Annotated in this window: 56 protein-coding genes and 1 pseudogene (1 of these 57 running past the window's edge); 21 read left to right on the top strand and 36 right to left on the bottom strand. The window is 61.0% G+C overall.

What is annotated here, in order from left to right:
* From J3364_RS15185 to J3364_RS15170, 4 genes are all read left to right on the top strand, one after another.
* Positions 1-501: hypothetical protein (locus tag J3364_RS15185; RefSeq protein ID WP_349559150.1), on the top strand; the 501-nt coding region annotated here is incomplete at its 5' end.
* Positions 502-600: 99 nt separating this feature from the next.
* Positions 601-870, top strand: coding sequence for a hypothetical protein (locus J3364_RS15180; protein ID WP_349559149.1), 270 nt, complete (start codon positions 601-603; stop codon positions 868-870).
* An 84-nt stretch (positions 871-954) separates the two neighbouring features.
* Positions 955-1,344, top strand: a complete 390-nt coding sequence (locus J3364_RS15175) for a hypothetical protein (protein WP_349559148.1) — start codon at positions 955-957, stop codon at positions 1,342-1,344.
* Between the two features lie 86 nt (positions 1,345-1,430).
* Entirely contained in the window at positions 1,431-1,865 is a 435-nt protein-coding gene (locus J3364_RS15170) for a HEAT repeat domain-containing protein (RefSeq protein WP_349559147.1), read from the top strand.
* Positions 1,866-1,976: 111 nt separating this feature from the next.
* On the opposite strand, the gene J3364_RS15165 is transcribed toward J3364_RS15170, so the two are convergent.
* Both J3364_RS15165 and J3364_RS15160 read right to left on the bottom strand, forming a co-directional pair.
* The gene (locus tag J3364_RS15165; RefSeq protein ID WP_349559146.1) at positions 1,977-2,699 is read right to left on the bottom strand and encodes a hypothetical protein; all 723 of its coding nucleotides are present in this window, start codon (positions 2,697-2,699) and stop codon (positions 1,977-1,979) included.
* 368 nt (positions 2,700-3,067) lie between these two features.
* Positions 3,068-3,307 carry a type II toxin-antitoxin system ParD family antitoxin gene (locus J3364_RS15160; protein WP_349559145.1) on the bottom strand — a complete coding sequence of 80 codons (240 nt, stop codon included), beginning with the start codon at positions 3,305-3,307 and terminating at the stop codon, positions 3,068-3,070.
* A gap of 119 nt (positions 3,308-3,426) precedes the next feature.
* Here J3364_RS15160 and J3364_RS15155 point away from each other — a divergent pair, with 119 nt between their 5' ends.
* Both J3364_RS15155 and J3364_RS15150 read left to right on the top strand, forming a co-directional pair.
* A complete protein-coding gene (locus J3364_RS15155; RefSeq protein WP_349559144.1) occupies positions 3,427-3,753 on the top strand; it encodes a hypothetical protein in 327 nt (108 codons plus the stop codon).
* A 57-nt stretch (positions 3,754-3,810) separates the two neighbouring features.
* Complete coding sequence (locus J3364_RS15150) at positions 3,811-4,122, top strand: hypothetical protein (RefSeq protein ID WP_349559143.1); 312 nt, start codon at positions 3,811-3,813, stop codon at positions 4,120-4,122.
* Positions 4,123-4,208: 86 nt separating this feature from the next.
* On the opposite strand, the gene J3364_RS15145 is transcribed toward J3364_RS15150, so the two are convergent.
* The 4 genes from J3364_RS15145 to J3364_RS15130 all read right to left on the bottom strand — a co-directional run bounded on the left by J3364_RS15145 (position 4,209) and on the right by J3364_RS15130 (position 7,853).
* Positions 4,209-5,168, bottom strand: a complete 960-nt coding sequence (locus J3364_RS15145; protein ID WP_349559142.1) for an FAD-binding oxidoreductase — start codon at positions 5,166-5,168, stop codon at positions 4,209-4,211.
* A gap of 6 nt (positions 5,169-5,174) precedes the next feature.
* Positions 5,175-5,981 (bottom strand): family 1 encapsulin nanocompartment shell protein, encoded by an 807-nt coding sequence (locus tag J3364_RS15140; RefSeq protein ID WP_349559141.1) that lies wholly within the window; start codon positions 5,979-5,981, stop codon positions 5,175-5,177.
* On the bottom strand, positions 5,978-6,373 hold the full coding sequence (locus tag J3364_RS15135; protein ID WP_349559140.1) for an encapsulin-associated ferritin-like protein: 396 nt from the start codon (positions 6,371-6,373) through the stop codon (positions 5,978-5,980). Before J3364_RS15135 ends, J3364_RS15140 begins: the two co-directional genes overlap by 4 nt.
* A gap of 172 nt (positions 6,374-6,545) precedes the next feature.
* Positions 6,546-7,853, bottom strand: coding sequence for a hypothetical protein (locus tag J3364_RS15130; protein WP_349559139.1), 1,308 nt, complete (start codon positions 7,851-7,853; stop codon positions 6,546-6,548).
* Between the two features lie 276 nt (positions 7,854-8,129).
* On the opposite strand from J3364_RS15130, the gene J3364_RS15125 reads away from it, so the two are divergent.
* The 3 genes from J3364_RS15125 (at position 8,130) to J3364_RS15115 (ending at position 12,911) form a co-directional block, all read left to right on the top strand.
* On the top strand, positions 8,130-10,409 hold the full coding sequence (locus J3364_RS15125; protein WP_349559138.1) for a CehA/McbA family metallohydrolase: 2,280 nt from the start codon (positions 8,130-8,132) through the stop codon (positions 10,407-10,409).
* Positions 10,410-10,559: 150 nt separating this feature from the next.
* Entirely contained in the window at positions 10,560-10,994 is a 435-nt protein-coding gene (locus J3364_RS15120) for a VOC family protein (protein ID WP_349559137.1), read from the top strand.
* A 63-nt stretch (positions 10,995-11,057) separates the two neighbouring features.
* A complete protein-coding gene (locus tag J3364_RS15115; RefSeq protein ID WP_349559136.1) occupies positions 11,058-12,911 on the top strand; it encodes an ABCB family ABC transporter ATP-binding protein/permease in 1,854 nt (617 codons plus the stop codon).
* Here J3364_RS15115 and J3364_RS15110 read toward each other — a convergent pair.
* From J3364_RS15110 to J3364_RS15095, 4 genes are all read right to left on the bottom strand, one after another.
* Positions 12,899-13,078 carry a hypothetical protein gene (locus J3364_RS15110; protein ID WP_123635657.1) on the bottom strand — a complete coding sequence of 60 codons (180 nt, stop codon included), beginning with the start codon at positions 13,076-13,078 and terminating at the stop codon, positions 12,899-12,901. The genes J3364_RS15115 and J3364_RS15110 overlap by 13 nt on opposite strands.
* Positions 13,079-13,198: 120 nt before the next feature.
* Positions 13,199-13,579 (bottom strand): SpoIIAA family protein, encoded by a 381-nt coding sequence (locus J3364_RS15105; RefSeq protein ID WP_123635658.1) that lies wholly within the window; start codon positions 13,577-13,579, stop codon positions 13,199-13,201.
* A 144-nt stretch (positions 13,580-13,723) separates the two neighbouring features.
* A complete protein-coding gene (locus tag J3364_RS15100) occupies positions 13,724-15,604 on the bottom strand; it encodes a methyl-accepting chemotaxis protein (protein ID WP_349559135.1) in 1,881 nt (626 codons plus the stop codon).
* Between the two features lie 150 nt (positions 15,605-15,754).
* Positions 15,755-15,943: a hypothetical protein gene (locus J3364_RS15095; protein WP_349559134.1), complete on the bottom strand. Its 189-nt coding sequence runs from the start codon at positions 15,941-15,943 to the stop codon at positions 15,755-15,757.
* Here J3364_RS15095 and nfsA point away from each other — a divergent pair.
* Positions 15,934-16,671: an oxygen-insensitive NADPH nitroreductase gene (nfsA, locus tag J3364_RS15090; RefSeq protein ID WP_349559133.1), complete on the top strand. Its 738-nt coding sequence runs from the start codon at positions 15,934-15,936 to the stop codon at positions 16,669-16,671. The two genes, J3364_RS15095 and nfsA, sit on opposite strands and share 10 nt — an antisense overlap.
* Positions 16,672-16,740: 69 nt before the next feature.
* On the opposite strand, the gene J3364_RS15085 is transcribed toward nfsA, so the two are convergent.
* The 3 genes from J3364_RS15085 to J3364_RS15075 all read right to left on the bottom strand — a co-directional run bounded on the left by J3364_RS15085 (position 16,741) and on the right by J3364_RS15075 (position 18,761).
* Positions 16,741-17,532: a DUF2182 domain-containing protein gene (locus tag J3364_RS15085; protein WP_349559132.1), complete on the bottom strand. Its 792-nt coding sequence runs from the start codon at positions 17,530-17,532 to the stop codon at positions 16,741-16,743.
* Positions 17,533-17,544: 12 nt separating this feature from the next.
* Positions 17,545-18,180, bottom strand: a complete 636-nt coding sequence (locus J3364_RS15080) for a DUF1326 domain-containing protein (RefSeq protein WP_349559131.1) — start codon at positions 18,178-18,180, stop codon at positions 17,545-17,547.
* Between the two features lie 152 nt (positions 18,181-18,332).
* Positions 18,333-18,761, bottom strand: coding sequence for a host attachment protein (locus tag J3364_RS15075; protein WP_349559130.1), 429 nt, complete (start codon positions 18,759-18,761; stop codon positions 18,333-18,335).
* Between the two features lie 248 nt (positions 18,762-19,009).
* Between J3364_RS15075 and J3364_RS15070 the strand changes: the two genes are divergently transcribed.
* Positions 19,010-19,597 carry a LysE family translocator gene (locus tag J3364_RS15070; RefSeq protein ID WP_349559158.1) on the top strand — a complete coding sequence of 196 codons (588 nt, stop codon included), beginning with the start codon at positions 19,010-19,012 and terminating at the stop codon, positions 19,595-19,597.
* On the opposite strand, the gene J3364_RS15065 is transcribed toward J3364_RS15070, so the two are convergent.
* Positions 19,559-20,431, bottom strand: coding sequence for a helix-turn-helix domain-containing protein (locus tag J3364_RS15065; RefSeq protein ID WP_349559129.1), 873 nt, complete (start codon positions 20,429-20,431; stop codon positions 19,559-19,561). The two genes, J3364_RS15070 and J3364_RS15065, sit on opposite strands and share 39 nt — an antisense overlap.
* A 153-nt stretch (positions 20,432-20,584) precedes the next feature.
* Between J3364_RS15065 and J3364_RS15060 the strand changes: the two genes are divergently transcribed.
* Entirely contained in the window at positions 20,585-21,292 is a 708-nt protein-coding gene (locus J3364_RS15060) for a lytic transglycosylase domain-containing protein (RefSeq protein ID WP_349559128.1), read from the top strand.
* Here J3364_RS15060 and J3364_RS15055 read toward each other — a convergent pair.
* Together J3364_RS15055 and J3364_RS15050 are read right to left on the bottom strand one after the other, a co-directional pair.
* On the bottom strand, positions 21,241-22,212 hold the full coding sequence (locus J3364_RS15055) for a ferredoxin family protein (RefSeq protein ID WP_349559127.1): 972 nt from the start codon (positions 22,210-22,212) through the stop codon (positions 21,241-21,243). The two genes, J3364_RS15060 and J3364_RS15055, sit on opposite strands and share 52 nt — an antisense overlap.
* 17 nt (positions 22,213-22,229) lie before the next feature.
* Positions 22,230-23,081, bottom strand: coding sequence for an ABC transporter ATP-binding protein (locus J3364_RS15050; RefSeq protein ID WP_502882519.1), 852 nt, complete (start codon positions 23,079-23,081; stop codon positions 22,230-22,232).
* A gap of 81 nt (positions 23,082-23,162) precedes the next feature.
* On the opposite strand from J3364_RS15050, the gene J3364_RS15045 reads away from it, so the two are divergent.
* Genes J3364_RS15045 through J3364_RS15035 form a run of 3 tightly spaced genes read left to right on the top strand, consistent with a single transcriptional unit; the run spans position 23,163 to position 26,139 of the window.
* Positions 23,163-24,101, top strand: coding sequence for an ABC transporter substrate-binding protein (locus J3364_RS15045; protein WP_349559126.1), 939 nt, complete (start codon positions 23,163-23,165; stop codon positions 24,099-24,101).
* Positions 24,095-25,105, top strand: coding sequence for a FecCD family ABC transporter permease (locus J3364_RS15040; RefSeq protein WP_349559125.1), 1,011 nt, complete (start codon positions 24,095-24,097; stop codon positions 25,103-25,105). Before J3364_RS15045 ends, J3364_RS15040 begins: the two co-directional genes overlap by 7 nt.
* Complete coding sequence (locus J3364_RS15035; RefSeq protein ID WP_349559124.1) at positions 25,102-26,139, top strand: FecCD family ABC transporter permease; 1,038 nt, start codon at positions 25,102-25,104, stop codon at positions 26,137-26,139. Before J3364_RS15040 ends, J3364_RS15035 begins: the two co-directional genes overlap by 4 nt.
* A gap of 49 nt (positions 26,140-26,188) precedes the next feature.
* Here the strand turns inward: J3364_RS15035 and J3364_RS15030 are convergent, their stop codons facing one another.
* The 5 genes from J3364_RS15030 to J3364_RS15010 form a co-directional block, all read right to left on the bottom strand.
* Positions 26,189-28,255 carry a TonB-dependent receptor gene (locus tag J3364_RS15030; protein WP_349559123.1) on the bottom strand — a complete coding sequence of 689 codons (2,067 nt, stop codon included), beginning with the start codon at positions 28,253-28,255 and terminating at the stop codon, positions 26,189-26,191.
* 302 nt (positions 28,256-28,557) lie between these two features.
* Complete coding sequence (locus J3364_RS15025) at positions 28,558-30,654, bottom strand: FUSC family protein (protein ID WP_349559122.1); 2,097 nt, start codon at positions 30,652-30,654, stop codon at positions 28,558-28,560.
* Between the two features lie 10 nt (positions 30,655-30,664).
* Positions 30,665-31,528, bottom strand: coding sequence for an efflux RND transporter periplasmic adaptor subunit (locus J3364_RS15020; RefSeq protein ID WP_349559121.1), 864 nt, complete (start codon positions 31,526-31,528; stop codon positions 30,665-30,667).
* A gap of 3 nt (positions 31,529-31,531) precedes the next feature.
* Positions 31,532-31,738, bottom strand: a complete 207-nt coding sequence (locus tag J3364_RS15015) for a DUF1656 domain-containing protein (RefSeq protein ID WP_123635667.1) — start codon at positions 31,736-31,738, stop codon at positions 31,532-31,534.
* 229 nt (positions 31,739-31,967) lie between these two features.
* Entirely contained in the window at positions 31,968-33,251 is a 1,284-nt protein-coding gene (locus tag J3364_RS15010) for a DASH family cryptochrome (protein ID WP_349559120.1), read from the bottom strand.
* 277 nt (positions 33,252-33,528) lie between these two features.
* Here J3364_RS15010 and idi point away from each other — a divergent pair, with 277 nt between their 5' ends.
* Positions 33,529-34,074, top strand: a complete 546-nt coding sequence (idi, locus tag J3364_RS15005) for an isopentenyl-diphosphate Delta-isomerase (protein ID WP_349559119.1) — start codon at positions 33,529-33,531, stop codon at positions 34,072-34,074.
* A gap of 24 nt (positions 34,075-34,098) precedes the next feature.
* On the opposite strand, the gene J3364_RS15000 is transcribed toward idi, so the two are convergent.
* From J3364_RS15000 to J3364_RS14985, 4 genes are all read right to left on the bottom strand, one after another.
* Positions 34,099-34,524 (bottom strand): DUF6524 family protein, encoded by a 426-nt coding sequence (locus tag J3364_RS15000; protein WP_349559118.1) that lies wholly within the window; start codon positions 34,522-34,524, stop codon positions 34,099-34,101.
* Positions 34,525-34,553: 29 nt separating this feature from the next.
* Complete coding sequence (locus J3364_RS14995; RefSeq protein ID WP_349559117.1) at positions 34,554-34,802, bottom strand: GlsB/YeaQ/YmgE family stress response membrane protein; 249 nt, start codon at positions 34,800-34,802, stop codon at positions 34,554-34,556.
* Positions 34,803-34,927: 125 nt separating this feature from the next.
* Positions 34,928-36,811, bottom strand: a complete 1,884-nt coding sequence (gene ftsH, locus J3364_RS14990; protein ID WP_349559116.1) for an ATP-dependent zinc metalloprotease FtsH — start codon at positions 36,809-36,811, stop codon at positions 34,928-34,930.
* 78 nt (positions 36,812-36,889) lie between these two features.
* Positions 36,890-37,762 carry an oxygenase MpaB family protein gene (locus J3364_RS14985; protein WP_349559115.1) on the bottom strand — a complete coding sequence of 291 codons (873 nt, stop codon included), beginning with the start codon at positions 37,760-37,762 and terminating at the stop codon, positions 36,890-36,892.
* A 196-nt stretch (positions 37,763-37,958) separates the two neighbouring features.
* Here J3364_RS14985 and J3364_RS14980 point away from each other — a divergent pair, with 196 nt between their 5' ends.
* Positions 37,959-39,026: a linear amide C-N hydrolase gene (locus J3364_RS14980; RefSeq protein WP_349559114.1), complete on the top strand. Its 1,068-nt coding sequence runs from the start codon at positions 37,959-37,961 to the stop codon at positions 39,024-39,026.
* Between the two features lie 169 nt (positions 39,027-39,195).
* On the opposite strand, the gene J3364_RS14975 is transcribed toward J3364_RS14980, so the two are convergent.
* Positions 39,196-39,666, bottom strand: coding sequence for a phosphate-starvation-inducible PsiE family protein (locus tag J3364_RS14975; RefSeq protein ID WP_190294928.1), 471 nt, complete (start codon positions 39,664-39,666; stop codon positions 39,196-39,198).
* Between the two features lie 233 nt (positions 39,667-39,899).
* Here J3364_RS14975 and J3364_RS14970 point away from each other — a divergent pair, with 233 nt between their 5' ends.
* A complete protein-coding gene (locus J3364_RS14970) occupies positions 39,900-42,038 on the top strand; it encodes a PhoX family protein (protein WP_349559113.1) in 2,139 nt (712 codons plus the stop codon).
* 143 nt (positions 42,039-42,181) lie between these two features.
* On the opposite strand, the pseudogene J3364_RS14965 reads toward J3364_RS14970, so the two are convergent.
* Positions 42,182-42,376 (bottom strand): annotated as a pseudogene (locus J3364_RS14965) (DUF1294 domain-containing protein); the annotation flags it as partial.
* Positions 42,377-42,467: 91 nt separating this feature from the next.
* On the bottom strand, positions 42,468-44,051 hold the full coding sequence (locus J3364_RS14960; protein WP_349559112.1) for a methyl-accepting chemotaxis protein: 1,584 nt from the start codon (positions 44,049-44,051) through the stop codon (positions 42,468-42,470).
* 262 nt (positions 44,052-44,313) lie between these two features.
* Here J3364_RS14960 and J3364_RS14955 point away from each other — a divergent pair, with 262 nt between their 5' ends.
* Positions 44,314-45,099 (top strand): alpha/beta fold hydrolase, encoded by a 786-nt coding sequence (locus J3364_RS14955; protein ID WP_349559111.1) that lies wholly within the window; start codon positions 44,314-44,316, stop codon positions 45,097-45,099.
* 48 nt (positions 45,100-45,147) lie between these two features.
* On the opposite strand, the gene J3364_RS14950 is transcribed toward J3364_RS14955, so the two are convergent.
* From J3364_RS14950 to efpL, 6 genes are all read right to left on the bottom strand, one after another.
* Positions 45,148-45,486 carry a zinc ribbon domain-containing protein YjdM gene (locus J3364_RS14950; protein ID WP_123635677.1) on the bottom strand — a complete coding sequence of 113 codons (339 nt, stop codon included), beginning with the start codon at positions 45,484-45,486 and terminating at the stop codon, positions 45,148-45,150.
* Positions 45,487-45,582: 96 nt separating this feature from the next.
* Positions 45,583-46,341 (bottom strand): phosphate ABC transporter ATP-binding protein PstB, encoded by a 759-nt coding sequence (gene pstB / locus J3364_RS14945; RefSeq protein ID WP_123635718.1) that lies wholly within the window; start codon positions 46,339-46,341, stop codon positions 45,583-45,585.
* Between the two features lie 144 nt (positions 46,342-46,485).
* Positions 46,486-47,325 carry a phosphate ABC transporter permease PstA gene (gene pstA / locus J3364_RS14940; protein WP_123635678.1) on the bottom strand — a complete coding sequence of 280 codons (840 nt, stop codon included), beginning with the start codon at positions 47,323-47,325 and terminating at the stop codon, positions 46,486-46,488.
* A gap of 4 nt (positions 47,326-47,329) precedes the next feature.
* Positions 47,330-48,322 carry a phosphate ABC transporter permease subunit PstC gene (gene pstC, locus J3364_RS14935; protein WP_407944046.1) on the bottom strand — a complete coding sequence of 331 codons (993 nt, stop codon included), beginning with the start codon at positions 48,320-48,322 and terminating at the stop codon, positions 47,330-47,332.
* A 175-nt stretch (positions 48,323-48,497) separates the two neighbouring features.
* On the bottom strand, positions 48,498-49,562 hold the full coding sequence (gene pstS, locus J3364_RS14930; protein WP_349559110.1) for a phosphate ABC transporter substrate-binding protein PstS: 1,065 nt from the start codon (positions 49,560-49,562) through the stop codon (positions 48,498-48,500).
* A 277-nt stretch (positions 49,563-49,839) separates the two neighbouring features.
* Positions 49,840-50,406 carry an elongation factor P-like protein EfpL gene (gene efpL, locus J3364_RS14925; RefSeq protein WP_123635681.1) on the bottom strand — a complete coding sequence of 189 codons (567 nt, stop codon included), beginning with the start codon at positions 50,404-50,406 and terminating at the stop codon, positions 49,840-49,842.
* A 174-nt stretch (positions 50,407-50,580) separates the two neighbouring features.
* Between efpL and J3364_RS14920 the strand changes: the two genes are divergently transcribed.
* Positions 50,581-51,477 carry a ribokinase gene (locus tag J3364_RS14920; RefSeq protein ID WP_349559109.1) on the top strand — a complete coding sequence of 299 codons (897 nt, stop codon included), beginning with the start codon at positions 50,581-50,583 and terminating at the stop codon, positions 51,475-51,477.
* Between the two features lie 65 nt (positions 51,478-51,542).
* On the opposite strand, the gene J3364_RS14915 is transcribed toward J3364_RS14920, so the two are convergent.
* Together J3364_RS14915 and J3364_RS14910 are read right to left on the bottom strand one after the other, a co-directional pair.
* Positions 51,543-52,112: a porin family protein gene (locus tag J3364_RS14915; RefSeq protein ID WP_502882518.1), complete on the bottom strand. Its 570-nt coding sequence runs from the start codon at positions 52,110-52,112 to the stop codon at positions 51,543-51,545.
* 99 nt (positions 52,113-52,211) lie between these two features.
* Positions 52,212-53,324 (bottom strand): mechanosensitive ion channel family protein, encoded by a 1,113-nt coding sequence (locus J3364_RS14910; RefSeq protein ID WP_349559107.1) that lies wholly within the window; start codon positions 53,322-53,324, stop codon positions 52,212-52,214.
* 270 nt (positions 53,325-53,594) lie between these two features.
* On the opposite strand from J3364_RS14910, the gene J3364_RS14905 reads away from it, so the two are divergent.
* Positions 53,595-53,639 carry the start of a metal-dependent hydrolase gene (locus J3364_RS14905; protein ID WP_349559106.1) on the top strand. It continues 894 nt past the right edge of the window, so 45 of the gene's 939 nt are visible here — the first part of the coding sequence; the start codon lies at positions 53,595-53,597; its stop codon lies off the right edge, out of view.

Here is a 53,639-nt window from a genome sequence, read left to right as displayed (position 1 = left end):
AGCACTAAGGCTAATTGGTTATCGCCGGTCAAAAGAGCAATGGATCCGCCAACGGCGGGTGAACAAGAAAACAACGGAAAAGGCTGTGGGGAACGACTCGGAAATGGGTTTTTCTACAGCCTCGTTAGGCAAAAAATGATGGACTACGGAGAAATCATCAAAACATCCCGAGATTACCGAGGTTTTCTTAGCAAGGTACTTCTGGGGGCACCTGATGATCTCAAGGAAGACTATTTGTCTCCGAAGGATCAATTAACTCTGGAAACCGCTTACTTAGTGTTACGTAAAGGGTTAATCGTCGTAAAAAGTAGGATTAGATCTGAAGAAAAAATGCGAATCCTTGATGAGATGCTTGTGATTTCCTACGAAGCGTTTCTGGCAGGTGAAGAAAAAAAGGCCCGTTACACCTTACAAGAGATTATGGGCATTATCTGGCCTAGCGTCAGGATGCGGTCAAAGTATGAGCAAGAAGCCAAAGTGAGACTTGGTTTTAATGCCTAACAAAGGCAGGCACGGCGACGGCTTTTGCATTACGGCTTCGCCTCCATTCCAAAGCCGCGCATGCTGCGGACGTTATGCGTCAGAAATAAGGAGAGGTTAATGGTATCTGTTATGGAAAAGGAATTTATTGTTTCGGATTGGTTTAATGAGGCGAAGGTCCTCAAGGCCAAGACAGTCAATGAGGCGGCTCAGGAGCTTCTAGGTCAGCCCGTCGTTCCCACTCAAGATCATTCTTCTTCTTTGGTGTTCGGGTGTGAACTAACAGAAGAGGTTAGAGATATGGTCCTCTCCAAGGAGCCTGGTGTTGATCAGTCAGAAGCGCTAGCAGTCTTCCCAGGTGTAAAGCACTTCATCGGAGTCAATGCATAACAAGAAAAGGCAGCATCGCCCCTGCGGGGCTGGACCTCGCTTCGCTCGGCCGCTGCTTTTGGCGTTATAACTTAGGTCAGCCTGATGCCCCTGAATGAAATCTGCGAAACCTTGCTCAATAATGCTGACTTAACGTTGTCCGTAGATGGAATCAAAGGTGAGATAAAACTGGAGTTTTACCCAGCTGCCTTTGATGGAATTGTTACATTCTTTTGCAAAGATTATTCGCGCTTAAATTATAGAAAGCCGGCCGATGAAGAAGATGCAATTTTCGTAGGCGAGGTCACTGTTACGATCGTCGAAGACATATCGAAAGTAGCAAAACTTTATAAAGAGGATGGCTGGCAATCATACAATGAGGACTTTCTAAACCCAGTGGCGCATATCGAAATTGAAGGCGGTGCTATGCTAAGCATCGTATGTGAAAAGTTTAGCTGGCAAAAAGGCGAAGGTAAAATTAAACGTGTATTGTAAATGTTATAACAAAGCTATCAAGTTGACGCTGGACTTCCCCCAGTCGAGTGGACAGGCATCGATAACTCCCAAGCAGGAGACAACCGATGCCGGAAATGATCAAGGGGAGGTATCCGAAAACCGAGACGGATTTATATTCTATGACTGAAGAGTTGAGCACGGAAGACTGTAAAAAGTGTATTCGTTATCTTCTGGATAGATCTGAAGACGCCAATACTCGTGTTGCTGCAGCTGATAGCCTTATGTATTGCGTTGGGCAGGCTCCAAAAGATGCACTCTTCCAAATTCTCATGGATGACTCTGAACCTGATTATATGCGGGAAGAAGCTGCCGGCTCTCTTGGATCTCTGTGGGCCGAATCAGGGATCGAATATGAGCGCCTCATCCAAATTCATCCGCCGCTTTTGGACGAGGTCTTATGTGACTTTGACTTGTATAACTTGAAACTAGATAAATCTAAATTAGGTAAGTCACTTAACTTATTTATGGAACGGTATGTTGGTCGCAAGTTTATGGCATAACAAACAAAAATCGCATGAGCACGGGGCCAAGTCTTGTTTTTGCCTCAACTGATACTCTTTGTCTCTGGGTTCAGGCAAGAGGCAAGACCCGCCTCTTTGCTGTCCGCCATCCTAGCGCCCCAACCGGTTCTCTATTTCATCGATTACGTTCTGGCCGTAATCAGATACCCCGAGAGAGCGAACCTTGTCTAACAGCTCCCTCGCTTCTTCAGCATCTCCTGGGTCAAGCCTCTGGGAAAGTCTGTTTGCAAGGTTGAGCGCTGCGGACACACTATCGGGGATCCGTTTAAGCACCTGACGATGCTGCTTAATGGCCTCATCCAGATGCCCCGTTACCCCCAGGGCTTCGGCGTACTGGCTTTGAGCGATCGGCAACATCTGAGGATAGTGCGCCTCAATGCCCGCAACGACCTTTCCGAGCTCAACGGCTGACCTTTCATAATCTCGCTTCATGTGAATGCTGTTGCCGTAGCGATAGCCAATGAGCGGATCCTTACAGTTCAGATCTTCGACCAGATAACGCAATGCCTGCCATGCGTCATCGAATGCACGACGGGTGGACTTGTCCGCGGCTCCATTTGTTTGGAGCCTCACCACCCACTTCCAGTGAGAAGACAACCCCACCTCCACCGCCTGTTGGGCGTGAGGGCCTTCACAAGGTGCTGGGGACTGCCGCCCGTACATGGAGATCTCTACCTCGCTTGGGGCTTCCCCATGATAAGCATACTGGCCGGCGCTGTGCTGGTTACCGAGATAGATTTCCCGACTCTGATCCGCCAATAGTGGACCGGCATTTAGCGCGGCGATCGCAAATACGACCGATATTCTTCGCATGGCAAGTAATCCAACCGATTTCCTTTTGAACGGATTGAGGCCTGGGTAAAACCGGACAGAAAACCAGGACCGATTTATTTTAGTAGTAAGCCAATCGTTGGCTGGCGACCTTAAGACTGAAGATTGCACGGTTTCGTTGGATGTCCTGATTGGACGTGGTTGGAAAAGTTTAAAAATTTCAATATATGGGTATTCAGAATACCGTCCTACGGAAAATAGTAAACCGACCTATTCATCCAGCAAGTGGAAGCACTGGTCGAATAAGAATATGTACTGGCTCCGCTGATCCCTCTCACATTCACGCTCCATGTACCGTCCAATCGTTTTGACCTCTTCTTTGGCCTTCCTGATCAACATGAAGTTCAACATCAACGCCCTTCGCTATCCAGTTCGCAAATAAACGAGTCATAGTAGTAGTCTTCAAAACCACACTCCTCGCCTTCTTTGAGCCGATTGCGCAGCGTCGTCAGGCGGGTTTCGGACTCTTCAAGCAGACGCAGTTCTACACGAACGACTTCGCTGGATGAAGTGTATCGGCCATTCTTGAGCTGTTCTGCAATGGACGCATCAAAATGCTGGCCTAGAGTGATCCTGGTGTTCTTTGGCATGATGGCCAACTTGCTAGTACCAACGATTTGTACAACCCTGATTCAGGTGGCATGGCAATGCAATTCACGCGACAGGGGCGTGACTGCAGGCATTAAACATATTTCCCAAGGAAGATGTAGTGAGTCCAAAGATTCCAATAGCTCTTTGCGGTGCCCTCATGGTCGGTGTGGCTGTGCCGGTCATCATCGCAGCATCAGGAAACATCCCTGCTCTCATTTTGGGCATCGTCATGCTTCTCTGCGGCGGGCTGCTGACTATTTCGGTTCGTTTACAGCAGGCGAGGTATCAGTGGGTGCTTTTGTGTCTGAATGCACTCATCGCCACCACCGTGCTAATTGGTAGTCTGCTTGCCACTCCACATGCTTTCTTGGTTATTTGGTCGGCTTTAGTCATTATGCTTTCAGGCATAAGCGGCTGGCTTTTGGTTTCCAGGAGAGCCGTTTAAGACGTTGAGAAAATACGTTCGCACCCAACACAAAATGCGCTAACTGGAGAGCTGTGCGTGGTAGGTGTCTACAGGTTCTGTTTGGCGTCGGCATTGGTTGTCTTCGTCGGCACCATCACGTTGGCCATTATCGGTTTAACCGTTAACCCTGATAGCGGCAATGGTGGTGCCTTTTCGGCAGCACTGAGTTTTGGCGTCGTTTCGATTGGATTGGCTATTGGCACTCCACCGGCATGGATTGCGGCAGGCATTTCCTATATCTGTCAGGAGGATATGCCTCAGGGGGCTCTGAGTCATTATGCCGTACCGACTGTAATGGCTCTCCCCGGCACGTTACTGTTCCTGGTGGCAGCATGGACTAGCATTTAAGCCGTCGTGTAATAGCTATCCACGTCCTCCAAATTGCATGAAACGCCTCTCATGATGCGAGAACGCTATTCTTGTCGCGCAAATACCTAGTCATAACTCTCAGTACGCACCTCAAACCCCATCCCCCGACAACGCGGCGTCAACGAATCAATCATCCCGGAGTGGCCACACAGATAGACCAGCGTGTCCTCCGGCTGCAGTCCAGCCTCCCGAATATAATCTTCCACCAGCGTATCCACCCGGCCAGTGCAGCCTGACCACCCGGCATTGCGCACCTCATCCGGCCGACTGACGGTAGCCAGGTAGCACACCCGATCCGGGTGGCCAGTGGCCAGTTGGGTCAGTTCGTCGTCGTAGCCGAATTCGTCCTGATAGCTGGCGCCCTGCAAGACGTGGAAGCGGTGTCCGGGATCGGTCTGCTGGAACGCATTCCGCAGGATGCTGATGAAGGGGTTGATGCCCGTGACGGTCGAAATCATGAGGTGATTGGCGAAGCGGCTGTCGAAGCGTAGTCCGCCCTTGGGTTGGCCCAGGTCGACGGGCTGGCCGACTTTCAGGTTCCGCATCTGTTCGGACATTCGCCCGCCCGGGACCAGCTCCACGAAGAATTCCAGTTGGGATTCGTGGGGCGCGGAGACGATGGAGAAGCTGCGCCGCACGTCGCCAACGCCTACTTTCACAGACTGACCGGGTTCGAAGCGGAAGCCCGCCGGGCGCGGCACGGTGAAGCGCACCAGATCGTCGGTCACAGTCACGATGTCGCTCACGGTCGGACGGGCCGGGTTTTCCACCTGTGGAGTTTCAGTCGTGCCGGACTCGACCTCGTCGTGATCGGTCGGGATCTCGGGCACCACGCCACCCATCTGGCGCCCCGCCCATTCCAGCAACCGGGACGATTGCGCCCAGCGGCGTTGGTGGATGCGGGACAGCATCGACTGCAATCCCGCATCCCCGCTGTTCCGGCGGAAAGCGTCCAGGCTGTCCAGATCGTCCAGCGTGGCCTGGGCGAGCTGCCGGGCCCGGCGGATGTCGGACGGGCTGGCCATGGCGGTTTACTTCTTCCGGACCAGCGTGCAGATGGCGCCCGGCTCCTCCACGCGCAGCACCAGGCTTTCGCTGGTGAACATCTGGTGGTGGATGCCGTCGTTGGACGAGTAGCCGGTCATCAGGTCCTGGCCGATAATGATGCGCCCGACCCGGGCATCCACCAACACGGCCCCTTCGATTTCCGCCTTGAACACACCCAGTTCGCACAGCCGCTTGAGGTGCTCCAGCTGAAGCATGTCGCTGCCTTCGTAGCGGCGGAACAGCTGGTTGTACCAGCTCGGAGGCAGCGCCAAAGCATAAGGCCCATGAAAACCTTTCTTGTCCAGCTCGTCGACGGCCGACAGCACGTCGTTGAGCGCCTGCTCCACCTTCGTCCAGTCAGCGGACTTCACCTCGTTGCGGCCTTTGGCGGTCATCAGGCCTTCCAGACCGAAGTCCGGCTGGCCGTAGTAGATGAACTCTTCCTCGCGCCGGGCGACGGCTTCGGCGGCGTCTTCCACCGAGCGCAGGTCCAGCGGCTGGCCCATCGCCTCGTAACCCTGGATGCGACGCACGCTGAGGCCGAAGCTCTTGCGAAGCATGGGGATGGCGACGGAGCGGCTCAGCACGGCACCGGCTTCATCCGGCGCGGGCTGACGGCAATAGCCTTCCTCGCCGACTTCGATGGCGGTCAGTCCGACGCCGTAAGGGCCGTCCACTTCCAGGAAGCGTCGGCCGGTGAGGATTTCCCGCGCGGCGGTGACGGCGGTGCTGTCGATCTGTTCCCAAATCTCCTTGGAGAATGAGGCGTTGTCCCGGTTGAGGTAGTTCATGCTTTAGACTCCCCCTTCATTTTGCCAATCGTGAAATTGCTGAGTGCCTGGCGATCCCCGTTAGCGACCGGGGTTTCCGCCAGGTCCGACTCCCCTTCTTCCGCGTCCAGGATGGGCTTGTCGGTGTAGAGGTAGATGTCCATCTGCTTGGCAAAATCCGGGCTGTTGCGGCGCAGCCATTCCAGCACCATGCAGGCGTGCTCGATCTCTTCCCGCATGTTGTGCAGCAGCAGGCCTTTCAGCTCCTCGTCGCCGCTGGCGTCGGCCCGCTGCTGGTACCAGTCGACGGCTTCCAGCTCTTCCTGGACCGACACCAGGGCCCGATGCATGTCCTTGGTCTTCTCGGACAGCATCTCCATGGGTTCATGGTAACTCTCACTCGCTCCGGCCATTGCAATCTCCTTTGTGAGGATCCTCAGCAAAAGTGGATGACTGTCATCAGCTTAGCTCTTATTCAAGACCTTATGGCACTGAACGCAGATTACAAGGTGACGCAGGCGACTTGTCGCCCGGACCGGAGGGAAATCGAGAGAGAGAACGAACAGGGAAAGCCCGGACGCCGCCTTACAGCAGCGCCAGGATAAGACCGACGCCCAGCAGGCTGCCCAGCGTCAGCCCAACGCAGGAGACTTCGAGACTCCACTTCAACGAGGCGTCGTTGGCGCGGTAGCCGGTCAGGCGCTCCATGATCAGGGCGTTGGCCGCGAACGGCGTTCCGAAGGCCGTGATGGACCAGCCGGTGACCATGGCGACCGCCAGCCCCAGCAACGCTTCGTGCGGCCAGATCGAGCCGAGGATGCCGCCGGTGAGCGTCCCGATCACGATCGGGTTGACGCCCATCAGGCCCGCTACGAAATAGATCCAGGGCACACAGGCCGCCAGCACCGGCCAGCCCCAGTCCGGCAGTTGGGCACTGCCGTGAATGTGTCCCAGCACCACACCGCTGATGATGGCGCCGATAAACGCCGAACCACCGACGATGGCCAGCTCGTTGCTGACCCGGTCCATCTGGGCGATCGGCGGGTGTTCATCGCGCAGCCAGGCCTGCACCCGAGCGCCCAACACGACGGCCAGACAGCTCAGGGTCACCGCGTGGGCGTAGCTGACGCCCAGTCCGTGACTGAGCCCGAAAACGCCCGCGCAAATGCCCAGGATCAGCCCACCAAATCGCAGCCAGCTGCCGGCGCCGGCGGGTTGGTTGCGGCTGAGCGGCTGGCTGGCCGGTTCCGGTTCGCGCCAGATCAGCCCCAGGAAAATCATCACCACCGCAAAGGGAATGGCCACGGCCATCAGGGAGGCGCTTTTCAGCCCCGGCAACAGTGTCAGTGTGAGCACCACGGAAATCGACAGCGGTGAGAACGCCGGCGATGTGCCGAAGCCCCGCAATACGGCCCGGGTCGCGTTGCGGGTGGCCGGGGAATCGCCATCGCCACGAATCCGCTCGCCCACCAGGCTGCCCACCACGGCGACCGATCCAAAGTTCAACGGGATCGACACCAGGGCGGTGCCGAACGCCAGACTGAGATAGCGGCCCGTTGGCCGGCCGTCGAACAGACTGACGGAAATCCGCTGCAGGTCGCGGGAGCGCCCCAGCACCGTGGACAACAGCATGACCGCCAGAATCAGGCCCGCCAGCCGCGTGACGTTGGCGATCGCGTCTCCCACCAACGCTTGATCCGCCACCAGCGCATAGACCAGTCCGGTACACGCCACCAGGAAAACGCCCTGCGGCACCCGACGCATCTCCCCCCAACCCAGGATGACGACGATGGCCACGGCCACCGCGCCGACATAGGTGGCGCCGGGCAGGAATGCCAGGACCGCAGCCAACAAAGCCAGGTAGGCGAGGATGGATCGTAAACGTGGCGACATGGCGGGTCCTTAGGGAGCCTCAGGCAAAATAAAGGGCCATTGTAAGCAAGCTAAGCACCCCGTGGTATGCGCAATTATGCGAGTACGGTGAACGGGATACGGGTTGCACTTCTGGCCATTGCCTCTGAAAAAGGCGCATTGAACAATCATTCAATTTTGCACCTGTCAACATTGAACACCCGTTCAATGCCCCGTACCCTGCTTCCGATCCCGACTCCTACAAAAGGATAAGACGCTCTCTAAAAGACGCTTTCAGACTGGCTAGAAGGAGATTCCATGCCTAATGCAATCAAGACCACGGCCCTGACTCTGGGCCTTGCCCTGACCACGGGGCACGCCCTGGCCGATGTCTCGGTCAAGCGCGGACCGACGCCGCTCAGGAACGGTGACGCCAAAGCCGCGCAAGACATCCAACTGCGTAACGACCATCTGGTCGCCTCCATTGCCGTCGACTCGGCACCGCCTTGGGGCGTGGCGCCCGGCGGTATTATCGACGCCGCACCGGTTCACGACGGCCAGCCGGCGCGCGACAAGGTCTCGCTGATCGATTTTATCCCCAACAACTGGTCCAGCTGGCCCACCACGCATCAGGATTTCTCCATCGTGGAAGACGGCCCGGAGCGCGGCATCGTCAAGGTCCAGCGGGACTGGGAAGGCGTGGAACTGACCACCACCTACACCCTCGAAGCCGGCGCCGATCAGATCCACGTCGTGACCGAGATGGTCAACGACAGCGACAAGACTTACGACGACATTCTCTCCGGCTATGTCATGTGGCCGGACGGCGGTCACCTGTTCGGACCGGCGGGCATGCACGGCACCGAGGAAGGCCCCACGGACGCGGCGTTCGCCGACTGGTCCGCCGCCTACGACGAGGACTGGGGCTTCATCCTCCATGCCCCCTACATGAACTACATCGACTACGACGCCCGCGACCTGTATCAGAAGCATGATCTCGCGCCCGGCGAATCCCGGACCTTCGAAGGCTGGGTTCAAGTCCTGCCGGACGGCAGCATCGCGCGGGCGGTCGAGTCAGCGATCCAGCGCAAGGGGGTTGCGGCCGGCCAGGTCTCCGGCGATGTGGAAACTGCCGATGGCGACACGGTGGCCGATCCCGTCGTCGTGGTTGAGAAAAACGGCAAGCCCTACACCTGGGCGATGGGCCACGAAGGCCACTACAACCTGCAACTGCCCACCGGCGAATACCAACTCTACGCCACCGCCCGCAGCTACGCGGACAGCGCGCCGGTGACGGTGATGGTCACGGCGGACGGCGAACAGACCGTCAACTTCGACGACGTCAAAGCGCCCGGCACGGTCCACTTCAACGTCACGGATGCCCAGACCGGCGAGCCGCGGGACGCGCTCCTGAAGATCAAGGAAGGCCAGAAACCACTGGTTGGCTTCCTCGGCAAGGAAACCTACTTCACCGATCTCAAGCAGGTGGGTCAGCGAGAACTCCCGATTGCGCCGGGGGACTATGTCTTCGAAGTGGCGTATGGCGAGAACTTCCTCAGCCAACCGACGGACGTGAAGGTCCACGTTGAATCGGGCGAGACGACCGAACGGGCCGTCACGGTCACCCAGAAAACCGCACCGAATGCCCGTCACTTCTATTCGGCGGACATGCACCACCACTCCGACGTGCTGGACGGCTTTACACCGCCGGAATACGTCATCCGCTCTGAGCTGTCGGCGGGGCTGGACCTGATGCTGTTGCTGGATCACGACACCACGCGCAACCTGCACGAAGCCGCGAAACTGGCGGCCAGCCGCGACGTGCCATTTATCCCGTCCATCGAGATCTCAGCCTCCTGGGGCCACTTCAACCCCTACCCCATTGATCCGGACGCCGACTACCGCATCAACTCCGGCACCGCCTCCATCCAGGACATCGTGGGCCAGCGGGAAGCCCTGGGCGCCGAGGCCATCCAGATGAACCACCCGTACATCAAGTACGGTTACTACACCAACGTGGAAAACGGCACGGCCACGGGCGGTTACTTCCCCCGGTTTGACCTGATGGAAATCAACATCGAGGGCGAATACGAGAAGACGCTGCACAAGGCCTGGGATCACTGGAGCCACGGCGAGCGGATTTACCTGAGCGCCGGGTCCGACGTGCACGATGTCTGGCAGCATCGTTCCGGTGCCGTCCGGGCTTACGCCCAAGTGCCGGGTGCGGTGGACGCCCAGAACTTTGTGGCGGCCCTGCGAGACGGCCACGCGTTCGTGAGCTTTGGCCCGCTGATCTACCCGGATCAGGCGTTCGGCGATGACCTCACCTTCAAGCAGGGCGAATCCACCACGCTCGGGTTTGACCTGGAAGCGGCCAACGGTCTGAAATCCATACAACTGATTGGCCAGGGCGGCCAGGTCGTGGAGGAACAGACGTTCAACGACAGCCCGACACAGGGTCGCGCCGAGTTCGACATTACCGTGGACGAGGATACGTTCTACGCGGTCGTGGTCGAGGACGCCGACGGCAAGAAAGCCTTCTCCAACCCGATCTGGATCGATGCCATGCAGCATCGCCCGGCACCGGAAGAGAGCTGATCGAAACCGTCCAACACCGGGGCGCATCGCGCGCCCCGGTGTTCAACCTGCGGCCCTTCCCTTTGGCCCGCTATCAACCCATCGCCCATTGCCAAGCCCCCGCCGCAGTCCTAACCTGAAAGCTCCGTCCATGCTTTCAGGGAGATCCCCATGCCACCAACGCCGTTCCACCTGGCCATCCAGGTCCGGGATATCGACGAGGCCCGTGAGTTCTACGGCGAGAAACTCGGCTTCCCGGAAGGCCGCAGCTCGGACCACTGGATCGATTTCAATGTCTTTGGCCATCAGGTGGTAACGCATCTGAATCCGGCCTTGGGTAGGAACGGCAGCGTGCAGGCGATCGCCAATCCCGTCGACGGCCACGGCGTGCCGGTACCGCATTTCGGTGTGGTGCTTACGTTCGAGGACTGGGAGCGCTTTGCGGAACAGACGCGTCAGGTGATCGACCGTTTCATCATCGAGCCCTACGTCCGATTCCAGGGCCAACCCGGCGAACAGGGCACGCTGTTCTTTTCCGATCCCAGCGGTAACGCGCTGGAGTTCAAGGGTTTCCGGGACATCGACAGCGAACTGTTTGCCCGTTGATGCCGTATCCTGACGGGACACGCTTGACCACACGACCACGCCCGATCACAGGATCTCGCTCTTTTGCGCACCTATTCCGATAACGACTACCCCGCGAACCACAAGCCCGACTGGCGCGTGATCGCCAGTCTCTGGCCCTACCTGATGGAGTTCCGGGGCCGTGTAATCCTGGCCGCCGGCTGCCTGGTGATCGCCAAGCTGGCGACGGTGGCCACGCCAATCGCGCTGAAGTACATCGTCGATTACCTGGATGCCAGCCGCTCCGGCAACACGGTGCTGTGGATTCCGGTGGTGCTGGTGATTGGCTACGGCCTGCTGCGCTTCGGTGGCACCCTGTTCAACGAGGTGCGCGATGCGGTGTTTGCCCGGGTGGCGGAACGGGCCATGCGCCGGGTATCCCTCAAGGTGTTCGAGCACCTGCACGCGCGGGAGCTGGCTTTCCACCTGGACCGCAAGACCGGCGGCCTGGCCCGGGACATGGAACGGGGCAGCAGCGGTATCAGCTTCCTGCTGCGCTTCACCCTGTTCAACATCGTGCCGACCATCCTGGAGATTGTGATGGTGGCGGGCATCCTGCTGGTGGCGTTCCGACCGGCTTACGTGGTCGCCATTATCATCGCCGTGGTGGTCTACGTGGTGTTTTCCATCAAGGTGACCGAGTGGCGCACCGGCTTCGTACGGGAATCCAATGCCCGGGACAACGCCTCCAACGCCCGTGCCATCGACAGCCTGCTCAACTACGAAACGGTCAAGTACTTCAACAACGAGACCTTCGAGGCACAGACCTACGACGAGGATCTGGAAGCCTGGGAACAGGCCCGGCTCAAGAACCGGTTATCCCTGGCCACACTTAACGCCGGACAGGCGCTGATTATCGGTGTGGCGCTGATCGTGATTATGGGAATGGCGGTCGGCGATGTGGCCAGCGGCGCCATGACCCTGGGGGATTTCACCATGGTCAACGCCTACCTGATCCAGCTGTTTATTCCCCTCAACGCCCTGGGTTTTGTGTATCGGGAGATTCGTCAGGCCCTGGTCAACGTGGAGCGTCTGTTCGGTCTGCTGGAGCAGGCGCCGACGGTGACCGACGCACCGGATGCCCACCCGCTGGCGCCCGATGGCGCGGAGGTTCGCTTCGAACACGTGGGCTTCGCCTATCGACCGGACCGGCCGATTCTGCGGGACATCGATTTCACGATTCCCGCGGGCCACCGCGTCGCGGTGGTGGGCGCCAGCGGTGCCGGCAAGTCAACCCTGGCTCGCCTGCTGTTCCGCTTTTTCGATGTGGACAGCGGCGCCATCACGATTGACGGCCAGGACATTCGCCACGTCACCCAGGACAGCCTGCGCCGGGCGATCGGCGTGGTGCCGCAGGACACGGTGCTGTTCAACGACACGCTCTACAGCAATCTCGCCTACGGCCGCCCCGGCGCCGATCGGGACGACGTCTACCGCGCGGCCCGGCTGGCGCACCTGGACCGGTTCATCGAGAGCCTGCCGGACGGTTACGACACCCGGGTCGGCGAACGGGGCCTCAAGCTGTCCGGCGGCGAGAAGCAGCGGGTGGCCATTGCCCGGGTGATCCTGAAGGATCCGCCGCTGCTGATCCTTGACGAAGCCACGTCGTCACTGGATTCGCTCTCGGAACAGGCGATTCTCGGCGCCCTGGATGAGGTCAGCCGCAGTCGCACCACGCTGGTGATCGCCCATCGCCTGTCGACCATCCGCGATGCGGACACGATCCTGGTGATGGATCAGGGGGAGATTGTCGAAACGGGGAATCACGCGTCACTGATCCGGGCCGGCGGGCTCTACAGTCGGCTCTGGCACCAGCAGCATGAGGAGACGGATGCGGACAGCCCGTCTGCATCGATGGAAGCGGCCGGCACGGCGCCAGGTCAGTCTCAACCGAAGTAGTACCGCAGCATCTGAGCGACGATGAGCAGCGCCATCAGCGGGAAGATCCACCGCCTGATGCGGCTGAAATCGCGCCCGTCACTGCGCGGCGCGTACTTCTCCACCAGCGGCACCAGAACGAACAGCGCGCCAAACAGCACCGCCAGGATAATCAGCAGGTTGGTCATGAAAACGGTCTCCCGTATTCGGGACGATCAGGATCGGGCATAAACGCTGCCCTGCCCGATCCATTCCAACACGCCGACCTACAGGGGTAAAGGCTTCCGAAGACGCCAAGTTGACCCGGCTTATTCGTTCAGCCAGGCAATAGCCTCTTCTTCGGTGTGAAAGAATTTCAGATCCCCGGAAATGAACCAGGCGGCGATCTTGGCCAGGTGATCCCGCCAGCGCTTGTCGCCAAACACCGCAATCTTGTCGAACTGGTTGCCATGTTTCAGGCCCAGGTTGAAGTCGTCCCAGGCCGCGCGCAACTCCCAGCCTTCCAGTTCGGTGGCGTCGAACAGGGCTTTGACGTGGGGTTTCTCCACCGCCGCCAGGGCCGAATCGATCATGGGCGTGATGGTCTGATAATCCTCGTGGGTCAGCTTTCCCTGGGCCTTGAAGGACAGGAAAAACTGGTCCCCCACCCGATCGATGCCAATGGCCAGGCCGTGTCGTTTCATATCCATCGATGTGTTCTCCTGCCGTCACGAATAAAAGAGCGATCTGATATTCAGACTGACAGAAGACGGAAAAGTGCGCCTTGATTCAGGACAGGTTCTGGCGGGATGGCCGGACCGACCGGGCTTTCAGGCCCGCCGGTCCGGTTCGCCTCAGACGGTAAAGCGGCGGGTGCTCGAGGACAGCCGGTCGGCGTATTCCGACAGGCGCTGGTTCTGGGTGCCCAGTTCGCTGCCAATGGCCTGGGTTTCGCTGCTTTGCTGGCGAATCTCTTCCATCTTCTGGGCGATGTCGTCGGTGGTGGTGGAGATTTCCTCCACGGCGACCACCACCTGATCCATTTCCGCATTCAGCGTCTGGATCGACTCCGTGACCGTGCCCATGGCACCGGCAATCTGACCGGCGCTCTCCTCGCTTTCCCGGGCCAGCTTGAGGCCGTGCTGGGTGAGCGAGTCCATGTTGGCGGTCTGCTTGTTGAGCTCGTCGATGATGCGGGTGATGTTGTCGGTCGCGTCCACCGTCTTGCTGGCCAGGGTGCGGACTTCGTCAGCCACCACCGAGAAGCCGCGACCGGCTTCACCGGCCCGGGCCGCTTCGATGGCGGCGTTCAGGGCCAGCAGGTTGGTTTGTTCCGCCAGCCCATTGATCACGTCGATGATGCCGGTGACCTTGGTGCAGGACTGGTTCAGGCTCTGCACGCCGCTGTGGGTGTCCTGGATCAGGTTGGACAGGCGCTGCATGGCGTTGACGCTCTCGTCCACCACGCGCGCGCCGGACTGGGCGGATTCGTTGGCTTTCTGGGTGGACACGCCCACCTGTGAAGTACGCTCGGCCACGTCGGTCAGCGTCACGGAAATCTGCTGGCTTGCGGTGGCGGCCTGAACGGTCTGGGATTCCACCGCCTCGCTGTTCCTCGCGAGGCGCTCCATGCTCTTGTCCAGCTCGCCGCGCACTTCGATCAGGTTGTTGGTGCTCTCGATGGAGTCCCGCATCAACCGGTTGATGTTGTCGATCATCTGGTTGGTGGCGGTGGCCAGCCTGTTGAATTCGTCCTTGTCGTTACGGCCGACGTCGAGCTTGCGGGTCAGGTCGCCGTCCGACACCCGCTGCAGCATTTCCATCACGCCCTGCAGCCGATTGACCAGGGTGCGGGAAATGATAAACAGGATCAGCACCAGAATCGGCGCGAAGATCACCAGCGCACCCAGACTGACCATCTTGGCGGACGATTCCGCAGAGGAGGCCTGTTCAATCGCCGCGGCAATCGGGCCATTCTGGAGCGCCTCGTCCTGGGCACGAATCGCCTTCTGCAACTGGTTGCCCGCGGCCACAGCGGCGGTATCGGTGGCCGAGATGTCTTTCATTTTTGCAGCGGCCTTGTCGAACGCCGCGCGATACTTGGCAACGGTCTCCCCAACGACCCCTTCCTGCCAGTCGTACTGCTTGACCATCAACTCCAGCCCTTTGACCGCATGCTCCGCCGGCTTGGCAAAGGACATATCCCGGTCGGCGAAAAAGCCCTTCTGGGTCCGCGACACCTCAGCAACGCTTTCGTCGAACAGGCTGAGCTGCAGGTCTTTCAGGCCCTGGAAAGCATCCGACAATGCCTTGCGCATACCGGACTGGTCGTTCAGGCCCAAGGCGGACACGTCGGTAATCCAGTCCTGTCGCTGCGCCACGTAGTGACCCGCGGCGCTGGCAATCTCGTCGGCGGAGCTGGCGATGTCGTCGTCACCCAGGGCTTCGGCACGGCGCCTGAGCGCCTCGGCATCGGCTTTGAACGCCTCCAGCTTCTGTTTGGCCGCAGCTTGCCCACCCTCCTTGAAAGACGCCAGATCCTTTTCAATGCCATTCCAGTCGCTCAGCAACTCGCTGGACTGGTTCTGGTAGCTGACCAGGTCGTAAGTGGTTCGGTAGGAAGAAGAAACAGACGTAATGCCCCAGTAGATGGCCGCGCCAACCGCCAAAAAACCAAGGGGGGTAACAACAATCAGGGCCAGGAATTTCTGGCGCCACGACAGACTGAGCTTCACCGGTATTCTCCGTTTTTGTTTTGGGTCGACTCTGAAAAAATCCGTGGGCCAGCAGCCACCCGGCCGTTTTCCAGGGACTTAATCGGTGGCTCAGTACAGAGCACCGCCGGATTCAGGTCAACAGAGTTGTGATCGATTTAACAATTCAATTCAAAAGATTTGCATTTGATTTTTGTAACCAGCGCCACCATCCATGGTAAAACCGTTTAGTTTCCTATCGGCCGGTCCGGGCATTACTTCAGTTCCGACTTTGCCTGAATCAACACGAACACCATTGAATCCCGTTACCCCGGCCGGCTTTTGATGAACGCCCAATACCCAGAGGTCCCATGAATCCAACCATTGAACTCCTGCAATCCCACCGTTCAATCCGCAAGTTCACCGGCGAGCGCATTCCGCGCGACCTGTTTGAGGCCTGTATCCGGGCCGGCCAGAGTGCCGCCACCTCCAACCATGTTCAGGCCTACACCATCATTCACGTGGTGAACCCCGAAAAACGTGCCAAGCTGGCCGAGCTGGCGGGCGGCCAGGCCTATGTCCACGACAGTTCCGATTTCCTGGTGTTCTGCGCGGATATGAAGCGCCCCACGGAAGCCGCCGCGCGCGCCGGAGCCGATGTCATCAGTGGAATGACGGAGCAGTTGCTGGTGGCGAGCATCGACACGGCGCTGATGGCGCAAAACATTGCCATCGCCGCAGAATCAGCCGGGCTGGGCCTGTGCTACATCGGCGGCATCCGCAACAACCCGGCTGAGGTGAGCGAGCTGCTGGAACTGCCGGAACACGTGTATCCGGTGTTCGGCATGTGTCTGGGGTATCCGGATCAGGACCCGGAGGTCAAACCGCGCCTGCCCCTGGCGTCCATCCTCAAGGAAGACACCTACCAGGACGCTGGCGACGAGGACCTGGTGGCCGGCTTCGACGAAACCATGCGGGGCTACTACCGCAACCGCACCGGCGGCACCAAGGACACCACCTGGTCGGAGCAGCTCAAACCGCTGTTCACATCCAAACTGAGGCCCCACATGCAGGGTTTTCTGCACGAACGGGGCTTTGGGCTGAAGTAGCCCTTAGAGAGAAGATGGGCGGCCGGAACCGGTCGCCCGGTCCCTATCCATGAATGCCGGGGCGTCGCATTAGACGACTACCCCGATCAGTAACCAGAAGCCAACACAGATGGCCACACTACCGACGCCTTTGGCCAGAGCATCGCCGCCCGGCAACAGTTTCTCGAGCAGTACCAGCACCGTCAGGCCGGCAATCACCAGCAGGTCCATCACACCGCCTGCAAACAGCAACGCCATCAGCGCCCAGCAACAGCCGACACAGTAGGCACCATGGGAGAGCCCCATGCGAAAGGCCCCGGCCAGCCCGGGCCGCCAGTGTTGCATGACGAAAGCGGCTGGCCCCCGGCAATGTTCCAGGCAGACGCTTTTCCACGGTGACCACTGGTACAGGCCAGCCATAATCAGCACGATGCTACTGAACAGCAGGCTCTGACTGCGCATCATCGGCGACAGGATGGCCCATTGCTCCAGCAGCCACTGGAGGCTGGTCGCCAGCATGCTGAAGCCCAGCCAGACGACCGCATAACCACTGGAAAACAACAGTGTTCCCCGCCCCACGGCGGACAGGCGGTTGTGCAGGGCCACGCGCCGGTAGAGCAGGATCATGGGGACGGCACTGGGCAGCATCATGGCCAACATCATGATGCACCACATCAGCACCATGACGACCATGTAGGTCGGCGTCCAGGGATGAAAGGTCATCATCCCGCCCATGGCCATGCCGGCTTCCATTGCCGCCGCCATATCGACCAGATACCACCAGGACAAGACGACCACGAGTCCCAGGGCGACCAGCACCCATATCGAGGCGCCATCCAGCCGGTGCGATAACGCCGCCGGCTCCGTACGGAGCGTACTCATGACCGCCTCCGCTTAACGGAACACGCCGGCAGGCCCAATATCCAGCCGGGAAAAGTGACTGTGACTGGCATCCAGCTCCAACGGAATCGCCGCCCGGGCCGAAGTGTGTCCGCTGGCCACTTCGGCCACCGCATACTCAAAGCCATTGGGTAGGTCGATGCGCGCCCGGTGCTCCTGGCCGGTGACCGGGTTGATGATGGGCTGGCCTTCCGCCTCGATCATGTCGCCCACGCGCACGGTGGCCTTCCGGGCATCGACGTCACCGTCGATATCGATGCGACAGAACACAGGATCGTGCATATGGGTCAGGGTGCTGGCAAAGACGTTGAAGAAGGTCGCGCCCGGTTCGGACGTCTCGCCCGAGAGAATCGCCATCAACCCGTCTCGCTGGGCCTGGCTGGCGCGTTCATCGATAAAGGCCTGGGCGTCACCGTTGCCTTCGTGGATCGCGCCGGGCCATTTGAAGGTGACCGCGAAGTTCAGGTCATCCAGTCGGGTGTCGCCAAAGTAACCGTCCTCGATGTGGAAGGCGCCGAAGGCCTGACAGTCCCCCTCGGTGGGCCGCCCGTTGAACTGACAGGGACAGCCGAAATCGCAGTTGCAGTTTATAAACTCAAAACCTCGTATTCGCCAATCGGTCTTGTCCATAGCCGTTACTCCTTTTGGGTAACGCCCGCCTCTTGCAACAAGGTTATACGCACGAACGCGCCGGGAGCCAGCCTTGTCGGCTCCCGGCTTAGACGAATACGCAGCAAGCCATTCAGTGATAGATCAGGTGATTATCCCCGAGCCTGCTCGATTCAATGGAACAACTGCCGGCGGATGGTTTCCTCGTCCTTGTCCACCAGGTTTTTGTCCAGGCTCTCGCTGACCATCCGGCTCAGGGGCTTGCTCAACGACTGACGCAAAACGCCCAGGAAATCCGGAGCTGCGACCAGCGCCAGGTGATCAAACCGCCCCTGCTGGCGACCTTCTTCCAGGGTTTCGACGATATTGCTGGCAAAGGTTTTCTGCTCCTGGGCCCGATAATCGGGTTCTTCCATCGGGTGCTGGGCCTGCCCCATCCGATCATTGGTGCGGCCGGGTTTGTCGGTGACCAGCTCCTGTTCCTTCAGGCGACTGTCTTCGTGCTCAAGGCTGGTGATTTCCGCCGGCACGTTATTGCGCTGTGTCGTGGCGAGGATGCGGGCATGGGCACTGTCCGCGACGACAATCCAGGTCTTTTCCATAAAGCCTCCTCGGCAAACCGTTGGCCGTGAATGTCATGACAGCCATGCCCGTGCGGCGGGCACAGCCCACTACTGACTCCGACCCTACCGCATCGACACTGCTGGCTTAAAGGGCCTATTGCCTCGCCTGACCAGACGGTCATGTGGCCGCCATCTTGTGTCCGGTCTGTCATATCAATTTCGTTCAATACGCGGACGTTCGGGACGGTCACACTGCAGGCCCGTCTATTCTGGAGAATACGATGAGCCTGTCACTGATCCTGCCCATGTCCGCCTTCGCCCTGGCCGCGTCCATATCGCCGGGACCGGTCAACATTGTCTGCCTGAGCAGCGGCATGCGCTATCGCTTGCACAGCGGCCTGGTCTTCGTGACCGGAGCCACCCTCGGCTTTATCGCGCTGTTCCTGGCAGTCGGCGCCGGTCTGCATTCGCTGTTGCTGCGTTATCCGGATCTGAGTGAAGGACTGACCTGGGCCGGCATCGCCTTCCTGCTGTACCTGAGCTATCGACTGGCGCGGGATAACGGCCATCTGCCGGAGACCGATGAGGCGCGCCCGCCTGGCTTCTGGACCGGCGCCGCCATGCAGTGGCTCAACCCCAAGGCATGGATCGCGTCCGCCTCGGGAATCAGCGCCTACACCAGCGGTTCGGCGACCGGCGAGCTGCTGTTGTTCGCCGGCCTCTACCTGCCGATTTGCTGGCTGTCCTTGGGGAGCTGGGTCTGTGCCGGCCGCTTCCTGCGCCAGCATGTACGCCGACCGAAGGTGCTGCAGGCCATCAATCGCAGCCTGGCGGCACTACTTGCGGGCAGCTGCCTGATCCTGATGCTGGACTGACGTGGTGACATACTGACGCGGTGTCGCGGCGACCAGTCGCTTGAACACCCGCTGGAAATGCGGCTGATCGGAAAAACCGGCCGCCAGGGCCGCGTCGGCAATCGGCTGACCGGCCTTGAGGGCCTCCTGGCCGAGCCGGATGCGCTGGTTGATCTGGTAGGCGTGCGGCGTGAGGCCGAAGTACTGTCGGAACGAGCGGATCAGGTGACCGGCCGTGCAGCCGGCCCGCTCACAGAGCTGCTCCAGGGTGATCTCGTCGGCGCAATGCTCGTCGATGTAGGCCGCCACCGCCTGCAGCCGCTCCGGCGGTGTGACAGGCCGATCCACGGTGGCGGACGGAGTTTCCGCCAGGGCCAGCATGACGTCAGACAGCAGATCGACCACCCGCGATTGTTTCTCCAGCAGTGTCGCCTCGGGCCGCAGCAGGCACGCGGCCATGGCCCGATAGCCGTCATACAGGGCCGAATCGCGCGAAGTCGATGCGTCCAGGTCGTCCCAGACCGGCGACGCCAGCAATCCCAGTTCGTGGCGCAACGCGGCCAGCCAGTCCTTGTCCACATAGAGCATCAGGTAGGCCCAGGGCTGATCGGCAATCGGGTTGCAGGCGTGCACCCATTCCGGGTTCATGAACACCAGGGTGCCCTCAGCGATCGTCTCCAGGCGGTTGGCGTAATCGAAGGTGCTTTGGCCACCGGTGATCGCGCCCATTGACCACTGGGCATGGGAGTGCGGCGCATAGCACACCATTCGGCCATCCTCGACACAACGCAGCTCCACATGGGGCATGCGGTCATCGCGCCAGAAAACGGGTTGGGCGGTCTTTTTCGGGTTCATGCGGGTGTCCTTCCCGGGCGTCCACCGACGCCTGAATTCAAAACGTAACACATCTACGACAAAGGGGAGGATTTCCCTGTGTGCTCAACGCGCTATCATGACAACACAGAATGCTTTCGCTAAAACCTGCTGGATCAACAAGAACGTCGGATAATGAGACGCGAGACTTACACCATCCTGGCTGCGCTGGCCACTTTGATGCTTGTGATCGCTGCACCCTTGCGGGCGGACAGTATCAAGCGGATCGTCCATCCGGACGGGTCGGTGGAGTTCACCAACGTCAAAAGCGGCGGCAATGACCGTCGTGCCTCCTCCGGCGATCAGGTGGTCTACCGCTACAAGGACGAAAACGGCGTGGTGGCCTACACCGAAGAACGGCCAGAGAACGCCGACGTCCATGTGATTCACTTCTACTGCTACGCCTGCGACCCGAACTCCACGGTCGACTGGCACACCACGCCGCTGTACCGCTCGCCGTATCGCTCGGAAATCCGCCAGGCCGCGACGACCTACGGCGTCGATCCCTCGCTGGTGCGCGCCGTGATTCACGCTGAGTCGGCCTTCCGGCCTGATGCGGTCTCGCCGCGCGGCGCCCAGGGCCTGATGCAGCTAATGCCGGCCACCGCGCAGGAACTGGGTGTCGGCAATGCTCTGGCCGCGGCCGACAACATTCGCGGTGGCGTTCACTACCTGGCGGAAATGCTCAAGCGATTCAACGGCGACGTGCGGCTGGCAACGGCGGCCTACAACGCCGGCCCGGGTGCCGTCACCCGCTACGACGGTATTCCGCCCTACGCCGAAACCCAGGCCTACGTGAAGCGGGTCGGAATCCTGCGGGACCGGTACGCCAGCGGGAACTGATTGCCGCCCGCGTCCACCACCTCCGTCGCCCGCCAGACCCGGCTGGCGGCGGGCGCCTCGCCCGTCATATCCGCGCAGGTGTCGTAGCGGAACACGTTTGACGTTTCGCAGGTCACGTCCAGCCAACCTTCGCGATCGCCGGCCTGCCAGTGCCAGCGTGAATGACTGCAGCCGCCCTCCTCATCGACCTTTTCACGCTGCAGATCCACCAACCCGTCGACGCCCCGCGCTTCCAGCCATTTCAGGCAGGCGACCTCGGCGCATTGCCGGACCGGGCTGTACTGGGAGAAGCCGCGATACGCCGGCAGATAGGGTCGATCCAGCGCAACGGCGTGAAGAAAGGCATCAACCTGGCCGGGCTCCAGGCGCCCATACTTCCGGCCCGCCGGAAACGTCATGAGGCTGGCCGCCAAGCGGCAGCCGCCGAGGTGCGAGCTTTGCCAGACGTCGGCCTCATGGCCGCCCTCGGCGACAGCGCTCTCCAATGCCCGGTAGGTGGCATTGCCAAACTTGGCGCAGCACTTGTCCTTGCGGCCGTGCGTGCAACACAGAATCAGGGGCCGCCGGGTGGATCCGGGAGACCATCGATCAAGGGGCGCATTCGCGGCCAGTGCTTCGAGGAAGTCCGGAAGCTCATGGGGCGGCAGGTCAAACTGCAGGCACTCGGGCATCAGGTAGAGACGGTGCCGGCCCCGCGGCTGGGAGGCCCGATGGATCAGGTTCACCCGGCGTCCGCCTTCGGTGATGGCCTCAATGCCCGCCAACGTGGCCTCAGACATATCCGCCGCTTTTCGGAAGACCCGGGTCCACTGGCTACTGGGCCAACTGATCAGCAGGTTACGGAACTTGTGGGCCCCGGTACCGGCCAACGGATCACCCGCCCGGAGACTCTCCGTAGCGCAGAAATCCGAACGTTTCACGGGAGGGTCCTGCATCCTTACACCTGTTCCACACGGGTTAGCGGTTGCCGGACGGATCGGATCCCGGTAGCCGGCACGCAGATCGGGCGGTCGGTATCAGGATCGGTGAGAATCCGGCAATCCAGATCAAAGACGGCCTTCAGATTGGCGGCGGTGAAGATCTCCGTGGGATCACCGCGGTGGTGAATCCGGCCCGCCTTCAGCATGACCAGCGTGTCGGCGTAAGTCGCGGCCAGGTTCAGGTCGTGGAGGACCATCAACAACGTACGTCCCTTGCGGTGTGCCAGGCCCACCAGTAACTCCAGCAACTCCACCTGCACCTTGAGATCAAGAAACGTTGTGGGCTCGTCGAGCAGGATCAGGTCGGTTTCCTGGGCTAGGACCATCGCGATCCAGCACCGTTGACGCTGGCCGCCGGACAAGGCGTCAACCGAACGGTCGGCAAAGTGCGCGACGTCGGCAATCGACATGGCCTCCTCCACAGCCACCTCGTCCTGACGGGACCACTGTTTCCACAAGGACTGGTAGGGAAACCGACCCATGCCGACCAATTCCCTGACGGTCAGACCATCGGGTGCCGTTGGGCTCTGGGGCAGCAGGCCCAGGCGGCGCGCCACCGAACGGGTGGCCTGGCGATGGATGGCCTGGCCATCGAGCACCACCTGGCCGCCATCCGGCTGGATGGAGCGGGCCAGCGTTTTCAGCAGGGTCGACTTGCCGCTGCCGTTCGGGCCCAACAACACCGTCACCTTGCCGGTCTCCAGGGAAAAATCGACCTGTTCCAGGATCGGCGCATCGCCGTAGCCAACGACAAGCTGCCGCCCCTCCAGGCGATGCGCAGAGCGTGGAATGTCAGGAGTATCCATCATGAGACCGTCGCTATTTACCGGGGCACAATGTTATTATTTACGATTCTCATTTTCAATTAAGAACAAGCTGCAATTCACGTCATGATCCCCCCTATCCCGAAACGACCGGCCGCCCGTTTCCGACGAATCGCGCACCCGCTGCTGCTGTGTCTGCTGGCTGCCCTGATGCCCGTTGCGTATGCCGACACCCCCAAGCGCATCGTCACCCTGTTCCAGGGCGCTACCGATACGGCACTGGCCCTGGGATTACAGCCCGTGGGCGTGGTGGAATCCTGGACCCAGCAACCCGCTTTTCGCTACCTCCGTGCCCGGCTGGGTCAACCGACCTTTCTGGGCCTGGAGACGCAGCCGGACCTGGAGGCGATTGCGTGGCTCCGGCCTGACCTGATCGTTGGCGCCTACGGGCGGCACCATCTGATCCACCCCCTGTTGTCCCGCATGGCACCCACCGTCATTGCCGACCAGGTCTACGATTTCAAGGCCCTGCTGCACCGGATGGGAGAAGCCACTCAGCACCAGGCTGAAGCCGACCGATTGCTCGCCCGCTGGCAGCAGCGCGTGGCCGATTTCCGCCGTCAGATGGCCAATAAACTGGGGGATCGCTGGCCCCAGACGGTCTCGGTGATCAGCTTTCGCAGTGATCATGCCCGCATCTACTACGGCGGATTCGCCCGCATCGTGCTGGATGAGCTGGGCTTCGATCGCCCGGCGACCCAGGATCAGGACGGCTGGGGAATCAAGCTCACCAGCCAGGAGAGCATCCCGACCATGGATGCCGACGCCATCTTCATTTTCATGGTCGAGTCGGACCCTGCCGTCATGCGCACCTATCGGCAATGGACCGCCCACCCGCTCTGGAAACAGCTCTCTGCCGTGCGCGAGAACCAGGTTTACCGGGTTGATCCGGTCACCTGGAACATGGGTGGCGGTTACCTGGCCGCCAACCGGATGCTCGACGAGCTCTACGATCATTACGGCCTGAGTCCGAATACCGTTTCCCGGGAATGCCCCCAATGCTGACGTCGATTTCCGGCAAGACCACCGGACTGATCGCCAGCCTGTTGCTGCTGCTGGCCAGTTTCGTTGCCAGCCTCGCGCTGGGTCACTATGACGTTTCCCTGGCAACGCTCAGGGCCAGCATTATGGATTTCGACCCGGCCTCCACAGGGCAACTGATTGTCGTGACTGAACGCTTGCCCCGGGCCATCGTCGCTGCGCTGGTCGGTGCCGGCCTGGCGGTGGCCGGTGCCCTGATGCAATCCGTCACCCGCAACGCCCTAGCCTCACCCGGCATTCTCGGCATCAACGCCGGCGCCATGCTGTTCGTGGTGGTCGGCTCAGCCTTCCTGCCGCTGCAGGCACCCTGGTCGCTGACGGCACTCGCCTTCGCCGGCGCCACCGTGGCGGCTTCGCTGGTGTACCTGCTGGGGCGGGAGCCCGCCAAGGGCGCCGGCATCGCGCCCTTGCGACTCGTTCTTGCCGGCGTTGCCGTGACTGCCCTGTTTATCGCCGTCGCCCAGGGGTTGCTGGTCATCAATCAGGAACGTTTCGGGAATGTGATGTTCTGGTTGGCCGGCTCCGTCTCCAGCCGCTCGTTGGACAGCATCGGTCCCGTCTTGCCGCTGTTCCTGCTGGCGTTCGTCGCCACGGCCCTGCTCACGCGCCAGCTCAACATTCTGGGGTTGGATGAGGCGATGGTCAGTGCCCTGGGCCAGTCCACCGGGTTTGTACGGCTGGCGACCGGCGGCATCGTGGTGGTGCTGGCCGGCGCCTCGGTGGCGCTGGCCGGAATGATCGGCTTCGTGGGACTGATCGTGCCTCACCTGGTGCGTGGGCTATTCGGCCGGGACCACCGATGGTTGCTGCCCGCCTGTCTTTGCCTCGGTGGCAGCCTGCTGCTGATTGCGGATACCGCCGCCCGCTTCATCATCCCACCCCGGGAAATCCCGGTGGGCGTCATGACCGCGCTGATCGGCGCGCCCCTTTTTCTCTACCTTGCCAGCCGCCGGAGCCCGTCACTGTGAATCCCAGCCTGATCCTGCGAAGCGGCGATGACCGCCTGTCCCTGAAAATTCCGCGACGTACCTTGGGCGTCGTCTGCATTCTGGCTGTCCTGCTCATCGGGTGCGCTGCCGCCAGCCTCAGCCTGGGCAGCCACCCCACCTCGCTGGGCGATGTCGCGTCCGTGCTGGCTGGTTCGGACGACAGCGGGCTCTCACTGATCGTTGGGGAGATCCGGCTGCCGCGGGTGCTCCTGGCCATCCTGGCGGGCGCGTCGCTGGGCGTGGCGGGTTTGCTGTTGCAGGGGCTGGTACGCAACCCGCTGGCCTCCCCGGACGTCATCGGGATCACCAGCGGCGCCTCCGCAGCGGCCGTAGCCGTCCTGACCCTCGATCTGGCGGTACGCGGCGATGCGCTGCTGCCGCTGGCGGCCATTACCGGCGCGTTTGCCGTGGCCCTGGTGATCCTGGCCCTGACGGGAGGCCATCGGGCCTCGCCGGTGCAGCTGGTGCTGGTGGGGGTCGGCCTGGCGTCCGCGTTGGGCGCCCTGATCACATTCATGCTCGTATTCAGCGGCGACGCCAGTGCGATGAACGCCTATCTCTGGCTGACTGGCAGTCTCTACGCCGCTCAGTGGGGCGACGTGATCCGTCTCGCCCCCTGGCTGGCGATCTTCCTGCCGGTCGCGATGGTATGCGCCCGGCAACTGGACGTGCTGGCCCTGGGTGATCCGATGGCGACCGGACTGGGCGCGTCCCTCTCCGGATATCGTCCCCTGATGCTGTTGTCTGCCGTGGCCCTGGCCGGTTCCGCCGTGTCGGTGGCGGGAGGGTTGAGTTTTATCGGGTTGGTGGCGCCGCATATGGCGCGCAACCTCGTTCGTGGAGGGCACACGGGACGACTGGTGACCACCGCCTTTCTGGGAGCACTGATTCTGCTTTGCGCGGATATGGTGGGACGTTTGGGGTTTGCCCCGCGCGATCTTCCTGCAGGGGTCTTTGTGGCGGCGGTTGGGGCGCCCTACTTCGTCTATCAGCTGTACCGCCTCAAACGATGAACGGACCGGCATGACCGTCCATGGCCATGCCACTCCCCCTTTTTAACGGCTAGAAGTTGACGGCGTAACCCAGGGAGTAGGTCCGTCCGCGGCCCTTGAAGTAGTATTCGTCGCTGACGCGAGCCGCCTGGGAGTAATAGGTGAAGTAGTCCTCATTCGTCAGATTCTCGATCCCGAAACTGACGCGCCCGACCGGTAGACGATAGGCCAGCGAGGCGTCGAACAGGCTGTACCCGTCGAAATCGAGCTGGTCGTCGTCGGTGTTTCGATCAAAGTAGTGGGCCGCCTGGAGGCGAGTCGACAGCCGATTGTTCCAGGTCGCCGTCCAGCCCAGTCGCAGGGTATCCGGTGCAATATTGATGCCCGTCAGGTCCGTATCCACGTTGCCGTCGCCGTCGGTGTCGGACCGGCCCTTGGCGTGGGCGTAGCTTGCGGTGAGCCTATGAGCGTCGGTCACCCGGGCCTCGCCACTGATTTCCACACCGCTGATTTCCGTTTTCTCGCGGCTGCCGACCCAGGTGCCGTTCACTTCAGTAAGGCGCTCGCCATAGTCTGAATTCGACTCGTAATAGCTGATTTCCAGGCTGTAGGTTTGCCAGTCGAACCGAGCCCCAACCTCCCGGTTATCCGTAACGATCGGCTGCAGGGTAATCAGGGTGTCAATATCCCGCCCCGGATCACTCACGCCTCTCAGCACCCGCCCCACATCCGGCATGCCGAAGCCTTCGGAGTAGTTGCCGTAGAGCTGCATCCAGGGGGTCATCTGATAGACCAGGCCGGCATTGTAAAGCGTCTCGTTGAAATCCGGACTGCCGCCATCGACCGTCACGTTATCCTGCGTCACGTTGCTTCGGTCGATGGTCTGGTAGGTATCCACCTTGAGCTCAGCGTATTCGTGTCGAACGCCGGCGTGCAGTGTCAGCGGGTCGAGTAATTTGAAGTCACCCTGCAGGAAAACCGCGTAGTTGCGGAAGGTGGATTCCGGCACATAGGTGCGTCCAGTGTGGACCAGGACCTGCGTGGTCTCGTCCTGCAGGACATCGATACCGGAGGTGAGTTTCAGACGGTTGTCCAGCATGCCAGCACGGCTAATGGTGAACTTACCGCCCAGCTTGTCGGATTCGTTGCGGGTCTGATCGTAACGGGTGTTGCCGTTGCCATCCAGGTACGGGAAAAAGGGCGTTGTGGCGAACCGTGCCCGAAAAGTCTGACTGTAGAACATGGCATCCAGCCGATTGCCATACCAGTCATCGTGGGCATAGGACAGTCGTGCTGTTGTCACCTTGTTGTAACCGGGATCGCCCTCCGAATCGCCTTTTTCGGCCGTGGTCGGGATGCCGGCGTCGCGGTCCCCGGGGACGGGCACGTAATCGCCATTGCCCTCAAGCTCGAAGCGATTGATGAAGAAGGTCACATTCTGGTTGTCGTCCAGCCAGTAGCCCAGTTTGGCCAGCAGGTCATAACTGCTCGAGTTCTGGATTTCACCGGGATAGGCCACCCCGATCCGCTCGTCGTTGCCGTCGTAGAATACGCCCCGTTCCTGGATCGTGGCGCCGGCCAGGTAGTCCCAGTTGCCTTTCTGACCGCTGGCCTGGTAGTTCAGCTTGTAGCCCTGTCCATCCGACTGTACGTCGTCATCGGTCGTCAGCGTGACGCCCGCCTGCTGGTTGAACGTGCCGGATTCTGGCCGCCGGGTCACGAAGTTGATGATCCCGCCGGTCGCGCCCAGACCCTGCTCGGCGCTGGCCCCGTAGATCACTTCGATCCGGTCGACCATGCTCAGGTCAATGGTGTAGCTGTCTCGTGCGCTGTCCCGCAGCGGATTGGATTGGGGCACCCCGTCGATCATGAACAGGGCCGATCGGCCACGGAACGTTTCGCCGGCGTTGGAGAGCTTCTGGCGGCTCGGTGAATAGGAGGGGATCAGGTTGCTGAGCACCTGGCCCGGGTCGTCCGTGATCGCCAACTGTTCTTCGATCTGTTCCCGACTGATCACAATCACCTTCTGCGGCGTCTGCCCCTCGACGCTCTTGTTGCGCGTGGCACTCACCACAAGAGGAGCCAACTCCGTGTCGGCCGTCGCCTCCGCAACCACCAGGGTTGGTGCGCTCGCCAACAGAGGGCCCGCAACCGCCGTAGCCAGCCAACCCCTTCTTACCCTTACCGCTTCTGTCATTTCGCTACATCCTCGTCGATTCACTCCTCGATCGTTGCGACCATCCACCCTGTCAGCGATGACACGTTGGCCGAACACGAAGTCGCGAATGTTAATTATTATTATTTGCAATATCAATTTTTTGTTAACGCAAATGGACAGGGCTTAGGCAAAATCGGGAAAGGGATCGTCAGAACAGGCAAGGGCCATACGGCGTATCGCCCGCCGTATGGTTGGAGTCGTGGGAGGTGGGACCGTTGATTTCAGGTGGTCTGTTGCTTCCGGGCCGATGCGCCGGGAAGCGGCTTACCGGTCGCTTCCGCCACCGTACGGGCGGTGCGCTCAAACGTCAGGGCCAGACGTTCGAACATGCCCTCGATGATGGCCGTCTGCGGGTTGGGTTCGCCGGCCTCTTCGACCGCGCGCAGCAGGCTGGCGCTGGCTTTCCGGAAATCCGGATTCAACTCGCCCTTCGAACTCTTCAGATAGGTTGTCGACAGGGCCTTCTGCCATTCCCGCAGCCGCAGATCGACCGAGGCCGAACGGTGATTCTGGATCAGCCGGCGCAGGCGGATGGAAACATGCCCCAGGTTGAGGCCGGTAAAGCCCAGGTCGGTCATATAGCGGTCGCTGGTGCCGGTGCCCTGGTCGAAATTGGCGATCCGCAACAGGCGCTCCCCCATCCGGCCGTTGAACCAGTTCTCGGGATGGTCGTGCTGGTCGATATCCAGCAGATCCCGTGCGGTGGCATGGATCAGGCGCCGTTGCAACAGCTGGCTGTCCGGCGGCGAGATGAGCTTGAAGACCCAGTACAGCACGCTGATCCCCACGAACAGCCCCAGCGCGGTGCTGACCGCCGTATCGGCATGGAACGTCATGTTGTTGCTGGGTTGGGTAATGATGGTGAATGGTATACAGAAGCCCAGTCCGTAAGGCAGCGTCGGCCGATTGGCCAGCACCAGCAGGCCCACGAAATACGGCCCGGCGAGGACCAGCACCAGAATCTCGAAATCGCCACTGCTCTGGGACAACAACCCCAGCCCGAACATCAGCGCCACGGGAATCGCCACCATGGCGCCGATCAGCACCCGTTGCAGGATGAAGGACAGGGCCACCAGCGAGAACCGCGAAAACATCACCGAAAACACCACGGGCATGATCATCAGCATGATGGCCGCCTGACTGGCGGTCTGGACCCAGACAACGGCCCCGATCAGGAACACCGCTGCGGTCCGGAAGCCGTTGACCGCACCCACCAGCGGGTCCCGGTGGGTTTTCAGCCGAGGCGCATTGAGCAGCGTCTGGTCTCGGTTTTCCAGGGCATTGTAGGCGCGCAGCACGACCACCAGATCCCCGACCATTTCCAGCGACGTCTGGCTGAGCCGGGAAACGATGGCCTCTTCGCCTTCCTGCTGGTCACGCAGCTGTTTCAGTTGGCGTCGGAGTTGTTGTGCGAGTCGATAGCCCTCTTCGTAGCTGTCGGTGTCGGCAATCTGCTTGAGCCGCTCGCGCATGAGGGCCAGCAACTCGGCAAACGCCGGTGACACCAGGTCCGCATGATTTCGCCGAAAACGCCCGATAATCTGCGTGACGGCCACCAGCGACAGGATCCGGTTGCACAACAGGCTGGCCGCCCTACCCCGCCCGGGGCCTTCCGGGCCTTCGTACGCGACCGCGCTGGAGTCGTCGTTCACCGCCACCAGCGTTTCCAGGATCTGGTCGGCGTGCTGGTGGCGCTGTTCGTGGGAGCTCTCGGGATCCAGCTCGACCGTGATGTATTCCAGCGTACCGTTGATGGCCGAGCGGGCCTGGGCGCGCAGGCTGTCCTTCACCTTCACCGGCCACAATAACTGGCTGACCAGCATGGCGCAGATGGCGCCCACGGTAATCTCGCTGATGCGGGCCTGGGCAATGGAGAACACCGCCTGACTGTCGGCGGCACTGGCGTTGGCCATGACCAGGATCACCACCAGACCCGCGGTCATGCCGGCCATGGCAAAGGCGTAGATGTAATTGGTACTGTGGACCATGGACGCCGCTGCGGAATTGAGCCCGATCCACAACGTCAGGCACCCCAACGCCAACACCGGATAGGCGGACAGGAACGCCAGGATCAGGATGCCGACCCCGCCGCCCACCGCCGACCCGACGATCTGGCAGATCGCCTTCTCGATCACCAGGCCGCTTTCGGGGCGAATCTGCAGGAACACCGCCGACACCAGCGCCCAGTAGGGTCGGTCCAGTTGCAGGTACATGGACACAAACAGCGCCAGGGCCATCGAAATCACCCCCTTGAGGGCGAAGATGACCGCACGCCGCTCCGGCATCAGCAACTGGGCGAGAACCGGGTGAAGCGCCATGATGGGGCTCTTACTCCTCGTCGCCGAGGTAGATGGACACCGTCATGCCGGCACTGATGTGCACATCCTCCGGCACCGGATCGAGAGCGATGTCCACCGGAATCCGCTGGGCCAGTCGCACCCAGTTGAAGGCCTGCTGCACCTGCGGGAGCATCTGGTTATTGCTGCTGGTGTTGCTGTCGGCAATGCCCTTGGAGATGCTGCTGACGGTGCCGGTCAGGGTCTGATCACCGCCCATCAGCCGGATCCGGGCCTTCTGGCCGTCGTGCACCAGCTGAAGCTTGGTCTCCTCGAAATAACCGGTCACGTAGAACGACCCTGATTTAATCAGCGACAGCACCGCATTACCGCGGGTCACGTAGTTGCCTTCGCGCAGGGTCAGGTTGCTGATGGTGCCGTCCTCCGGCGCCACCACTTCGGTCCGATTCAGGTCGATCTGAGCCGCATAGAGCTGGGCCTGCGCCAGAGTGTAGGCGGCCTTGGCCGACTCCGTGTTGATGCGGTAGGTGTCCAGATCCTCTTCGCTGATGGCCTGGCGACCGGACAGCTGCTGACGACGCTGATACTGGTGCTTGGCCAGTTCCCAGGCGATACGCTGCTGCTCTACCTTGGCCTTGGCCTCGGTGATCGCGGCCTTGTAGCGGGTGTCGTCGATGTGAAAGAGCACATCGCCTTTCTTGACGGTCTGGTGATTGCTGACGGCCAGGTCCGTGACCCAGCCGGAGACATCCGGCGCGATGGTGATGACGTCCGCGCGAATCCGGCCGTCGCGGGTCCAGGGTGAATACAGATAGTGGTTCCAGACCCAGGTGCCGGCGGCAATCGCCACAGCGACCACCAGCAGGGTCGTCCCTACACGTAACAGCTTTCCCATGTGTCAGGTCCATTTTCCGTACAGAAAGACAACCGCCGCCAGGAAGCAGACAAAAAGCCCGACGTCGAACCACGCTTCCTTCCAGATCAGCCGGCGCAGGTCCAACTGGTGAAGAACCAGACGGGCAAGCAGCGTCAGCGCAAACGCAATGGGCGCAAACACCACCAGCGGACTGAACAGCATTCCGCCAAAACCCAGTTCGTGCAGCATGGGCCCCTGGTCTCCTTGCTGGCCGGAAGAAAGAATCAGCCCCTGCACCGCGCTTTCGGCGGCCGGGACTCCCCTGGAAGGATAGTCAACCCAGACGCCTCCCGGGGACCGGATACGTCCGACTCCACATTCTGGCCGCTAACACCTTGAAATACCAGCTATCGCTTGAGCGGGGCGGTCCGTGATTTCCGCCATCGACCGGGGCTCTTCTGTCCTTCCGGAAGGCCAGTCACACGTCTCCTGCCGTGTTTGCCCAGAAGTCCACGTACTCCCCGTCGGGATCGTACTGCGCCGCCTGCTTATCAAGATTGAAACGTCTCAATCCCCGGGGGTCGGCGCCCACACCGGCGAGGTACTGCCAGTTGCCGTAATTGCTGGCCACGTCGTAGTCGATCAACTGTTGCTCGAACCAAGCTGCCCCGTAACGCCAGTCCAGGCCCAGCTCGTTCACGTAACAACTGGCCACCAGCTGGCGTGCCCGATTGCTGATGTAGCCGGTCTCGCGTAACTGGTTCATGGCCGCGTTGACCAGTGGATAGGCCGTGTTGCCACCACACCAGTCCGCAAACCGTTCCGCATCGAATTCAGAAGGCCGGTGCTGGCGCTGTGGGCCGTCCCGGTGAAACAGGTCGGCCCCGTGCTTCAGGGCGTACCAGTGGAAATAATCACGCCAGAGCAGCTCGAACCAGAGCCAGTAGGTGGATTCATTGCGGGTATGCACCTGCTCGTACTCCCGGATGGTTTCCGCCACTTCCCGGGCCGACACGCAGCCGTTGGCCAGCCAGGGCGAAAACTTCGAGGACGCGTCCCAGTCGTCCAGTGCGTTGCGGGTTTCCTTGTAGCGCTCAATGCCGTGGATGCCGAAGGTGAAGTGCTGGAGACGATCGAGCCCCGCCGACTCGCCGCCGGTGAACGGCGTGGCATGCTGCGGCTCGACAATGGGCGGGCAATCACCCCGGTTATCACGGGCAAACCCCGGCGGTGGCGGCAAGGCAGAGAGGGTACGAATGCGCAGGATATCGCTATCCTGGGCGCCGGCCGCTTCCACCTGTTTGCGGAACCGGGAGAAGGTGGCGGGCAAATCCGCCAGCGCCATGGGCAATGTCCCTTCCGTCATCAAACCCAGGGTCTCGAACTCCCGGCACAGCACATCCGGCAGGGTGGCCTGGATGGACGCCCACTGGTCGGCCTCCTCGGTCCCCGGCTGGCGTGAACGAATCACCTGCTCGATGCCATGAGACGCCGCCAGCTCGGGGATGACCTGTTCCGGTGCGCCAAAGGCGATGTGAAGACGCTGGCCCAAAGGCCGCAGGTTGCGCTCCAGGGCCATCAGGCTCTGCCACAGGAAACGCCACCGGTGGTCGCCCATTGGCCGACTGCCCCATCGGGAAGGAGTGAACCAGCGCGGATCCACCACGTAGACACACAGCAACGTGCCGGACCTGGACGCCGCAAGCAGGGCCGCGTTGTCGTGAAGGCGAAGATCGCGGGTAAACCAGTAAAGGGTCTGCACAACGTTATCCCGAACAGCGGAGTGGTTTGTCTGATTACGTACCTCAGCCGCCACCGGATGGCCGTTCCTGCCGGATACGTGCGGCCAGTATAGGGGGACGGCCGGTGCGTTCGACACGGCCGGTTTTCAATGACCGCGATGGAGCCGGGTAATCAGCCTGTGGCAAGCCCCCATACCCTCCGGGTGACAGGCCGGTTATGGTAGCGGGATCGGATGACCGACCGCGTCAGAAAATCAGGGCCGGATCCTCCGGGAAGAACACGATTGTGGAGCATGCATGAACGATAACGACGAGCAGGTGGTGTTGCTGGACAGCCAGCACCGCCCGATCGGAACCGCAGACAAGGCGACGGTCCATACGACGCAAACGCCGCTGCATCTCGCCTTTTCCTGCTATCTGTTCAACGACGAGGGTGAGCTCTTACTGACCCGACGAGCCCTGAATAAAGTGGCCTGGCCCGGCGTTTGGACGAATTCGGCCTGTGGCCACCCGCTGCCCAATGAGGCGCCTGCCGATGCCGTAAAACGGCGCTGCCGATACGAACTGGGCACCGAGATCCGCGACGTCACGATCCTGCTGCCGGACTTCCAGTACCGGGCCCGGGACGCCTCCGGCATCGTCGAAAATGAGTTTTGCCCGGTCTTTTCCGCGCATTGCGTCAGTGACCTTAACCGTCGGCCCAGCGAGGTGATGGATCATCAGTGGGTTCGCCCGACGGATTTGCTGACGGCGGTTGCCGCCACGCCCTGGGCCTTCAGTCCCTGGATGGTGGCTCAACTGCAGGAAATGCAGGCGGCGGGCATCACGGCGTCCTGGTCCTAGTCGTCGGCGGATCGACGGAGCGGTTCAGCCCCGCCCATCCTCCACGTCATCCACATCCACCTGCCCGCTGAGCCGGCGGCGGATATGGGACCAGGACATGCCAAAGGCCAGCAGCAGCGAGATGACCACCAGGACAACCCAGACCATGGCGTGCCCAGAATCCAGGCTTAGCCACCCCATATCCACCAGTAACCAGACGAGGCTACCCAGCAGCGCCACCCCCAGCACAATGCCGAGCCAGCCCAGAGAAAAGAACGTCGCGCGAAGGAAAACAATCCAGCCAATCAGCTGGATCAGCCCGACAATGGCCATGGCCGGACCAAACTGGCTGGCCGAACCCAAAGCCCAACTGATGTAGGAATAGTCGGTCGGATTAAAGGTGCCAAACACCAGCACCAGCGCAAAGATCCAGCGCCACAGAAAGCCACCCAGCGAGCCGGACTGAGTCATCAGCGTTCCCCCTGACCGGTCATCCGGCTCTATCTTTTAACGACCCGGTAAACGATCAGCAGCACCAAGGCACCGCCCACGGCCAGCGCGAGACTGCCGATATTGAAGCCGGTAACGTCGCCCATCCCGGCCCGGGTGCCGATAAATCCGCCCACAAAGGCGCCGGCGATGCCAATCAGGATGGTGACGATCATGCCGCCCGGGTCTTTGCCCGGCATGATCCACTTGGCCAGGACACCGACGATCAAGCCCATCAGAATCCACGAGAAGATGCCCATGCTGTTTCCTCCAGGTTTCATTCCGTTTCAACCGTGGGATATGCGCAACAGTGGGCCTCGCAAAGGCATCCCTGACTGACTTCCAGTATAGCTTCGACGGGCGGAACCGCCCGGTATCGGCGCGATTATTCCGGCGTTTTGATGGATGGAACGCCAGCGAATGGCGCCCCGGCCGGCCGGTTCCCCAGCTCGGCTGTAAGACGCTCCAGGTCATCGGTCTCCAGCGTCTCGTGCGCCAGTAACTCCCGGGCACAGTTTTCCAGCAGGGCTCGGTGATTGGACAACGCCTCGTAGGTCCGGTCAAACACGGTCTGGACGATCGTTTTTACAGCTTCGTCGATCGCCTCGGCGCTGTGTTCGCTGAACGGGCGCTCGCCCGGCGGCACGTACTGGCCCAGCAGGTTGGGCCGCTCCGTCTCGTAGGTGACGCAGCCGAGGGTCTCGTCCATGCCGTAGCGGGCCACCATGCTCCGGGCGATGTCGGTGGCCTTGGCCAGGTCGTCCGCGGCGCCGGTCGACAGGTGGCCAAAGATCAACTTCTCAGCGGCGCGCCCACCCAACAGGACGGCGATCTTGTTTTCCAGCTCTTCCCGGGTCATCAGAAAGCGGTCTTCGGTAGGCCGTTGCAGGGTGTAGCCCAGGGCGCCAATACCCCGGGGAATGATCGACACTTTGTGGACCGGATCGACACCGGGCAGCATCAGCGCCATCAGGGCGTGGCCCATTTCATGGTGGGCGACGATGGCACGTTCCCGTGCATTGAGGATGCGGTTCTTTTTCTCCAGCCCCGCCACGATCCGTTCAATGGCCTGGGTAAAATCTTCCATGGTCACCTGCGTGGCCCGGCGGCGCGTGGCCAACAGAGCCGCCTCGTTGACCAGGTTCGCCAGGTCGGCTCCGGTGAAGCCGGTGGTCAGGGCTGCCACCTGCTCCAGCGAGACCAGCGGGTCCAGCAGGATCTTCTTGGCATGCACTTTCAGGATCTGCACGCGCCCCCGCTTGTCCGGCCGGTCCACCAGCACCTGCCGATCGAAACGACCCGCCCGCAGCAGCGCCGGATCGAGGATCTCCGGCCGGTTGGTGGCCGCCAGCAACACCAGGCCCTCGCTGGGATCGAAGCCATCCAGTTCCACCAGCAACTGATTCAGGGTCTGCTCCCGTTCGTCATGACCGCCGCCCGGATTGAAGGCGCCGCGCGCCCGGCCCAGCGCATCCAGCTCATCGATGAAGATAATGGCCGGGGCTTTCTGTCGGGCCTGTTCGAACAGATCCCGGACACGGGCCGCGCCGACACCGACAAACATCTCGACGAATTCCGAACCGCTGATGGAGAAAAACGGCACCGCCGCCTCGCCCGCTACGGCCCGGGCCAGCAGCGTCTTACCGGTGCCCGGCGGGCCGACCAGGAGCACGCCTTTGGGGATATGCGCCCCGAGGCTGCCATAGCGCTTCGGATCTTTCAGGAACTCGATGATTTCCTGCAGTTCTTCCTTGGCTTCGTCGACGCCGGCAACATCGTCGAAGCCCACGCGGGTGTCCGTTTCCACGTAGATCTTCGCGCGGCTCTTGCCGACCTGCATGAAACTGCCCATGCCGCCGCCACCGGCACCGCCCGCCAAACGGCGAATCACAAACAGCCAGACGCCGAGGAACAAGGCCATGGGCAGGAGCCAGGAGAGCACCTGGGTGAGCCAGGTCTGGTCCCGGGTGGCGCTGTACTCAACGCCCGCCTTTTCCAGATCGGCACGCAGATCCGCCGGCACGGGAATTGTCGTGAATTTTGAGGCGCCATCCTGAGGGGACTTGTACTCACCGCGAATGCGATCACCGCCGATCACCACACTCGCAACCTGACCGTCCGCCAGTGCCTGCTGGAACTCGCTGTAAGGGATCGTCCGGACGTCGCTGTTTCCCTGTAGGTAATCCCGTAAAGCCAACATCCCGAACAGGAAAATCAGGGCGTACCAGAGATAGGACGAATTTCTGGGAGGTGAAGGTAGCGTGGCCATAACGGAAACGATAGAGCGACTGGCCGGTTTCCAATATGACCTGTGTCAAGCAAACGTGAGGAAATGCCGGGGTATTTATCAGCCAGCCATGCCCATCCGCCGTCGTGCCCGGTGAGAGGCGCCGTTGCGCAGCGACCAGCGCATGGCCGGCGCCAGGGTGTTCATGCTGCGCTCCACGGCCCGGTGACGCCAGGGGCTGAGGTTCATGCCGATCAGGGTTCGGGCCCAGTCCGGCAGCAACTGGAGCCCGGCCTGGGTCATCACCCGGCCTACCGGCTGGGTGAGCCGGTTGGGTGCCGGCGCCGTCATCAGCAGGGACAACACGTCGGCCGTTCGCTCGTCGAACACCAGCTCCGGTCGCATGCGCTCGAGGTAGCCCTGCACCGCCTGTCGTGAACGGGGCACGTCGATGGCCCCCAGGGCCTCGGCGATCCGCGCCACTTCGTCGTAATAGCGGTCCTGCTCCTCACCGCTCAGATCCGGATTGCAATACCGCAGATAGGCCGCCAGAAAGCTGCGCACTTCCGCCACATGAACCCAGACCAGCAAGTCGGGATCGTCTGCCGCGTAAGACCGGCCATCTGGCGCAGTGCCCTGCACTTGCGCATGAATCCTGCGAACCCGGTCGATCAGTCGGCGGGCATCGGCTTCGGCGGCAAAGGTGGTCCCGGCAATAAACTGGCTGGTCCGACGCAACCGGCCGATCATGTCCTCGCGGAAATTGGAATGGTCCAGCACACCCGCCAGCGCCAGCGGATGCAGCATCTGCAACATCAGGGCGCCGATGCCGCCGCACAGCATGGCCGGAAAGTCCGCATGCACCCGCCAGCATACGCAGTCCGGCCCGAACAGACCGGGATCTCCGGCCGGCGACTCATAGTCGATACCACCCAGCGCCAGGCCGCTCAGGCCCATGATCTGCTGTTCGAGACGTTGTCGAAGGAATTCCATGGAATCTCAGGTCATCAATGAAAGACAGGATGCCAGTATCGCGAAATGGCTCGATGTCTCAAGACTTACGCCCCCGGACTCAATGCCTGGATCAATCGTGAATAGACGCAGCACGCCTATTCAGGCACGGCTATGCTTTAGGGGTCCACATAGCCATCACGGATGAGCGCAAAACGACACGAGCAAGGAGATCAGCATGTTCGGGAAACCCTCAATCGCGCGCCTGAATACCGCCTTACTGGCCGCCATACTGACGCTGATGACCAGCCACGCCACCCAGGCCTGCACCCGCATCCTCTGGTCCACGGACCTGGGCGTGTTCACCGGCCGTACCATGGACTGGCCGGAAACGACGGAGCCGGTGCTCATGGCGTTTCCCCGGGGTATCGAGCGGGACGGTGGGATCCTTGCCGGTCACCGCATCGTCCAGGACAATCCGGCCCGCTGGACCTCGAAATACGGCAGTGTCGTGACTGCCACCTACGGTATCGGGGCGATTGACGGCATGAACGAACGGGGCCTGGCAGTACACCTGCTCTATTTCAATGCCACCGACTTCGGACCTCGGGATACATCAAAACAGGGTCTGCAAGCCGGGCTCTGGGGGCAGTATCTGCTGGATAACGCCGCGACCGTTGGCGAAGCCATCGACAGGATGGATGACATCCAGTTGGTCATGGTGGAAGCCCGGGGGCACAAGGCGAACCTCCACCTGGCGGTGGAGGATGAGACCGGCGACTCCGCCATCATGGAGTACGAAAACGGCACCCTACACATCTACCACGACCGCAAGTACCGGGTGATGACCAATGACCCGGCCTTTCCCGAGCAACTGAAAATGCTTGGCCAGCAGGACTATTCCAACCCCAGCCGGGATATGACGCTGCCGGGCAACGTCAACCCGATTGATCGCTTTCAGCGCGCCAGCTATTTCCTGAATGTGCTGAAAGAACCCGCCTCCGACCGAGCGGCCGTCGCCACCATGATGTCGTTGCTGTACAACGTCTCGGTGCCCATTGGCGCCCCCTACAAGGGCCGTGATTCGACCTACGACAGCTACAGCACGGAATACCGCACGATCGCCGATCAGAAGCGCCGACGCTATTTTCTCCAGCTGTCCACCCTGCCGGGGGTCATCTGGGTGGACCTCGCCAGCATCGATCTGTCCCGGGGCGCATCGGTGATGACACTCGATCCGAACGACTGGAATCTGTTCGGGAACGTCACCGGTCAGATGAAAGCCGTTAAAGACGCTCCCTTCTGACCCAAACACCGGGGCGTCAGACCCGACCATACTGGGCTTCGACACCCGGCGCGCACCAGCCAGGATTCGGAGATCGCCGAGGACGGCACCGGTGGCAATGAAGGCAATCGTTCGGCGAGCGTTCCCGGCTCCGCTGGCCCTTTAATAACCCGGTCTATCGCGTCACGGGTCAGTGATCGCGCACGATCAACCAATGCGTGATGCCCAGGGCGAGCACCACAGCCGCGATCGCCAGAACATCGGTGTAAGCCACTTTTTCTATGTCCAGCACGATGACCTTCCGGGCGATCGCCATCAACGCGGTGGCGACCACCAGCTGGATCGGAATGACGTTGGTACCGAGATACAGCCGGATATTGATGAAAATCTCCACGGCGATCAGCACGATCATGAAGGTGCCAAACAGCTGGAAGATGTCGCCCACCGACAACAGCAGGAAGGGTGGCGACAGGAGTTTCATGATCAGGATGTACCCGACGTCCAGTACGCCCCATACAATCACCAGCGTCATCAGGATGGCCAGAATGGCGATCGATCCACGTATGACGACATGAAGCTTGCTGATCAGCTTGTTTTCGTAATCCCTCGGGAGCTCTTCATGGACAATCCGGTGGTCGCGGCGGGATCGTTCATTGGCCATAGTTGTCCTGCGTCCTATGCTGACTCTACTCTCTGGAGCTTAGATCCCCGGTGCCGTCCGGCAAGTTATTCTTTGACGGCGCCGCACCGACTGCAACTGACGCAACTATCCGACGCCAACGTCACCGTCGTAATTCCTTAACCATCCTGTCATTTATCATCGATAACCTCCCTTTCGGATCACCGGGCATAACCGCCCGACGCCTGGATAAAATCTGATGGGGAAATAAAAGCATGAGCAAGGAAATCGAGAGCCACGAAATCTTGAATCGCAGCACGAACGAACCCTTTTCATCCGTCATGGAACGTCGCCTCAACCGGCGGGATGTGATGCGGGGCAGTCTCCAGATCGCGGCCGCCACCATGCTCGGTGGTTTCGGGCTCAGCCTTGCCGGCTGCAGTGACGATGATGATGACAACGACAACGGATCGACCACACAACCGTTTTCCCTCGGGTTTGACGCGATCCTTGGCTCCAAGACCGACGCGATCGTTGTCCCGGACGGTTACACCGCCCAGATCCTGATTCCCTGGGGCACCGCACTGAACGACAGCATCAGCGGTTGGAGCGAATCTCTCGCGTTTACACCGACCATCCAGGAAAACAGCGTCGGCATGCACCACGACGGCATGTACCACTTCCCGCTGGCTGAAGACACCGCGTCCAGCAATTTCATCCTGGCGTTGAACAACGAATACATCGACCAGGCCGCGCTGTGGGAACCGCAAGGTGGCCCAACTACCACCAGCCCACGCCCGGCCGACGAAGTGCGTACCGAAATCAACGCGCACGGCGTCACGCTGGTTGAAGTCAAGAAAGCCTCTGACGGCAGCTGGAGCCACGTTGAGAACTCGCCCTACAACCGTCGCATCACATCGGCCACCGAAATCGGCCTGGCCGGCCCGGTCGCCGGCAGCGATTACGTCATCACCAAGTACTCCACGGACGGCACCAAAACCCGCGGCACCAACAACAACTGTGCAGCCGGCTACACCCCGTGGGGCACCTACCTGACCTGTGAGGAAAACTGGCCGGGCTACTTCGTCAAGACCGCCAGCCGTTACAACGATGACGATCGACTGGGGATCGAGTCCAGCGGCGGTCGCTACGGCTGGGAAACCGCGGCCGGTGACGGCTCCGAAGTCAATGACGAGTTCGGCCGCTTTGACGCCACGCCCTCAGGCGCCACCGCTGCAGACGATTACCGCAACGAGCCGCGCACCTTCGGCTACATCGTCGAGATCGATCCGTACACCGGCGAAGCGATGAAGCGCACTCACCTGGGCCGTTTCCGCCACGAAGGCTGCTGGCCGGGCAAACTGATTGAAGGCGAGCCGGTGGTGTTCTACTCCGGTCACGACTCCCGCAACGAATACATCTACAAATTTGTTTCCGATGCCGTCTGGAGCGCGTCGGATGCCAACAACGTCGGCGGGACCTACGACCGCATGGCCATCGGCAGCAAGTACATGGACGAAGGCACCCTGTACGTGGCCAAGTTCAATGCCGACGGCACGGGCGAATGGCTGCCACTGACCCCGGACGCAGAAACCCCGGACGGCGGCACCCTGGCCGACGCGCTGGGCCTGGCGGCGGATGACCTGGCTGGTATCATCATCAACACCTGTGATGCCGCCGACATCATGGGCGCCACGCCGATGGACCGTCCGGAATGGGGCGCGGTGGATCCCGCCACCGGCGACGTCTACATGACCCTGACGAACAACACCGACCGCACCGCAGACGGCACGGCAGCCACCTACTCCAACAGCGGCACCGACATCGACGATCTGGGTGTGGGCTATGCCTCTGCTCCGGTCAATGGCCCCAACCCGCGTGCCGACAACGAGGGCGGCCAGATCATCCGCTGGCAGGAAGGCACCCCATCGTCCACCACCTTCGATTGGGAAATCTTCGTCTTCGGTGGCGCGGTATCGACCAACGACAACCCGTCCGGCCTGACCGAGCTGAACCAGTTTGCCAGCCCCGACGGTCTCTACTACGACCAGCGTGACGGCGAGGACGGCATCCTGTGGATCGAGACCGACAACGGCTATGACGCGATCACGGACTACACCAACGACCAGGTTCTGGCCGTGGTGCCCTCGGCCGTATCCGGCAACAGCAACAGCCCGTCGGTAGTCGATCAGCAGGACCAGAGCAACCTCAAGCGCTTTGCGGTGGGTCCGAACGGCTGCGAAATCACCGGTATCTTCACCACACCGGACAAGACCGCGCTGTTCATCAACGTGCAGCACCCGGGCAACTGGCCGTCTGATCCAGACGCCACCAAGGTCACTTCCGGCACCGTGCGTCCACGCGCGTCGACGGTGGTGATCCAGAAGGCCGATGGCGGCAAGGTCGGCGAATAAGCCGACTTTACGACGCTGATAGTAAAAACCGGGGCTTCGGCCCCGGTTTTTTATGCGACAGACACCACTCCTCACGCCTGGCCTGCATGCGCGTCCTGCCGGACTGGACGCCTCGTCCACATGCCTATACTGAACGGACCGCCTCCCTGGAACACAAGCTGGTAACTCACTTTCCGCGTTTTGTGCCGAAACACCTGTTGCGTCAGCAGGGCGCCGGGCCAGCCACCCAACACCTCGAAAAGATGCAGCCGGTTTTCGGGGATCCGGCGCTGCCCTCTACCGGCGGCCCGTTTATCGATGCCGTATTGGGCAAAGACCAACAGACTTGAAACCCCATAGATCGCTGGCAAGGTTGCAGGAACAATACCGTGACGCGAGGCCGGCTGACCGTCGTAGTGGCGGGGGCGATCTAACGCCGCACTGCAGGCTCTAGCGGACGCGCCCGTAGACACCCATCGCGTCCACCAACTGATCGGCGACATCCCCGAGCCGGCCGATGGCGGTACCTGTGGCCTGGATTTCCTCGCCCGTCGCCCGCCGGAGGTCGTCCATGGCATGCATGCTCTGCACCACATCCGCGCTGGCACCCGCCTGATCTTCGGTGGTGGCGACCATGCGCTCGACCATGCCAGTGGTCTCCCGGATGGCCGCATCGATATTGCCAAGGATGCGATCCATCACATCGCCGGAATCCAGCCCCTGACGACTGGCGTCCCGGGCATCGCCCATGGCGGCCAGCACTTCCTCGGTGTGATGGCCGATCGTGCGGATCAGATTGTGGATGTTGGAGGTGGAACTGGCAGTCTTCTGGGAGAGCTGACGCACTTCATCGGCGACGACCGCAAAGCCGCGCCCGTGTTCGCCCGCCCGGGCGGCCTCGATGGACGCATTCAGCGCGAGCAGGTTGGTCTGTTCGGTAATGGCACCGATCACGTCCAGCACCTGGTCGATCTGACGCAGCTCGCCATCCAGGGCATCCAGCCGGCTGGCCGCGGTTTCCACCCGTTCGGACACCCGCTGCAGGACCTGTACGGTGTCTTCGCCTGCCTGATTGCCCTGCTCCACCAGGTTCCGCGTTTCCTCGACCTGGGCCATGGCCTGCTGGGCAAAGGCGGCCATATTGTGGCCCTTATCGTCGATATCGCCCATGGCGCTGCCAATCCGGTTCAAACCTTCTTCCTGGGCCTGGGCATTGGCGTTGACCGAGCCGGACCGATCCACCAGGTCGTGCACGGAGGTCCGGGTTTCGGTCACCGCCGTGCCGATCGCCTCCACCAACCGCTCCACCTGATCGACAAACGTGTTGATGCGCTGGCAGATTTCACCGATCTCGTCATTCTGGTGGGGCAGCCGCTGACTCAGGTCGCCCTGCTGAAGCCGGTCAACCGCTGCGGAGACATGATCGATATTGCGCCGCAGGCGACGCCCGACCCACCCCTGGAACAAGGCGATGAGGACCACCGCCCCCACCAGCGGGGTAATGACAATCCAGACAATGCGCTTCATCGCCTGCTCTATCCGGGCGCTTGCCGCCCCGGCCTCGGACCGCACATCCTTGGCAAGCGCATTGAGACCATCCACGGCCGGCTTGAGGTGCTGGTTGTAGAGCACATCGGGGATCGACAGAGCATCCGCGGGGCTGTCCTGGGCAATGTCCAGGGCAGTCATCCAACCTTCATAGTAGCTGTCCCAGTGGTCCTTGATCTGCGCCAATTCCTGGCGGGCCTCGTCCGTTCGAATGTTCTGGTCCAGGGTCTTGAACAGCGGTGCTACGACGGCGCCCGTCTTTTCGAAATGCGGCCGGGTTTCATCAACCAGGATAGGATCATCCCGTGATGTGGCCATGCCCTGCGCTTCAATCTGGAGAATGGCTTTCTCCACGGATTCGAGAGCCTGGAAATGCTGGTAATCCTGGCGAAGATTCAGAAGGGTGTGGCCCGACAGAGCCATGACGGCGAGCAGGCTGACCAGGGTCACCGCCATAACAAGGCGGAGCTGGTGACGGATTTTCATGGCAGACCTCGTGGCAACAACAACATGCCCCGGGAACGTCCGGGTAGAGAAGCTCTGGTGCCGCCAGTGTGGGCACCCAAAATGACAATCAGATGACAAGCAGCCGATAGCCGCCTGATGGGCGAGGAGATTCGGGATCGACGAACTGGGGTCAGGCTGGTCAGGCGACGCAGCGGAGATCATGACGGGCGCTTGCCGATCCGTACTTTCTGACCTACAGATAGGAGGCTATCCGACTCAACAACGACAACAAGGAGTATCCATGCCCATTGCGGATGTGAACGGACAACGGCTCTATTACGAAGACACCGGCGGCACCGGTCCGGTCATCGTCTTCTCTCATGGCCTGATGATGGATCACGCCATGTTTGCTCCGCAGGTGGATGCCCTGCGCGACCGCTATCGCTGCATCACCTGGGATGAACGGGGACACGGTCAGACGGCGGTGGATCAGCCGGCGCCCTTCACTTACTACGATTCCGCCGATGACCTGTCGGCGCTGCTCGACCATTTGGGCATTGAACAGGCCATCCTGGCGGGCATGTCACAGGGCGGCTTTCTGTCATTGCGCTGTGCGCTGACCCACCCGGAGAAAGTCCGGGCGCTCGTATTGATGGACAGTCAGGCGGGCACGGAGCTGGAAGAAAAGATACCGGCCTATCAGCAGCTCATTGGCACCTTCATGGAACACGGGCTGACGCAGCAGGTGGGCGATACCATCGCGCAGATCATTCTCGGGCAGGACTTCGAAAACACCGAATCATGGAAAGCCAAGTGGCGTGAATTCACCCCGGCCAACATCGCCAACAACTTCCAGACCCTGGCAACGCGGGACGACGTGACGGACCGCCTGCCGGAGATCCACTGCCCCGCGCTCATCATTCATGGCGAAGCCGACATCGCCATTCCCATGGAGAGGGCGCGCCTCATGGCCGACAAGCTGCCCGATGCAGAGCTGGTCACCGTCGCCGGAGCGGGCCATGCCGCCAACCTGTCGCATTCACAGCCGGTAAATCAGGCGCTGGAGGCTTTCCTGAGCCGGCTGTAAACCAGCGCGTCAGCCGTCAAAGGGCCGGCCTTCCGGCCCCGAATCTGATCAGGCCTTCTTGACGAATTCCGACTTCAGCTTCATCGCACCCACGCCATCGATCTTGCAGTCGATATCGTGATCGCCGTCGACCAGGCGGATATTCTTGACCTTGGTGCCGACTTTCACCACCAGGCTGGAACCTTTCACCTTGAGGTCCTTGATGACGGTCACCGTGTCGCCATCCTGCAGCGTGTTGCCGTTGGCATCGCGAATCTCGGGACCGGCATCGGCGGCGGCCTGTTCGGCTTCGGTCCACTCATGCCCGCACTCGGGGCACACGAGTTGAACGCCGTCCTCGTAGGTGTATTCAGACTGGCATTGGGGACAGGGAGGGAGTTGTGACATGACAAGGACCTGCAGGTTTGAAAGGCGGAGATCATAGCAGAGGCGCCCATGATGTGCTCCCCAATCTCCGCCCTGCTTCAACCACCGGTCGGTCGATCAGCCGTAACGGCCGGTGATGTAGTCTTCGGTCTGCTTGTTGGCCGGTGTGGTGAAGATCGTTGTGGTGTCATCGAACTCGACCAGCTCACCCAGGTACATGAAGGCCGTGTAGTCCGAGACCCGTGACGCCTGCTGCATGTTGTGGGTGACGATCACGATGGTGTAATCGTTCTTGAGCTCGTTGATCAGTTCCTCGATCTTGAGGGTGGAGATCGGATCCAGTGCCGAAGCGGGTTCATCCAGCAGCAACACCTCGGGCTTCACCGCAATCCCGCGAGCGATGCACAGCCGCTGCTGCTGACCACCGGACAAGCGCGTGCCGCCCTGATGCAGTTTGTCCTTCACTTCATCCCACAGCGCGGCCTTGCGCAGGGCCCATTCCACCCGCTCTTCCATGTCCACCCGGGACAGGCGTTCATAGAGTTTGACGCCGAAAGCCACGTTCTCGAAAACCGACATCGGAAACGGGGTCGGCTTCTGGAAGACCATGCCCACCTTGGCGCGCAGCAGGTTCAGGTCCTGCTTGCGATCCAGCACATTGCGACCATCCAGCAGGATTTCGCCGGAAGCACGCTGATCCGGGTAGAGCTCGTAGATCCGGTTCATGGTGCGCAACAGCGTGGATTTACCGCACCCGGACGGCCCGATGAAAGCCGTCACCTTTTTTTCAGGAATCTTGATATTGATATCCTGAAGCGCGTGGTATTTGCCGTAGTGGAAGTTCAGCCCGTTGACCACGATCTTGGACGGTTCCATTGTCGTATCGACGCTCACCGGTTCGGAGGCCGATGCAGCCACCTTTTCCGGCGCCGACATCTGGTATTGGCTGGACGATCCGTTATTCAGCGGGCCGGCCTGGGTTGCGGACATTCCGGGATAAAGTGCCATAGGTGCGTACCTTTACTTGCTTTCCCGCAGCCAGATGCGGGCGATGATATTGAGAAGCAGGATGGTGACCGTAATCAGAAGCGAGCCGGCCCAGGCCAGGTGCTGCCAGTCGTCGTAGGGACTCATGGCGAACTGGAAGATCACCACCGGCAGGTTGGACATGGGCTGGGACATATCCGTTGTCCAGAACTGGTTGTTCAGTGCGGTAAACAGCAGCGGCGCCGTCTCCCCACTGATCCGGGCGATCCCCAGCAGAATGCCGGTGGCAATGCCGCGAGCGGCCGCCCGGTACACAATCGCACTGACCACTTTCCATTGGGGAGCCCCCAGGGCCGCCGCCGCTTCGCGCATGTGGTCCGGCACCAGCTGCAGCATGTCTTCGGTGGTCCGGACGACGACGGGCAGCACGATCAGGGCCAGCGCGACGCCGCCAGCCCAGCCTGAAAAATGCCCCACGTTGATGACAATCAATCCGTAGACGAAGACACCAATGATGATCGAAGGCGCGCTCAGCAGGATGTCATTCACGAAGCGCACGACACTGGCGAAACGCGATCCCCGCCCGAATTCACACAGGTAGGTACCGGCCAGCACGCCGGCCGGCGCGCCGATCAGGACGCCCACCACCGTCAGCAGCACACTGCCCACGATCGCGTTAGCCAGACCGCCGGCCTCGCCGGGCGGTGGGGTCGACTGGGTAAACAGGTCCAGGCTGATCCACTGCAGGCCATTGCTGAACAGGGTCCACAAAAGCCAGCCCAGCCAGAACAGGCCGAACAGTGTGGTCAGGACCGACACGGTCAGATTGAAATAGTTGGTCAGACGGCGGCGGAGGTACAGTGACGCGTTCATGAGGTTAGCTCGCCTTCCCTTCTTTGGCTTTGAGACGGATCAGCATGACCTTCGCGATGGCAAGCACGATGAAAGTCAACAGGAACAGCACCAGACCAAGCGAGATCAGCGAGGACGTGTAGATCTCGCCGGCCGCCTCGGTAAATTCATTGGCCAGTGTGGAGGAAATCGTGTTGCCAGGCATGAACAGGGAGCCGGAGACGTTGTGGGAGTTGCCGATAACAAACGTGACCGCCATGGTTTCGCCCAATGCCCGGCCCAGTCCCAGCATGACGCCGCCGACAACACCGATCTTGGTGTACGGCAGCACCACCTTCCAGACCACTTCCCAGGTGGTCCCGCCCAGACCGTAGGCGGATTCCTTGTAGACCGGTGGCACGGTTTCAAACACGTCGCGCATGACCGCAGCCATGAACGGGATAATCATGATGGCCAGGATCAACCCGGCGGTGAACATGCCGATACCCATCGGTGGGCCCTGGAACAATGAGCCGATCAGTGGCCATCCACCCAGGTTGTCGGTCATCCAGGGCTGGACGTTTTCAGAGAACCACGGGGCGAACACGAACAGGCCCCACATGCCGTAAATGATACTGGGCACCGCCGCCAGCAGCTCGATCGCCACGCCAATGGGGCGTTTGAGCCAGACCGGCGCCAGCTCGGTAATGAACAGCGCGATGCCAAAACTGACCGGCACACCAATCAGGAGCGCCAGCAAGGACGTCACCAACGTGCCGTAGATCGGAGCCACCGCGCCATAGACGTCGGTCACCGGGTTCCAGTCGTTGGTGGTCAGGAAATTGAAGAAGCCGTATTTTTCCAGGGCCGGCCAGGCCCCAACCAGCAGCGTGACGAACACGCCGAGAACAGAGAGCGCCACCAGGAGGGCGAAGAACTGGGTCAGACCGCGGAAGGCCTTGTCGGCCAGATGCCCGGAGCTGCCGGACCGGGTGTCCGTTGTCGGGACCGAACCGTCTGTTGTCAGTTCTGTGCTCACACCGTGTCCTCCATTGATCCGACCGTTGGGCCGGTGAGTAAGCGACCGTCTTTCAAGGTGTCGCTGATTGCAAAAAAACGCACAGGCCCCTCGCGGTGACCTGTTGCGTTCGTGGTGACGAGACCGGGCGGCGCTTCCACGCCCACCCGGTCCTGTCGCGGGTCAATTCACCCGATCAGTTGGACATGCTCACAGTCCACACATCTTTGCCATTGGAGCCTTTGATCTCCTTGGCCCAGGTCTTCTCGACCAGCTTCACAACGCTGTCCGGCATCGGCACGTAGTCCAGCTTGTTGGCCATGTCGTCGCCGTTGGCGTAGCTCCAGTCGAAGAACTTCAGGACCGCCTGGGTCACTTCCGGCTTGGACGCCTGCTTGTAGACCAGGATGAATGTGGCACCGGTGATCGGCCAGCTGTTGGCACCCGGCTGGTCGGTCAGGACCATGTAGAAGCCATCTGCGTGGGCCCAGTCGGCGCCGGCAGCAGCCGCCTGGAAGTTTTCAGCGGTCGGCGACACGTAGTGGCCGTCGTGGTTTTCCAGCTGGGCGTAAGCCATCTTGTTCTGCAGGGCGTAGGCGTACTCGACGTAGCCGATGGAACCGTTGATGCGGTCAACGTAGGACGCCACACCCTGGTTACCCTTGCCGCCAACACCGGCCGGCCACTTGACGGCTTTCTCGTTGCCGATCTCGTTTTTCCAGTCGCTGGACACCTTGCTCAGGTAGTTGGTGAAGATCCAGGTGGTACCGGAACCGTCAGAGCGGTGAACCACGGTGATCGCCTTGTTCGGCAGATCCAGGTCCGGGTTCAGTTCAGCGATCTCGGAATCGTTCCACTTCTTGACCTTGCCCATGAAGATGTCGGCCAGTGCTTCGCCGGACAGCTTCAGGTCGCCGGCGTCGATGCCGTCGATGTGGACAACCGGTACCACACCGCCCATGACCATCGGGAACTGCATCAGGCCAATTTCGTCCAGTTTTTCCGGAGTCAGCGGTGCGTCGGACGCGCCGAAGTCCACGGTCTTGGCAGAGATCTGCTTGATGCCGCCACCTGAGCCGATGGCCTGGTAGTTGAACTTGACGCCGGTTTCCTTCTGGTAGGCACTGGCCCACTTGCCATACACCGGGTACGGGAAGGTGGCACCAGCGCCTGAAATTTCGTTGACGTCCGCCGCAGCGGCCGTGCTCAGGGCAAATGTTGCCGTTGCAACCATCAGGCCCCGTGAAATCAGCTTGAGCATTGTTTTCTCCTTGAATCGGTTTTAAAGGACGCGTTTTTCGCAGTACTCGTGCTGTGAGTCGGAACCAGCTTGGTCAGATCGTGTGACAGTATGGTGACGGCTATATGACAGAAAGATGACACCCCGGGTCAGCAGATGACCTAGAGCATTTGACGACAGGTTTTGGGTATTGCCAGGACAGATTTTGTCGAAAAATCAGACGTTCAAAGAGGCGAGCGAGCAAACAGGAGGGAGTGGCCCCGGCCAGAACCGGGGCCTGAAAACAGGACCAGCGGCGTCAGGCCCGGCTGAGGAACTTGCGCTCTTCCACGTTGATCTTGATCCGATCACCGGTGGAGATATGCTCGGGCACCTGCACCACCAGGCCGGTGGTCAGGCGGGCGGGCTTGGTCCGGGCCGTCGCGGAGCCGCCCTTGACGGACGGATCGGTTTCCTCAATGACCAGTTCCACGGTCGGCGGCAATGCCAGTGACACCGGCGCGTCGCTGACCAGGATCACCATCAGGCCCTGCGTCTCTTCGCTGATGAACAGCAGTTCGTCGGCGATGGCTTCGCGATTCAGGCTGTACTGTGTGAAGTCCTCCGAATCCATGAAGACGTACTCCTCGCCGTCGGCGTAGGAAAAAGTCGCCGGACGACGGACCAGGTCGGCCAGGTTCAGCATGTCCGAGTCCTTGAAGGTCTCGTCAATCTTGTTGCCGGTGACCACATCGTACATGCGCATCCGGTAGAGGCTGCCTCCGGCCCGCCCCTGGGGGACGGAGCGCTCGATGTCCTTCACGAAATAGACGTTGCCCTGGTATTCAACGGCGGAATTCTTCTTGATCTCACTGGCTCTTGGCATGGGTCGGTTCCGTAAAAAAAAGAAATGTGCGCTGCCGATATACCATGACGGCCGGCCGTGCGCGAGTGATTCCACCTCATCAGGGCATCCGGACGACATCAAAACCGGCCATTGCCTCTGCGCGGCAAACACCCCACCATCGGGCTTTCCGGCCAGCCATAAGGACACGCTGTCATGACCATCTACAACCTGGGCTCGATCAATCTGGACCATGTCTACCGGGTTAAGCATTTCGTCAGGCCGGGAGAGACTTTATCGTCAGCCGATTATCAGGTCCTGCTCGGTGGCAAGGGAGCCAACCAGTCCATCGCCCTGGCCCGGGCCGGCGCCGCCGTGAAACACATTGGCGCCATTGGCGAGGCCGATCCGTGGGTTATTGATCCGTTGGCCGAAGCCGGCGTCGACACAAACGCCGTGGCCCGCCTGAACCAGGTCAGCGGCCATGCCATCATCCAGGTGACAGGCGACGGGGAAAACGCGATCCTGATCTACCCCGGAGCCAATCGGAGTCTGACGCGGTTTCATATCGAAAACGCGCTGGCCGACGGCAAGGATGACGACTGGCTGTTGCTACAGAATGAAACCAACGGCCTGGCGGAGGCCATAGACCTGGCGGCAAGTCGCGGGATGCGCGTCGCCTTTAACCCGGCTCCGATGGTCCGCGAAGCGGTCAAACCGCTGCTGGAAAAGATAGACCTGCTCATCGTCAATGAAGTCGAAGCGATGGACCTGACGGGCAGCACCACCGTCGAAGCCGCCGAAACCCGGCTGCAGGCCGAGTATCCACACCTGCAGATCCTGCTGACACTGGGCCGGGCCGGTGTCGTCTACATTGGCCCGGACGGACGGCAGCAGGCGCCGGCCTTCCCTGTCGATGCCGTCGATACCACCGCGGCCGGCGACACGTTTATCGGTTACTGCCTCGCCGCCCTGGCCGCCGGCCAAACGCCGGACGTCGCCTTACGTCGAGGCAGCGCCGCGGCCGCCCTGTGTGTCACCCAACCCGGAGCCGCCACGGCCATTCCTGAGCAACAGGCGGTTGACGCGTTTCTGGCGACCTTCGGGAGATAGGAAGGAAGGGAGAGAAACCGGGACCACCGGCGACCGAAGCGCCGCCCGGCATCACACTTGCGAGATCAGAATGTGTAGGCGGCGCCTACCGAGAAGTAATCGATATCGAAGTTATCCTGATCGTAGCGTTCGTATTCTGCACGCACCTGGAAAGAAAACAGCGTAATACGGGCGCCCACGCCGTAGAGCGGGTCGGTTCCGTCATCGTCGCCGATGATGTCCGCGTCGCTGTCCCAGTTGATCACACCAACCTTGCCAAACAGCCCGACCGGGCCCAGTTTGAACCCCGCCAGACCGGCACCGGTCCAACCGGTCACGTCGATGTCGTTGCCACCGACACCGCCGATATCCCCGCTGAAGTTTCCGAAATCGACGTAGGCCCCTTCCACTGCCAGATCGACCAAGGGCACCAGCCCGAAGTTGTAACCGGCAAAGATCTTGTAGCCGGCGTCATCGTCGTCAAAGTCGATCTTGCCGTAATCCGGGTCGTCTTCATCGTAATTGAGCTGGGCCGAGCCCAAGGAAGCTCCCACGTAAACACCGCTATCACTGCCCGCGTACGCCACACCGGAGAGGAACAGAAGAGGGACTGCCAAAAAAGAAACAGCAGATATGGATGGAATGGAACGTGTCATGGTCTCAGCCTCCCTAGCTAAAGACACATCCCCCAAAATCTAGCCCCGTTAAAGACGCTTGTCGAAATAATGTCAATTAAAGTTGACGTGAGTACTTATTTACCGGCCATCCGCCTCAAAACGGTCATTGATAACCGATCCATCACCGGACTCCGTCCCGCTCTCAGACGCCACAAGCCTCGCCCGGACCCGAGGCAGTTGCTCGGGATAGTGCTGCTGGATATACGTCACCAGTCCCTCACGAATGATGCAGCGCAACTCCCAGCTCTGGCTGGAATCCGGCGCACTCATCAGAAAGCGGATCTGCATGGCCTGGTCGCTCGAATCGGTCACCTGGACCAGCTCCACATTGCCATCCCACTGCCGGGTTGTACGCAGCAAACGACCGAACTCCTCCCTCAACGGCTCGACCGGCATGGTGTAATCCACCCAGATAAAAACGGTCCCCAGCATATCGGCCGTGTTGCGCGACCAGTTCTGGAATGGGTTTTCGATAAACCACTGCAACGGCACGATCAGGCGCCGCAGATCCCAGACCCGCAGCACGACGTAGGTGGCAGTCACCTCCTCCACCCAGCACCACTCGCCCTGAACGTAAAGCACGTCATCGATCCGGAAGGGCTGGGTCAATGCGATCTGCATCCCCGCCAGCAGGTTGCTGAGCACCGGCCGTGCGGCAAAGCCCAGGATGATGCCACCCACGCCCGCCGAAGCCAGCAGGCTGGCGCCGAGCTGACGAACGGACTCGAACGTCATCAGCGCCGCGCCCAGCCCTATAATAACGATCAACACGTTCAGGCAACGCACCAGGAATCGGGTTTGCGTCTCCACTTTCCGGGCCCGTTTCCACTGCCCTTCCAGCACCGGATTCAGGTGGACGATCACCTCCCCAATGGCCGACGTCAGACGCACCGCGGCCCAGGTCAGTGCCAGGATCAACAGCAGCGTCGCCATTTGCTGGAAGCCGGGCAGCAACGGAAGATCGTCGGGAACGGCGTTGAGCATCCCGTTGAGCACCAGCAGGCAGGACACGACACCCAGCGCCCGGGCGGCGGCATCGAGGAACAGGCGGGGAACGGTTCGGGAATCGGTAAAGTGGCGAATCAGGGCGAGTGACAGGCGGTAGGCCACATAGGTGGCTGCCACCGCCGCCAACGCGGTCAGGCCCGGCAAGAGCCATGCCTGCAGACCAGTTTCCAGAGCTTTCAGCATGACCGGTATCCGAGAACCATGTATTGCAAAACTAACCCATGAACCCGGTGAGCGAAAGCATCCCGTCGGCGCCGGGCTCACAGAATCCGAACAAGCGCTCAACTAACCACCCCGGACGGACGCCAACCCCCGCCCTTTCCCGTCCGGTGGTCCGAATTGAATCCGAACAAATGACAAAACTAACCTGTTAGCAAGGGGTTAGCTGCCTAATGAGCCTTTTGGGGCAAGGCGGCCACCCCATTCTCATTGCATCAAAGACAGGTTATTCCGATGACAGCCGCAGCACTCAAAATGCCGAATAGCGCCCAGGCCGGG

It is taken from the genome of Marinobacter sp. NFXS9, from assembly GCF_040148665.1.
GTDB lineage: Bacteria > Pseudomonadota > Gammaproteobacteria > Pseudomonadales > Oleiphilaceae > Marinobacter_A > Marinobacter_A mangrovi.
Note: the sequence above shows the minus strand (reverse complement) of the source record. Positions and strands in the feature narration are given on the sequence as shown.

Coding starts and splice junctions, on each gene's coding strand:
- J3364_RS15110 (WP_123635657.1), bottom strand. CDS start 13,078: ATGACCAACCTGCTGATTATCCTGGCGGTGCTGTTTGGCGCGCTGTTC.
- J3364_RS15105 (WP_123635658.1), bottom strand. CDS start 13,579: ATGGATATGAAACGACACGGCCTGGCCATTGGCATCGATCGGGTGGGG.
- J3364_RS15120 (WP_349559137.1), top strand. CDS start 10,560: ATGCCACCAACGCCGTTCCACCTGGCCATCCAGGTCCGGGATATCGAC.
- ftsH (WP_349559116.1), bottom strand. CDS start 36,811: ATGGCCACGCTACCTTCACCTCCCAGAAATTCGTCCTATCTCTGGTAC.
- efpL (WP_123635681.1), bottom strand. CDS start 50,406: ATGCCAAGAGCCAGTGAGATCAAGAAGAATTCCGCCGTTGAATACCAG.
- J3364_RS15085 (WP_349559132.1), bottom strand. CDS start 17,532: ATGAGTACGCTCCGTACGGAGCCGGCGGCGTTATCGCACCGGCTGGAT.
- J3364_RS15065 (WP_349559129.1), bottom strand. CDS start 20,431: ATGAACCCGAAAAAGACCGCCCAACCCGTTTTCTGGCGCGATGACCGC.
- J3364_RS15130 (WP_349559139.1), bottom strand. CDS start 7,853: ATGTCGCCACGTTTACGATCCATCCTCGCCTACCTGGCTTTGTTGGCT.
- idi (WP_349559119.1), top strand. CDS start 33,529: ATGAACGATAACGACGAGCAGGTGGTGTTGCTGGACAGCCAGCACCGC.
- J3364_RS14950 (WP_123635677.1), bottom strand. CDS start 45,486: ATGTCACAACTCCCTCCCTGTCCCCAATGCCAGTCTGAATACACCTAC.
- J3364_RS14910 (WP_349559107.1), bottom strand. CDS start 53,324: ATGCTGAAAGCTCTGGAAACTGGTCTGCAGGCATGGCTCTTGCCGGGC.
- pstB (WP_123635718.1), bottom strand. CDS start 46,341: ATGGAACCGTCCAAGATCGTGGTCAACGGGCTGAACTTCCACTACGGC.
- J3364_RS15000 (WP_349559118.1), bottom strand. CDS start 34,524: ATGACTCAGTCCGGCTCGCTGGGTGGCTTTCTGTGGCGCTGGATCTTT.
- J3364_RS15025 (WP_349559122.1), bottom strand. CDS start 30,654: ATGGCGCTTCACCCGGTTCTCGCCCAGTTGCTGATGCCGGAGCGGCGT.
- J3364_RS15075 (WP_349559130.1), bottom strand. CDS start 18,761: ATGGAAAAGACCTGGATTGTCGTCGCGGACAGTGCCCATGCCCGCATC.
- J3364_RS14915 (WP_502882518.1), bottom strand. CDS start 52,112: ATGACACGTTCCATTCCATCCATATCTGCTGTTTCTTTTTTGGCAGTC.
- J3364_RS15180 (WP_349559149.1), top strand. CDS start 601: ATGGTATCTGTTATGGAAAAGGAATTTATTGTTTCGGATTGGTTTAAT.
- J3364_RS15015 (WP_123635667.1), bottom strand. CDS start 31,738: ATGCTGCACGAACTGGGTTTTGGCGGAATGCTGTTCAGTCCGCTGGTG.
- J3364_RS14970 (WP_349559113.1), top strand. CDS start 39,900: ATGAGCAAGGAAATCGAGAGCCACGAAATCTTGAATCGCAGCACGAAC.
- J3364_RS15145 (WP_349559142.1), bottom strand. CDS start 5,168: ATGGCCAGCCCGTCCGACATCCGCCGGGCCCGGCAGCTCGCCCAGGCC.
- J3364_RS14975 (WP_190294928.1), bottom strand. CDS start 39,666: ATGGCCAATGAACGATCCCGCCGCGACCACCGGATTGTCCATGAAGAG.
- J3364_RS15165 (WP_349559146.1), bottom strand. CDS start 2,699: ATGCGAAGAATATCGGTCGTATTTGCGATCGCCGCGCTAAATGCCGGT.
- J3364_RS14985 (WP_349559115.1), bottom strand. CDS start 37,762: ATGGAATTCCTTCGACAACGTCTCGAACAGCAGATCATGGGCCTGAGC.
- nfsA (WP_349559133.1), top strand. CDS start 15,934: ATGAATCCAACCATTGAACTCCTGCAATCCCACCGTTCAATCCGCAAG.
- J3364_RS15040 (WP_349559125.1), top strand. CDS start 24,095: ATGCTGACGTCGATTTCCGGCAAGACCACCGGACTGATCGCCAGCCTG.
- J3364_RS15045 (WP_349559126.1), top strand. CDS start 23,163: ATGATCCCCCCTATCCCGAAACGACCGGCCGCCCGTTTCCGACGAATC.
- J3364_RS15050 (WP_502882519.1), bottom strand. CDS start 23,081: ATGATGGATACTCCTGACATTCCACGCTCTGCGCATCGCCTGGAGGGG.
- J3364_RS15140 (WP_349559141.1), bottom strand. CDS start 5,981: ATGAACTACCTCAACCGGGACAACGCCTCATTCTCCAAGGAGATTTGG.
- J3364_RS15135 (WP_349559140.1), bottom strand. CDS start 6,373: ATGGCCGGAGCGAGTGAGAGTTACCATGAACCCATGGAGATGCTGTCC.
- J3364_RS14960 (WP_349559112.1), bottom strand. CDS start 44,051: ATGAAAATCCGTCACCAGCTCCGCCTTGTTATGGCGGTGACCCTGGTC.
- J3364_RS14955 (WP_349559111.1), top strand. CDS start 44,314: ATGCCCATTGCGGATGTGAACGGACAACGGCTCTATTACGAAGACACC.
- pstA (WP_123635678.1), bottom strand. CDS start 47,325: ATGAACGCGTCACTGTACCTCCGCCGCCGTCTGACCAACTATTTCAAT.
- J3364_RS14920 (WP_349559109.1), top strand. CDS start 50,581: ATGACCATCTACAACCTGGGCTCGATCAATCTGGACCATGTCTACCGG.
- pstS (WP_349559110.1), bottom strand. CDS start 49,562: ATGCTCAAGCTGATTTCACGGGGCCTGATGGTTGCAACGGCAACATTT.
- J3364_RS15060 (WP_349559128.1), top strand. CDS start 20,585: ATGAGACGCGAGACTTACACCATCCTGGCTGCGCTGGCCACTTTGATG.
- J3364_RS15170 (WP_349559147.1), top strand. CDS start 1,431: ATGCCGGAAATGATCAAGGGGAGGTATCCGAAAACCGAGACGGATTTA.
- J3364_RS15160 (WP_349559145.1), bottom strand. CDS start 3,307: ATGCCAAAGAACACCAGGATCACTCTAGGCCAGCATTTTGATGCGTCC.
- J3364_RS15125 (WP_349559138.1), top strand. CDS start 8,130: ATGCCTAATGCAATCAAGACCACGGCCCTGACTCTGGGCCTTGCCCTG.
- J3364_RS14995 (WP_349559117.1), bottom strand. CDS start 34,802: ATGGGCATCTTCTCGTGGATTCTGATGGGCTTGATCGTCGGTGTCCTG.
- J3364_RS14980 (WP_349559114.1), top strand. CDS start 37,959: ATGTTCGGGAAACCCTCAATCGCGCGCCTGAATACCGCCTTACTGGCC.
- J3364_RS15080 (WP_349559131.1), bottom strand. CDS start 18,180: ATGGACAAGACCGATTGGCGAATACGAGGTTTTGAGTTTATAAACTGC.
- J3364_RS15175 (WP_349559148.1), top strand. CDS start 955: ATGCCCCTGAATGAAATCTGCGAAACCTTGCTCAATAATGCTGACTTA.
- J3364_RS15020 (WP_349559121.1), bottom strand. CDS start 31,528: ATGGGAAAGCTGTTACGTGTAGGGACGACCCTGCTGGTGGTCGCTGTG.